We start from the raw sequence: 57,671 nt of genomic DNA, 5'->3' as shown, positions 1-57,671 counted from the left end.
ATTGATTCTACTTCTGTGATTTCCCATTCAAAAATCTCCAAACCTTCAATGGAATGAAGGAACAAAGTTGCTGTTTCACTGATCTCTTCCACAGATAGAAGCATATCCCTAATAGTTGGGATCTCCTTAGCTTTGTTCATGGCATATGCTTTTAGTGTTGCCTCAAGGGCAGCAAAGCTCATTTTATCCATTCTCAAAACCCGTGCAAGCTGATGTTTTTTCAATTTATCGATGTATTCCTTTTTCCCTGCGATGATTCCTGCCTGGGGACCACCCAACAATTTATCACCGCTAAAGGAGACGATATCGACACCTGCATGTAAGGCTTTTTGTACTAACGGTTCCTCGCCAATACCACCTTCTGTGAAGTCGTATAGGACTCCGCTCCCAAGGTCTTCATAGAGGATAATATCCTCCCTACTTCCCTTTAAACCTGCGAGTTGTTCGGTTGAAACGGATTGGGTAAATCCTATTGTTTTAAAATTGCTTGTATGTACTTTAAGCAACATAGCCGTCTCATCTGATATTGCCTCTTGATAATCCATTAAGTGTGTCTTATTGGTGGTACCGACCTCTATAAGCTTCGCACCACTCTCTTCCATGATGGAGCTAATACGAAAAGAACCGCCGATTTCCACTAACTGACCTCTTGAGACAATGACTTCTTTCCCTTTTCCAAAAGCATTCAGGATAAAATACACTGCAGCTGCGTTGTTGTTCACTACCATCGCCGCTTCAGCACCCGTCACTTCTTTAATGAGGGCTTCAATTATATCGTGCCTGGAGCCTCGTTTGCCCGATTCTATATCAAATTCCAAATTGGAGTAATTGGAGGCAACTTCCACAACCCTGTCAATTGCTTCCCGGCTTAACCTTGCGCGCCCTAGATTTGTATGAAGAACCGTTCCTGTTGCATTAATAACAGGCATGAGATTGAAGTTGCTTTTACTCTGCAAGATCACTTCAGCTTCATACCATATCTTTGAATTGATATTGGCACCTTTCATTTCACCCGATATTATTTCACTTCTTATCTTGTCGATCGTTGTCCTCACTATGGAGGTCATGAGGCTTTTATCAACATCAAATCTTTTGCATAGTTGTATAAAAGAATGTTGCTTCTGCAGTTCATGGATAGGAGGTATGTTTCGGAATAATTCTTTCATGATTTTCACCTACTCTTGTACAATCGTGTTTTTATTATACCTTATTAAAAAAGCAAAAGAGAAGGGTCACCCCTCCTCTCCTACTTGCCTTCCAAATGAGCAATGATGTCTTCCGCTTTGGGGAATACACCTGTTTCTTTTTTAGAAAAGATTGTTTCTTCATTTACGGTCACTTCAAACTTTCCACCGGAACTTGGAATCAGCTCCATAGAAGAGATATCCGTACGGAAATGGGAAAATAATGATTCCGCGAAACTCGCGGCTTTGGGCGCGTAGTTTCACTGCATGCAAAATTCGATGGATACCTTGAAATTGCTCATGTTTTTTCCTCCTATGCAAGTTGTTCACTACGATGACCAAGATTTTCCTCCCAGTCATTACTTCTATCATAGTACAACTTATATCTTTTCGCAAAATTCAAATCTTTATCACTGGAAAACAAATCTCGGGAAGAATATACTGAAAAGACAGGAGGTGGCTGAAATGAGTGAACATGAAAAGATCCGTTTAACATCACTATCGACTAAAGCTGGCTGAGGATGCAAACTTGGTCCAAGTGACCTCGCGCAAGTTTTGCGTGATTTACCTGTAAATAAACCAGACCCAAACCTCCTTGTAGGTTATAGCACATCTGATGATGCAGGGGTTTATAAAATAACCGATGAGATTGCCTTGATTCAGACGCTTGACTATTTTACACCGGTTGTAGACGACCCTTATATGTTTGGTCAAATAGCTGCCGCCAATGCTCTGAGCGACGTCTATGCAATGGGAGGCACACCAAAAACAGCCTTGAACATCGTGGGTTACCCTATCAAGAAATTAGGACCTCAAATACTTCAATCCATACTCTCGGGAGCATTGGATAAAGTGAAAGAAGCAGACGCAGTAATTGTCGGAGGACACTCCATTGATGATCAGGAGCCGAAATACGGATTATCTGTTACGGGTTTTGCCCATCCAGATAGAATATGGAAGAATTCAGGTGCGTGTCCCGGGGATGTCCTTGTCTTAACAAAACCAATTGGAGTGGGAATCCTAACCACAGCCATTAAGCGGGAAAAAGCTTCTGCACACCAGATCTCCCTTGTGACAGAAACGATGGCTTCCTTAAACAGGCATGCTGCAGAGAGCCTCCAACATTTCAATCCCAATGCTGTGACTGATGTTACCGGTTTTGGGTTGCTTGGCCACGCAAGTGAAATTGCCCGTGGAAGTGATGTGGGCTTACATATAGATATGCAGGCTGTTCCAGTACTACCAGGAACATATGAACTTGCCGAAGAAGGAGTCATACCAGGTGGTACGAAATCCAATCATCAATGGTTGGAGGATGATGTACTATACCATGATTCTGTTACGCTATATGAACAAATGGTTTTATGTGATGCCATCACCTCAGGTGGATTGCTGATAAGCATGCGTAAATCTGAGGCAAATGAATACATTTCCAAGCTCCAAGAGAAAAATAGACAAGCTGCTATCATCGGGTCTGTGACAGAAAAGAAACAAAAATGGATTTATGTTAATAAGAACGGAGGCAGTTGATGTATAATCGCTGCTCCGTTTTATATTTACGCCCAATAGCGCTTCGTATCCATCCTCTGCGTAATACCTAAGGAATCGAGCAATTCCATATACGGTATTAAATATTTCCGTGACACTTCAAGTTCGTCCTTTACCTGACCAAGCTCCAATTCTTGTGGATATTTCTTCTTTAACGCCCTAACGGAAACCGTGACATTCATCACACTGATTAGATGCTTATCATTCAATTCATAAGCCTTATTTTGGTAAATCAAATAGTAGCGCAGTTCATGAAGTTCCTTTTCAGGAAGGCCTGCCTCTTGCCCATATTCCACAAAAGGCTTGGGTGTAAGACCATCACTCTCTAGTCTTGAAACAACCTGCTCCATCCTTTTTCTCCAAGCGCTAGGAAAATGCGGCTTAAACTCCGGGGTATACAATAAGCTTTCCCTCCGCTGTATTATCCCTTCTTCTAGTAGGATTTCCATTACATATTCCACAAGTTCACTAGGAAAAGAATTCATCTGGCTTGATAAGAGCTCTGCTTTTGACACACCGATTTTCAAAGGGTGTGTCTGATGGTAAGATTTTATGTAGTCAGTTAACTTCTTTTTTAGATCAACTACATGATCAGAACTAGTAAAGAGCTTTTCCTTTATTCGAATTATTTTTCTATCGTCCATTAATGATTCCATTTCTTTATCGGTTAACCCTGTTTCTGCTTGAATGCCTTTCCCTTCGAGCAAGTAATGTTTGGCCAAAGTTTGTTTGACCCTTTGTTCCGGGCTTCCTTCTTTTACTTTTTCAAGTCTATGTAACGTTTCTTTCCCGAACTTATATTTGGAACCTTTTGCTTGGATAATCCACCCTCCACCAACCGTTTCCACTGGAGTAGGCCTTCTGATAATGAACTTGTCGCCTCTCTTAGCGGTAATCGCCTCTTCCAGGCGGATTTGGCATAGCACTTCTTCTGATGATTCCCCAATATATTCGTTACGGTCAAAAAATACAATCCTCCCTAACACTTCCGCTGTACCTATATGAACTTTTATCAAGCTTCTTTGCTTGATTGGATGTTGAGGTTTTTTTACAAATTGCAAGGATACGTCTATCGTATCGGTTGTCTCATAAGTATGTGTATGTACCAGAACATCCCCGCGTTTAATTTCTGCTGTACGGATATTAGGTAGATTAACTGCAACTCGCTGTCCAGCTGTTGCCTTTTTGACTTTAGCATTATGGACCTGTAGCTGCCTTGCTTTCACTAACAATCCTGAGGGTAGTACTTCCAGCTCTTCATCGTTTTGAATAGCGCCTTCCATTATCGTTCCCCTTACAACCGTCCCTTGACCTTTCAGGCTGAAAACTTGGTCAATCGGTAGGCGGAAATTGCCTACTTCTTGCTTGACCTGGAGATTTTTCAACTCATTAACGATGACTTGTTTCAATTCTTCCATTCCATCTTTTTTTATACTGTTAAGGAAAACAACTGGTGCATCCTGAAAGATGGAACCTTCAAGCTCGTCCAAGATTTCTTCCTCCACAAGCTCCAAAAGTTCTTCTTCTACCTTATCTTTTTTAGTGATGGCGATGATTCCCTTTTGAACCTTCAGAAACTTTAATATCTCTAGATGCTCTTTCGTCTGAGGCATGACTCCTTCATCTGCAGCAACCACTAAAATGACAAGATCAATCCCAGTTACGCCGGCTATCATTTGGCGAATAAAACGCTCATGTCCAGGTACATCTATAATGGATAAAATAGAGCCATCCTCCATACGTAAAGGTGCATAGCCAAGTTCAATAGATATCTGGCGCTCCTTTTCTTCCTTCAGCCTATCGGTATCCACTCCGGTCAAAGCTTTTGTCAGCGTGGTCTTTCCGTGATCAATGTGTCCAGCCATGCCAATCGTGTAGTATTTAGTCAAACCCCTCACCTATTTCGTCATTTATTTGGACATTTTTCTTCCCGCAAACATTAACCACACTAATTTTAGTATTGGTCTTGATGCACTGCCCAAGGTTACCAGAACCCGAACCCGTTACACCTGTTTCTTCTGCTATCGGACAAGCTTTAAAGATATTCCCAAAGTTTACAACTCCGCCATTAACATTCTTAATCACCACATTGTTAATAAAACAAGCCATCTCCGCCACTCCCTTTTTGATAGCGTATGATAGCCTGTTTGTGCTTGTATAGGTGGACGTCCTGAAGCTTATTTTTTTTTATAATATTGTTTTAGGTATTGCTGCCAGTCTTCTTCTGTCCAAGCTTTATTCCTGTGTTCTTGCAAGAAACCTTTTTTCCACTGTCTTTTGACATTTGCGACCTCATTTGCCTGTATGCTGCTCTGATTCAACGCTTTAGCCCGGATATCATCCCAATCAGGTTTACGATCGGCCGGGGGTTGGGATAAGAACGGATCAAAGATTAGCTTGAGCGTGATTAAAAAGACGAGGAAGCAAAGTATAAACTTAACAATGGTATGTACCGGTAAAAATAAAATAATCAGCATTCCAACCATAAGTAACGCCCAAAGCTTGCCACTAAGTTTTTTTACTATTTTTCTTCGAAACTGACTGCTGTTCTCTACCTGCGTTTGATATCTTTCCTCCATTTCACAGTCCACACAATACGATTCGATTTTCTGGGATGTCCTGTGATAGCGCTCCACTAACACCTTTTTATGTTTTGTACAATATAAATCCAAAGTGGTCCTCCAATAATACTGGCTTTACCTATAATTATACCAAGCAATTCACAAAACCTGAAATTTCCTGCAAAAATACAAAACAAAAGAAGCGTGACCATTGTCGGCACGCTTCTCCCTTCTTGCCACTACTTTATGTAGGATTGCAAGATATTCAGCATTTAAGAAACATTAGAAATTAAGTTTTACTGGGTTTATAAGAGCAGGTAAAGATTCTGTTGCATCTGAAACATTTACTTCCACTACTTTAAAATCGCTTGAAAATGCTTCTAGTTTATATTCTGCAAATTCGTTTCCGTCTTTTAAGATTAGTTCTTTCATTGATCAAACTTCCTTTCTAATTTTTTATCACACAATGGAAAGTATATGCACACTGTAAAAAAAATGTGACAGTGATTTAGTAAATTAGTTAGTTGCCTATGTTAGAAACTAAACTCCTATAAAAAAGACCCCAGGTTCTTAAAAAACCTGGAGTCTACTAATAAATTATTCTACTTCAGTTTCATCTTCTTCTGTTGATTCTTCTTCTACAACAATGCGAACTGCAGATTGAAGTGCTGCATGTTCTTTCGCTTTTTCGTTAGCATTTTTACTACCGTTTGCATTTTGTTTATTCTCAACAGAAGGACTTACTTTTTCTGTTGTTACTTCTGAAGTTTCCTCTTCTACTACTTCTGTTGCTTCTTCAGATGTTTCCTCTTCTACTACTTCTGTCGCTTCTTCCGTAGTTTCCTCGGTCACTTCTTCTGTCGCTTCTTCCGTAGTTTCTTCGGTCACATCTTCTGTTGCGTCTTCCGTAGTTTCCTCTTCCACTACTTCTTTAGTTTTACCGTGTACAGCAGCGTTAGGAGCAGCATTAAGTTTCGCTTGTTCATTGGCTTTTTCACTTGCCATAGTGCGGCCCTTATTTGCTTTATGCTCCTTTTCCACTTCAACTGTTTCTTCTGCTACAGGTTCTTCCTGAACTTCATCCATAACCGGCTGTGCTTCTTTAGGCTCTTCCACTTTTTCTTTTGTGGAATAATGTACCGCAGAGTTAGCAGAAGCATTAGCTTTCGCCTGATCACTAGCATTTTCGCTTGCTTTTGACTTAGCTTTATTGTCAGCAGAAGGATTCACTTTCTCCGTTTTTACAGATTTCGCTTGGACTTCAACCTTTTGTGCTGCATTTGGCTTGTTTTCTTTTCCAGCAGCTTCACCCAATCCAACACCAAATCCTAAAGAAAGTACACCTGCTAAAACTAAAGATTTCACGACTGTTTGACCACTTAAAAAGTTGATTTTCATCATTTTTTCGCTCCCTTTTCTATTTTTTTATAGTCTTATATATTGTTAGAAAAAAGAGCACTTTCTGGTGGTGGTGCTGGTGGTGCGTTAACCCATTGGTTTCGATAAATATGTTGCCTCATCACATAAGGTTGCAGGAAATTCACTCGTATTTCTTCTAAGGAATTTGACAAAAGGTCAAATATAGATTTGGATGATACTTTCTGATCAGAAGATTGTCCCTTCGCGATACTTCCTGAAGGTTTGGCCTGGGATATGAAAAATTCCGGAGCCTCTGTTTCTGGAAAATCCTCTGGATAATCTTCCTCTAACGGTGAACTGCCATTATCAACTTCGGTAGCAGAATTAATTTCATTAGACTCTAGCGACTCTTCTGAATTATCATCTGATCTATTTGCCAAATTGTCCTTTAGTTGCTCTTTACGAACCTTTTTACCAGGCTCAAGACTTACGGTCTTCTCAACAACATCAGACGGTTTCTTAGTTTCTGACATTTTATGTATAGGCTTGTTTGAGTTTGCTTCTTTTCTTTTCTCCGTTTTCTCTAAGCGAGCTTCTTTTGCTTTCTCACTTGCCTGGGCAGGTAGCTTTTTGGATGATTTTGGCCATGGGTCAGGCTGTCTTTCTTTTTGCGGTACAACTATATCAGGCCGCTGTGACTTTTTGGACTTTTGAGCTCCGACATCGCTGGTTGACACCTTATCATTAGAAGCGGTTTCAGGCTTATCAATAACTGAATTCACATCTAACTTTGAATCGCTTTTTGAAACCACCATACTTTTTTCAGCGGGTTTCCCATTGCCTTCAGCTTGATTTACCCTTTTTTCAGCAACTCCTATATCAGGAAAAAGAAGAAAACATAGAAAGAAAAGTGAAAGAATCATACTGTTACGCACATTCATCGCTTCACCTCCTTTCATGTTGTAACCGATACCTACTACAATATTCCTCAATATCCATTATTTTTTGTCGGTTTTAATAAAAAATAGTAAGAAAAAGAAGAATTATTTTAAAATTATTATAATCTCTAAAATCTTGTGGGTTGTACAAACGATAAATCAACATATGTTAGATAAAACATCTCAATACTCAATTGGTAATCTAAGGGGGTAAATCAATGGAGACATTCGGGAGAGGTTGTTTGTATATCATTATGGGAATAGGAGTATTACTGCTTTTGGCTATCGTCACACAGAGTCACATCAACATCCCAATATTTATTGCGATTCCATTAGTCATTTTGGCTTTTTACATCGCAAAAAAGAAATCAGATAAGAAAAACGAGTAACCAAGCATGAATTCTCTTTTCATGCTTGGTTTTTTTTGCATTAAAGGTTATTAAACTTCCTGAATAATCATGAATTCTTCATTCCATATGACTTCTACATCTTCAGGAACTTTGACATATATGATGGCATTACTAGAAGAATGCCCGTATCCTTGCATGGTTGAACGTTGTCCACTGAATTGCGCGAAAGGAAACTCTGGTGTAGTAAAGGCTATTCTCTTTTCGTAATATGCTGGTTGTTCCACCTCTAGTATGCCGTCATAAAACGTTATGGAGGGAGAAGGAAGCTCCTCTGAAAAGTCAAATTGTTCAACAGATAGAATACCCTTGTATAGAATAACTTCAATTTTACCTTCTAAGTCTGGTATTTTTTCAAACATGATAGAAAATCCATTAGAATAGTAGTCTTGACTTCTAATTTCGAGCTCCTGCCCAGAGAGGGCATATGTTTCTTTATTAGATACGTAACGTTCCTCGATATCTTCTTTATTCATTAATCTTTCATATAGGTGTAAGCCATTTTTGTCATCTCCTTCGCCTTTCCATTCTAAATGTTCGGCTTCAGGCATCAGGATATATATCACCATAAAGAAAAGTAAAATAATGGTATATCCACCTAAAACCCAATTATTGCTCTTAACGGAGGAAGTAAAGTTTACTTTTTTAATCCCTTTTGAAAATAGTAGTAAGACAGAAATGACGATCCCGAGAAAAATTACCAGATTGATGATTCCTGCAAAGCTGCTCATTGTCTAACCCCCATTCTGTTAAATATGGTGATAGAGCTTCCAAACAGTGCAAGGACCGTGATCAGCACTTTAAAGACAAATGCAAGAAAGGAAGTCTCCAAATAGTAAAATTCTACCATGGTAGCAAGAGCACTCACCTCACTGATGAAGCCACCAAAAAACAGATACCCGACGAATAGGACAGGGACCAGGATTTTAAAAAGGTTTGATACCCTAACCAGCGTCCCCACGAAATATCCTATACCACCACATAATAAGATATATAAAAATGCGGTCAAGGTTCCAGTAACAAGGAAGCTGCCAATGTTCATGGAAACTGGCGAATGATAAAAGGAGTCGAATTTCGGTAATAATAGTACAATAACTTGTAGCAGATACTTGGACATAAGTGCTGTTATGGTTCCAATGACGCTTACCAAGAGCACATAGAATACATTAGACAGATCACTGCTCAATCTATTTGTCACAAAGGAAAAATCCTCATTCCTATATGTTTTTGATGTGATGATGATGGATACGATAAACACCCATAACATCGTAAAAACGAAAATCAGATTCGCAGAATAATAGTGAATATTCAAACTGACCAGCTCAGATCCTCCACCTGAACTTCCCACTCCATTCAAAGAAAACAGTACCGCTATCACTTGTAAAATGATCAATGATAGATATACTCCAGAATAGGCATTTAATTTATATAAAAATTGTTTTTTCACGAGTTGGTCAAATGACACCTTACTCAAAGACTGCATCAATTCCACCTCTTCCTTTACTAGTCAAGTAGATACATACGTCATTTGAGGAGACGGGAGAAACCTCAAACCCTAGCTTTCTAGCATCTTGCTTTATTTTTTCAGTATATTTGTTTTCTATGACCACATAAGTTATTTCTGTTCCAATCGCTTTCCTGTAAAGTACCTCTTTATCCTCCAGCCAATCTGTAAGAACACTCGTCTTCCCTTGCACCCCGATCGCGTATTCCTTAACATCAGAAACAGGAACATGCAACAGCTTTTTACCGTTTTTCAGCAGAAGAATATCCTCCAAAAGGTCCTCTATCTCTTCCAGATGATGACTCGATACTATGATGGTTCTCGGGTTCGCAATATAATCTTTAAGAAGTGCCCGGTAGAAATCCTTCCGAACAGAGGTGTCCATTCCAGTTGTAGGTTCATCAAACATAGTCAGTGGGCAACGGGATGCCAAACCGACAATCATATTAAAGGTACTTTTCATTCCCTTGGATAATTCGCTATGACGATATTCAGTACGAAAGGAAAAATATTCGAATAGTCTTCTTGCAAGCTCTGCATCCCATTTGGGATAAAATGTTGCCGATGCATCCAACACTTCTCCTAGGTTCAATGAAACCGGAAATGCCATTTGATCATCCACAAGAATACTGTTAACTGAAGCGAGCAAGCTATTATATGGCTTCTCACCAAAGACCCTCATATCTCCTGAAGTCTGCTTTTGAAAACCGGCCATTATTTTTAAAAGGGTCGTTTTTCCTGCACCGTTTCTGCCGATTAATCCCGTTATCTTATTTTCACTAATTTGGAAACTCAGATCACTTAGTGCCCTTGAACGACCATATTCCTTAACCAAGCCCTCACAATCCACAACTTTCATATATTACTCCCCCTTGCTTTGTTTACTTTCCGTTCTCACCATGTCTAGTAACTCATCCAGCCCTACCTTTAGTTGCTCAGCCTCTAATACCAATTCAGAAACCAGTCTTTTTAATGTATGTTCTCGCCTTTTAGTCAGGATGATAGCTTGTGCTGCTTCTGTAACAAACATGCCGAGCCCCCTCTTCTTATATAAGACTTCATCTTCCACCAATAGCGTAAGACCCTTTGCTGCAGTTGCAGGATTTATATTAAAGATTTCAGCTAATTGATATTGCGAATACACTTTTTGATCCTGTAGAAAATTTCCGTTTAGGATTTCCGTCTCCACCCATTCGGCTATTTGCACATAAATCGGTTTTGTACCATCCGTATTAAGAATCAATGTTACACCTCCATTCAACCATAGTGCATTAGTGTTGTAATGTAGTATATTATAATTACCAAATTAATGCAACGGCTATTTAGATTTTTCATCACAAAAAAAAAAAAAAACGACACCAGCTATTGGCATCGTTTTTTTAATAATTAGGATTTATGTAAAACGGGGATGAAGATTTCAAAATGTGGATCTTCCAAGTCTCTTTCAATTGGATATCTCTCGTGCTTGATTGGAAGATCATCGTAATATTCTATGCCTTTTTCCTTTAGAGGTCGATAGTCACACTCTTTAAACCATTGATAAATTTCCGTATAGGTGGCACCGATATCTTTTCCTTTTGGGTGCGTAACCTTTAAATAGGTCATCTCTGGAACGATGATTTCGACCATTTCAGGCTGTAACTCTTGTTGATCATCCACTTCAAAAACAGAGTAATGAACAAACCCATCAGACCTTAAATGATAAGATAACCCTAATTGTGTTTTAGGATTCTTTACATAAAGAAGTTCATTGACTCTATCACTCATATGTAAGATCACTTCTTTTAGTTTTGGCACTTCCGCATAAGAACCTTCCCACTTTACCCCCATCGCACGATAGGAAGGAATATTCACTATTTCGCCTAGTAGTGTTTTCAAAACAATTCCCCCTCATTTAATCAACTATAGGAATATATAATTCTACAATTTCTTCCTCTACATTATCCTCATAATAGAAAATTTCAATTGGTAAAGCCTTCTCGAAACTTTCATGTTGGTATCCATTATCCTTCATCCAAGAGAAAATTCTTTCATAACCCTTTTCAATCGTTTTATTTGAACAACTTACCTTTGCATAGGTTGTCATGGGAATATCAATACCCATCATCCCGCTAGGAATGGAATCGAATTCCTTCACTTCCACACATGCAAAATAAGTAGCAACAAGGTTGTTGGAAAGATAAGGACTAAAAATCACCTCGGGATCTACCACATTCCTCACTTCGTTTCTTCTAATCTCAAATTCTTTTTGTACATTGATTGCAACATCAGGAAAGGACTGTGGAAAATTTCCTGTCGCACACTGGCCAACCAACTGTAATTTTCTTTGAATCACTTCACACTTAAATGTTGCAATGGAATTTTGAATCATATAAACATCCGCTCCTTTTGGATAAATTCACCATTGTATAATTTCGATATAAAACACAGATTCCCTCTAAAAAATTCAGCATTTGTCTTAACAACAATAATCATACGGATGCAAGGGGTGTATTGCAGTAAAAAACCATTTTGGTTTAAGCGATTTGTCCGCCCAATGCCACGCTGCTAATGCTGCTGCACAAGAATCGATGGAGTGGCTTTCTTTTTCCACACCTGTTGGTAGGCCAATTACATTTTGGTGGTTGAACCAATTCTTAAGATACTCTCGTGAAGAAAGAATTTGCTTATATGTAAGAACGTATTCCATTTCTTTTTCAGATGCCCTCGCCCCCATTGCTGCACCAGGATGTACTTCAACTATATTTATAGGAAATGTCGTCTGTAGTTTTTCTATTTCTCTCGTAAGCTTGATTCCTCTTAACGTTAGATAAACCATTCTAGTGAATGTTGGCGGCATGATAGAACCTGGCTTCATCCCTAAAGAAAGAATAAATTTTCGTAACTCTTTATCACTTGTCCTGTCTCCACCACCATCTTCATAAGATAATGGGGCATCTATTCCGATAACAACCTCATCTATTCTACTTAATTCAATTACTTCGTTCATAATTTTTTCGTCGCTTATGTTTGAAATCATTTTTTGGAAAGTTAAATGATTCTTACTCTTTTGAAATACCGTAAGCACTGTATCTTTATGATTACTTGGACCAGCCAAGTCCAGCCCGATCACTATCAATTCACTACCTCCATATTAAAATTAATTAGTTTGAAACAAGTGATAGAGCATTCGTTCCCTATCATCAAAAAACTGTTTCATGATTGTATAGTGTGATGTCTCTTTCAGGGAGGTCTCAAACATCCCCTCTTCTGTCAATTCAAGAATTTTTGCATCTGGGTAAGCCATGACAATCGGGGAGTGAGTGGAGATAATGAATTGTGATCCATCTTGCACCAGCTCGTTAATTCTGGCAAGCATGGACATCTGTCTCAGAGGAGACAAAGCGGCTTCCGGCTCATCGAGTATATATAAACCCTTTCCTTGAAAACGCTCGACAAATGCAGCAAAAAAAGATTCTCCATGCGATTGTTGATGCAGAGATTTTCCTCCAAAAGAATCAATGATTCTTCTTCCTCCGCCTCCTTCCCGATCCATTTCCTCAATATTGGTTGCAACATTATAGAAGGTCTCCGCCCTAAAGAAAAAGCTATCCATCGGTCTCTCTGCACCCTTTATAACACGTAAATAGTTGTCTAGTTCCGAGTGGGAGTCGTAGCTTGTAAAGTTAAAATTCATCGTGCCTCCCTCAGGATTAAAGCCCAAAGCAATAGCAATCCCCTCAAGTAAGGTGGATTTACCCATCCCATTTTCCCCGATGATATAAGTGACATTAGGATGTAGGGAAAGTGTGTCCAAGTTTTTTATTACCGGCAGGTTGAAAGGGAAGCATTCGAATGTGGGAATAGTTTCTCTCTTTAATGTGATTTCTCTTATGTATTGTGTTTCTTTCTCTAACTTCAACTCTCGCCCTCCTTCTTTTTAATCTATTAAAATAGCCTCTAATTCAAAATAATTTTCTTGCAACCATTTCATTTCTTCTAAAAACCTTATAGGTGGGCCAACGTGCTTATCCATTTCCGCATCTATCCACCATGTGCTTTCCATATACCAAAGCAGCCGAAGTCCTTCTATCAGAAAAGAATCATTACATGTTATTTCTTCTTTGTAACCTCCCATGTAACTGGATACCAATTCAACATTAAAGTAATTATTACTTAAAGCACTGGAAATCACGGCTCTTGCGACATCTAGCTTAGGATAATCATATCTCAGGCGGTCAAAATCCAGGATGGCTGAGACCCTACCTTCGTGAAACAAGATATTATCCAAAAATAAATCTCTATGCGCCCATCCGGTATCCGCCAACCCGAGTTTATTTAAATCCATTTGTTCCGTCAATAGGCGTTGTTTTTTAATAAGAGGCAATAAATCTTTTTTTCCTTTGGAATTGGCCATTTCCTCAACCTTCAACCAATGGGCCGTTCGCTGTTCCAAACTAGGGGGAATGAACTCTGCACTCATCTTTTTTCCTGCTGCATCTTCATTTAGCATGGCATGCATTCTACCAGTGCTTTTGCCAAAATGATACATCTCTTCTCTATTTAGGTTTCCATAAGGTTTTGTCTCTCCTGGACAAAATTCCATAACCATAAATAGTTCTCCTCCATCAGATTGCCATAGGGGAGTCTCCATATCAAAATAAATATTTGGGCAAGGAAAATCTAAATCATTCAACCTTTTTTGCTGTTTTAATGCATATAAAAGATCATCGGGATCATATTTTTTTAACCTCTCTTTATTAAATTGCTTGATTAGATAGGTGCCTTTCTGTGTGGTTACTTTCCATTTCAAATTAAGGTATCCGCGATTAATTGGGGTGATATCAATTATTCGATCCAAAAAATTTGGAGACAATGTTTGCAATATATCACCTATAATAGGATCTTGCGACTTGAACATTTCTCGTTTCACCTGTCTCCGTTAGCATTATTTTCTAATTTGTATAAATAATCGTACCACAAGCGAACAAATGTTTCCACTATTTTAAAGCATCATTTCCTATTGCAATCTTCCATTGCAAAAAGTAAAATGATACTATCCTTTGTATGGGGCTGATTGCAATGCTGGTGCTTGTCTCGGTCTTCAAAACCGCTTGTGGGGCGCTAGTATAAAAATACGTCCTACAACAGGTCATATCAAGGCTAATATTTTCAAAATCAAGATTACTCCTACTCGTATTTTCTTAAGAATTGAACGAATACGTGATAGGACGCTTGTTATAATACGTCTAATCCTACCTCTATCTTTTGATCTCAAAAAATCAAATATGGAGGTTTTTTTATGCAAAGAAAGTTAAGGAGAAACGGAAAAACTAAACATAGTGAACGCCGAACAGCTATCAGCAGAGATATTGCGAATTTAACACTAAAGGAAGTATTTCTGAAGTTTCGTATGCACAAGCGAGCGGAAGGTTTAGCGCCAAGAACTTTAGATGATTACGAGCATCATTTTGGATATTTAATAGATTATCTAGGTAAAGACTTAACTAGAAAGGAAATTAAAACTGATATCTTTCTTGAGTATGTTAACTATATGCAGGATGAAAGGAAATTCTCTGCTCACACCGTTAATTTAAGAATCAGAACTCTAAAAACAATGATGAAATGGGCTTATGAAGAAGGGTTTATATTAGAGGCCATTCACACCAAGTTAAAGGTCATCAAAGCTCCGATTGATAATGTAGAACCACTGGAACCATTTGAAATCAAACAGTTACTAGGCGCGATTGATGATAGTTGGTTTTCGGGGTTCAGGAATAAAGTGATCATTATGGTCCTGTTAGATACCTTATCGAGAGTAGGAGAGTTATTGAAAGTTAAGCGGAAGGATTTAGATTTGAAGAAAGGTGTTATTTCACTTGAAGCATCTAACACTAAATCCAAGAAATTCAGAGTGTTACCATTAAGTTTGAAGACACAAAAGTTACTGAATGAATACCTACAGGAAGTTGAGGACTTCGATAGTGAATATTTATTTCTTACCTATGACGGAAAGCCATATCAAGTTAACTCTTTTCGCACAGAATTGCTTGGTTACGGCCGTAAAGCAGGAATAGAAGATAATGTCCATCCTCACAAATTAAGACATACTCTAAACGGTGGAGATGCTTTCTCCTTGCAAAAGCTTTTGGGCCACTCTACTCTAAATACCACTAGAATATATGTACAAATGGCTAATCAGGATGTTCAGAAACAACATGAGAACTTTTCCCCTCTGAAGAATATATTTTAACGATCAAAAAGCCCCTGCCAGGATGAAAGCGCAGGGGTTAATTATGGAAGTTTTTAATTTTCTCTGATTATTGGTAAATGCTTAAACAACCCTCAATCTTTTTTCAGAAATATTGTTATCAATCTCATTATTCAATTGTCTTCTTGAGTGTTTGCTTCGGGCATAATAATCTGTATTCTTTCAAATTTACCTATAACCTCTGTTGAGAGTTGATTTCGTGATTGGTTATATGTAATGAGCGATCCAGCAGGGTTAGTTGCTAATTGAATGTATTCGTTAGCCAAAGTGTAAAACTCCAAAACTTCATTGTATGCATTTTTATAAGTTTCAGGTGGGTTGTTTAATTCCTTTAAATTAGCCTTGATAGCTTCAGAAGCTGACTCTAATTCTTGAATCTTCCCTGTATCAGAGTAATATTTTGATAAGCTAGCAAGATTTTTATTAAAATCATCAATTAAAATATTTGAACTTCCACCATAACCGCTCATTTCAAAGTATTCTCTAACTTTGTTTTCTTCTATGCCTAACTTAGTTTTCACATCATCTAATGTAACATAAGAATTAATAGAATTATTCCATATAAAAGCATAGGTATTTACCACTTCTTCAGCTTTCGATGAATTTTCAAGTATTTGATTCACAATTAAATCTAAATCTTCCCCATACTTTGATTCTTTTTCTTCATTACTTTCGACTTTTTCATTACTATTAACACCTTGATTTCCACATCCTCCTAATACTAATAATAATAGCAGGACAAACATTAGCACCTTCTTCAATAAATCGCCCCCCCTTTTTGATCAATAAATTCAGAAAATTATCAAGCCATATATTTCCTTTAGGTATTTTTAATATTAACATATATAACCAATTGTTACACTAAAAACCAAAAATTTGTTTCTAATCAGATTTTCATATTAAAGTTACAGATAAAAAATGACCAGCTATATTTAATAGTTGGTCGATTTGTATATTTATTAACTATCGTATTTTATTTTAGAGAGTTTACTTTGTGGATTAGTGATATCCCCTTTCTTATACTCTGAATATTCGGGATGCGAGACTCTATCCCACCAAATCAGAATTTTATATTCTTCAGGTAAATTATCATCGATTGTCTTAACTAAGTTTGTGCATACAGTTAGAGTATCGATAACTTCATCTACATTTATTGTTAGTAATGGTAGTAATTCAGGTGAATTTGATGTGCTCCTAAAAGCTGAAGGATGGATAAACCTATTCCGCATTTCGTTTTTAACTTTGTAGCTTTTTATTAATTTTTCAAGAGCATTATTTTTTCCATTTATGAATTCTGGAAGAACTAACCTTTTAATAATTTCATCATCTTCTACTTTTTGCAATTTTAAAATGGATTGAGCCTTCTCTGTTTGTGCTTGGTAATTCTGTTGCTTTAAATTATAAAAGAGAAAATAAAGGTATGATTCAACAAAAGTAACTGACGATACCCATAATGTCCGGGATAATGTATCAATTTCATACTTCAGCCTTCTGTTTTCGATTTTATTTCGTCTTTCAATTAATGGTATTCTTTCATCTCCATTAACAGCTATATTGTATTCTTCCATTTTATCTAATAAAATATTCCAAATATTCACTAGATCAGCATAAGTGAAAAACTCTGGAACTGTAATGGTCATTCCATTAATAAAATCAACATCAATCCAATGGTGAGATTGAATGTTTGGGTGTGATGCCCTAAACACTTTCTTCACATCAAAAAATTCTTCAGCTTCACTAACGTTTATAAGACAAGTTCCTTCCTTTTTAGTAATAGATACTATTTCTCTGAAGTAATTAATAATTTTATCGATTGTTCCATAATCAGTATGATTATGAAAATTACTTTTTTCTAAGCTTTCTTCAACCAGATTTTTAAACTTTATTAATATTTCTGTATTATTAAAGTCTTTTGGATTTTCCTTAATACTATGTACATAGCTATAATTTTCTTCTTGTCCCCTTGTTAGGTTCCTCCCAAAACAATACTGAATAAAGACCGCTGTCAAGGCATATTTGTAGCATTTTTTGGGTGTACCACTTAATTTTTTCATTGTTTTTCCACTTAATAAAAATTCTAATTCAATAAGTTTTTCCTTAATAATTTCAGGTCAACTCCGTTTCAATATTCTTTTCTTAATTTCCTGGCCTATTTCGCATTGAACTATTTGGATATATTGTAAGTACACTTAATTTCTTTAATCCTTATAATTCCCAGTCTAATAGTACTTTCGGAAGAATGCGCATTTTATTAATAGGTATATTTTAACATGCTGACTTAATAACAAGTGTAATTACTTCTTTATTATTTTACTTTTTTAAATTATCACTTGTCCTTATCACCAGATTGGAAAAAAAATCACCTTTAAAATTAATATTGCAAGTTATAAACCTTATTTTATACTATGAATTTATTAGAAAGGAGGAAATTTGTTGGGTAGAAATAAATTTACACATGAAAATTATGAATGCGAATTCGTTGGAGAAGGAGAAGAAGATTTGAAGGTAATTGTTAAAAGGCAGTTTGTAAGATGGCTTAATGAAAGGCATTCTTTCCCTGTAATAGGAATAAAAGAAGACATTATTACTGATCACTTTAGAAAAAGCTATCATAATAGTAAGAAAAAAACTTGATCCTAGTATTACGGGACCAAGCAAAATTTATATTAATTGGGGATCAGAAGCATTGTTAGAAAGTAAGCGAGAGAAAGGAGGTCCGTCACTTCCTTTCATTATGGTTTTTAGCTTCTGATCACCACGTTTAAACTATAGTGCTATATATTTTAATTTCTGGATATTCTCCTTCTTTTATAGCTATGTTTGTTTTCTTTATATCCTCTTCATACTTTTGAAGTATCTCTGATAATTCAGCTTTTGAAATATTGAACTTAACCTCACTTAAGTTACCTTTTGAGTTCGAGAAGTATATTACCGGTTGTAAAGAATCTATCTTCAAACTCTTCTCTCTTTTAACGTAGTAAATGAACTTTTGGATAACAGCTTTTTCAGATTCTTCCAATTCTTTACCGTAATGGTCAAGATCGTACAAGTTCAATTTACCTTGTTTCTCCTTTACCTGGATGTTCAATGACTCTAACTCACAGAAAAGTTCTTCTTTCATTTTGCGATCTTTAACAAACCCTCTAATGTTAGAAACTCTCAAGCCGATTTCATTTAGAAACCAATATAAGTTTTTATTCATATCTGTTGCAAAATCTAGGTTTTCCCACTTACCTTTATAGTCTGACTCATGTTTCTTCATCCAGTTTGCAATGCCCTTAGCAATGTTTTTGACCGGAATTCTGTTTCCGTGATTAAAGTTGTGTTCCAAATACTCACAATACAATTTTTTCATTTCTCTATCATCTCCTTATTATTTTTATAAACCTTTTAAATAACCGTTTATTCGTTTGAAATCTTCATATTTTTCGGTTGGTGAAATATAACCTTCACCTAATAATTTTTTCATGCCTTCGCGATGTTCTTGTTTTTCACTTCTGATTTTGTTTAAACTTTTACCAAAAGAATCAATTCCTTCTAAAAAGCTCTCGGAGCCCCGTTTTTTTCTTTTGATGACGTCTTGATCCGATGTAGGTCTTGAAGCTGTTTCTTCCTCAACCTCCAGACCTTCTAACCAGTTTCCTTCTCTTACAGGTCCCATTGTTTGAGATTGACTGTACATGCGCTCTTGCTCTTTTTTAGCTATTGTAGCTTTAGCTTTTGCGGTAATTTCAGATATTGTGTACTTTTTGTAGGTTCCTTGATTACCTAATTCAAAGTTCATTGTCTTACACCACCTTTCAAGTTTCAGTCGCCTTTTGCCAGGAAAGGAGTATGGGGCGATCATTACAATCTTCTCTCTACTGGATAGGCTTTTTGTAAGCATTTCTAGCTAATCTTTTATTTATTTCAAAAACGTAATAATTATCCAACTTACTTTTATCTATATAAATATCATAGAGTTTTAAAGCATCCCTAAACCTTTGCTCTTTTGAATATTGAAAAAATGATTGCCTTGATAAACCAAATTTTTTCCTTAATTCAGAGGTAGTTATATCCTGATCATTCATTACCTTTTGGAAAACAACTTCTTTTGCTACATTTCTTACGAATTTTTCTCTATTGCGCTCACATTTCTTGTATTTAAATAACACTAGTAAACATCCTTTCTCTATTAAAGAAGGATATATAATGCGAAGATGAATGTTATTAATCCTTCAATTTTATCGAATTTACTTTCGTATTTTGAAATAACTTCATGCCCTCTCATTGGCTCATTCAACCCCTCTCATTGGATTGTGAATTGTTAGTATTTATTCGTTTAGCTTATTGATCTTAGCTCTTGTTACTGAATCAACAAACTTATATTTACTCGTTAAGATTCGAGCATCTATCTTAACTGAACCATCTTCGAACTCATTAACGACATCCTTTACACTACTCTCTAGCTCCTGATCGTATTTTATTTGATATGTAACAACAATCTTACCGTCTACTTTTTTAGCCTTAACTAAGCCTAACTCAACCCCGGGAATAATTGATAAAATGCTAGCAACAAGCGCCTTTTCCTTGCTGATAAGGTTTTTCATGTATCTAACCTTCCTTCTTTACCTCGATATATGTGTTAAATGGTTTTGCTATTTTCATTACTCTTTCCGCATATTTCTTATCGAATCTAACTTCATAAATAGATACACCTTCCAAATGGTGAGTTACTAATTCTGATTCAGGTACATTTTTATTTACGGCTAAACATAAGGTTCTGTGGCTTGATAACATATACATAGGATTTATTCTCCTTTAATTTATTTACGGTCTTTGTAACGAAAAAATATGAGGAACCTTAACGATGATTCCTCAACCATAAGAGATGAATGAAAATGAAAAAGAGTAGGAACCTGATTTTAAGGAGGTCAGGTCCCAATATGAATTTTGAACAAGCTGTGGTAGACGAAAGCACTTTATTGCTGTGTGCTTCTATATAACACAATACGGTCAAACAAGATTTTTTTCTCAACATTTATTTACACCCTTTTATACTTTTATAAATAAGAAAAAGAAGGCTCAAATGAACCTTCCTTCCAGATAACTTTACGATTGACTTCTACCTTCTTCTTCATCGATCATTTCTTTAATTATCCTTGCGAACTCTCTCATTTCACTTTCAGTAGCTAATACAACTCCTGCATTAACATTGTAATGGACTTCTCTATTTACACTTCCATTTGATTCATATGTTCTAGTATGACCTACAGAAGCATTACTGTTGTTTACGATAGCTGTCCCTGGATTTACTTCCGTGTTAATATCAGGGTTGTAAGCTTGTACAGCTTTGGCAAGTTGCTCGATGATCGGAGCCATGACAGTAGGCACTCCACCCTCTGAAGTTGCAAGGTCTTGTACAGACTCCATTTCCTTTCTAATCTGTGAGTATGTGTTCATGATCAGTTGGCCTTGATCGGTGATCATTCTAGCGTTACCTTCAGCATCACGGACCACATTACCCCAAACGTCAGTGAATTCTCGCTTGCTCTCTGCCTTCTTGATTTCCTCCTGAAGCTTCTTGTACTCTTCAGAAAGTCCTTCTAGCTCTGTCTTGTTGTCAGCAAGAGTTTTGTTACCGTTTTCTACAGCGTATTGAAGCTCGTTGTATTCGGCGGTGATATCAGCAAGGCGATCTTTCAAGGATTGTTGAGCTTCGTTAATGAGTGATTGATCATTTATACCGCGAGATTTAAAGTCCTTCTCGATAGCGTCCATTTTCTCTTGGAGTTGAGCCCTGTATCCGGCAAGTTCGTTCATTCTAGGTTGCAGGTGCGTACTCTCTAAGCGATATTGGATCAAAGCAGACTCTTCGGCTCTCTGCTCGATTTTACGCTTCAACTCGTCAGCCTGGGCCTTCATAGAATCTTCAGGACTAACTTCTTCAGCTACCCCAAGACCGGAAAGCATCTTGGATGTGTAAGCAGATACATAATTATCTTTCTTTTCTGTTACCTTTCTGTTGTCAATTTGATTACTAATATCAAGCATCGCCTTAACACTTGCGCTTCCTTCCTTGACGCCTTTGTTAAAGTTAGTCAGCCATTCATTAGTTTTGTCGTTGATTTCACTCAAGGCATTTTGTCCAATGTCCTCCATGATCTTCTGCATAGCTTTTGCTTTATCAGCAGAACTCATAAACAGGTTAGCTTTATCGAAAATCTCTTTAGCTTCATTGGCGTTCGTGAATTTGCTCAACTCTTCAGAAACCATTTTATTGTATTCGTACTTTTGGCCGGACATCTCGTAAGCATTTCTGTATTTATCTGAAGTCATTGCCCTTACTCGATAATCAGAATTACGAATCCCGGTCGCATTAGCATGATCTACAATGCTGTTCCCTGTGGTGATATACTTTTCAGCTTCCTCTTTGTTCTTGAAATAAGGAGCTGAAGAACTCGATCCACTCGAACCTGGAATCTTAATTGTTTGGCCTTCGAAAATCCTATCCGAATTGTTGATAGATGGATTCATTCTCATTAATTCAGAAACGCTAGTTTTGAACTTTACAGCAAGCTCCGATAAAGTGTCGCCCCATTTGATCTTGTAATTAGAAGTCGGTCTACCCATACCGGTGTAAACGTCATTTCCGTTATTCGTATTCAAGAAGTCAAATAGATTCTTCTGTTGGCTTTGGTTGATAACCATTTCACCAACTTGCAATCGAGCGTCAACCTCATTAGCTTTCTTACCTTTGGATACGATACCGCCATTATGATAATAAGAACTAGGGTTAATAGCGACTCCATCACGACGCACTTCAAAGTGAAGATGCGATCCGGTGGACATCCCTGTTGATCCCATAGAAGCAATTTGGGAACCTGCCGGAACAAATTGACCTGTAGATACATGATTTGAGCTATTGTGCGCGTAACGGTACTCAAGGCCGTTTGCGCCCTGAACGACTACCGTATTACCATAGTCACCCAACCATCCGGAATACGTCACCATGCCCCCTTGACGAGCTCTGATAGGTGTCCCGATTGGTCCTGCCAGGTCCATGCCTGAATGGAAGCTAGTTTTACCTGTGATCGGATGTTGGCGAGGTCCGAATCCGGAAGTGAACGCTAAACCTCCATAACCACTACCTGAAATATTACCTCCACCCACAGACATTACAGCATCCTTCATTTTGTCACCGTTTAACTTACCACCGGCTCCGAAAAGACCACCGAACATTGCTTTGATACTCAAGCTAGCAATACCTTTAATTGGATTCTTGAAGACCTCTCTAAGATCAGACCAACCAAGATTTACGTCCTTAATCTTACCCAAAATAGTTTCGAGAGCTGAAGTTGTTCCGTCTTTGGAAGTTGCTGTCGTACTTTCGACCTTTCCGTTAGCTTCTTCAGCATCACTAGCCATATCATGAAAACCTGCCCCAAGAATAGAAGCCGAATCCAATTCCTTTTGAAGATTTTCAGTAACCTTCTTTTGTGCTTCTTGTGTGGCATTGGCTTTCTCGCTCGCTGATTTCGAAGAATCATCCGAAGATTTCTTGTTCGCTTTAGCTGTTTCTTCGGCTTTTTTCGCTTCGCTTGCTAAGTAATCTTCTAACCTAGAATGAGTCCAACCCATCTGTTCTTCGTAATCCTTCATATCATTTAATTTATCTATATTCGCTTGAATTTTTGATCTTGTTTGTTCTCTCTCATTCTTATGAGTGTTTATTGTTGTTAAATCCTGTTGAACTCTTTTAAGCTCTTCATTTGTAGCTGTTCCATCAGCAACCTTTTTAGCTATTTCTTCAACCTTCCCCATCATTTCTAGCTCTTTATCAATAACTTCAGGACGTTTTTTATATTCTTCTGTACTTTTCCCAACATGTTCTGCAAGACTCGCATACGATGATTCTAAAATAGCGTTTTGTCCAGGAGTTAAGTTATTCACTCCTTGAAGTATCTCGACAATTGCTCTATGTTTTTTTAAGCCTTCCAAATACTTATTTGTAAAACCTAAAGCATTTTCCATTGAAGAAGCTGTATCATCAATAGCTTCTGAAAGATCATAATAAGCATCTACCGCGGGAAGCATCGCATCTTCCCTTTGTCTTCGTAATGCTTCCTCTGCATTTTCTACGGCTTGCGTAAAATCAATCTTCTTATCTTTCGCATCTTCCATAGCATCCGCTATTGAAACACCTTTCTCTATGGTTAGTCCCATTGCTCGAAGCATAGATTCTTGGCTATCACTCAAAATATCCATAACATCATTTGTTTTCATATATTCTTCTTTGAGTTCTTCTTGAGAAAGTGTTAAGTTTTTGACACTTACGCCAATAATGCTATTTGATCTGTTTTGAGTCTGAACTTTTTTAGCATTTTCTTCAACAGCTTTATTCAATCGTTCTTGAATGCCACTCAATTCCTCTAATTGATCCTTATAGCTACTAATCTGGAAATCATCCACAGTACCCTGTTTGATCGCTTCTAGAAATGACTCAAAGGTATCTTGACCGTCTTTAGTTGCTCTAGTGAACTCTTCCTGTTGTTGCTTAACCTGTTTTAAGTGTCCTACGAGAGCCACAACGCCTGAAATAGCTCCAACAACCCAAAATAGAGGATTAGTTAGAGTAGCTAAAGCCATTGCCTTAAGTCCCATCGTCAATCGTCCTACAGCCATTGAAAGGGTTGTCGCTGTAGTTGTACTCATGCCCATAGATAAAGCAAGTTGTTGCGTTCTTGTAGAAGCTAAACCTATAGAAGCTTTAGCTAAATTAGCATTATTTGATAATTGATTGAAATTATATGATACAGCTAAGAGTATTCCTGCTAAACCACCTAATACCCAAGTATAACTACCAAACATTTCAAACAATCCTGTTACTCCGCTAAGTAAAGCTGTTGCGCTTATTAAAATGGCTCCAAATGCTTCTTTAAGCCCACTATCCTTCATAACACCTGCCATATCAGTAAACGCTGTTTTTACTCCGTTTATTTTTGCTTGAAGTGATTCCATATATCTTGCGTTTTCTTCCATCGCTGAACCCCAGGAACTATTTGCTTTATCAGTAGCTTCCAGCGCCCTATCGTAGTTTTTCATTAATCCTAAAAACCTTGATAACTGATAGCGCCCGGCAACTTGTACAGCAATATTTTGTTGTTGAACATTTGATAAATTGTCCCAACTACCATGTAACTCATTTAGTATGTCTGAAACATCTCTTGCTTCACCTGTAATAGGATTGAAAACATCTACTCCAACCCTCTTAAGAGAGTCAATTGCCCCTGGAATTGTTGTTAAGTGTGAATACACAGTTTTTAATGAATTTCCTACTATAGAGCCACTTTCGCGAGTTGCTTCAGTTATTGCAGTAATATAACCTGCATTTTCTGACATACTTACTCCGAAAGCATTTGCTACTCCTGTAGATTTTTTAAATGCCGTCGTAAGATCATCAACATTTATTCCAAAGTTATTAGTGTCTTCGTTCATCGCATCAACGAACGATCCGATCTCATTTTCAGATTTCTTGTAAACAGTCATCAGTGAAGAGATTGTTGATTCAGCTTGTTTCAAATCAATATCACCAACATTTGCTAACAAGGAAGTTGCTTCTACTAATTTCCGTATTTTTGATTCATCAAAACCTTGTTGAGCAAAACTAATTGCTACTTCATTAACTTCTGTTAGAGTTCGACCGAATTCCTTTGCAGAATTGGACATGTCCCCCATCATAGCGCTGAAATTAGTCTTAGGGTCCATAACTTTCTGTAAATCAATTAATTGAGAGTCTAATTCTACAACGGTACTTATTAGAGCTCTGATTCCCCTTGCAGTACCATAAATACCTGTTGCAGAAATGGACCATGCTAACATTCTTTCTCCTGCAATGCCTACAGAGTCACCAAAAGAGATAGCATATTTGTTTAATCCCTTCATGGAATTCCTAGCGCCAATAATTCTATTGTCCACTCTACTAAATGAATTTGCAGAACGATCGATGACTCTAGCATCAAAACCTCTATTTACAGCCCTTTGGAAGTTTTGAACACTTTTTGTTGCTTCCCTGTTTTTTTGAGTAATATGATCCATTGATTGTGTATAGCGCTTTTGTGAATCTTCAATCGTTCTAATAGAGTTGGATAAATTATTGAAGCTACCTGAAATGGAATTAATTCTGTTTGCTAATTGATTTGCTCTCGTTTCTACCTTTTTAAACGCATTCATTAGCTTATTCAACTCGCGATCATCGACTCCAAAGCTAATGTTAATTCTTCTTCCTTCCATTCTTTTCTCTCCTTTCTAAAATTGCGGTACAGAACATCGCCAAACAGACAATTTTTATTTATTTATTACTTCAATCTCTAGTTCTTCCTCTTGAACATGCCAATCAAAGTAAATAACCTTACCACGCTTTATTGATCTGATCCCTATTTTTTCTAAAGCATACTTAATATCTTCATCCCTGGTATGGATAGAAAGAGCTGGCTTTGAAATACTCATTTTTTCGGCTAAATTTGTTAATGAGATAGCTTCTTGGTAAATGATTTTGTGTCCGATCGAGTTAAAAGAAATTGCATCTATAATTTCCTTTCTGCTACGTCTTTTGTTCATCGCTTTTTCTCCTTTCTTTTTTCCTTCTCTAAACATTAGTACCGTTTTAGACTCACAAAAGCGCAACTACTTACAACCTTTGATATATCAGTGTTTTTGAGTTTATTGATTGTTTAATAAAAACAAAAAAGCACCCTGATAAAAGGCGCTTAATGTTTAGAACTAATATGATATAGAGTGTTTTGTCATTAGCCTCCCAATTTCAAAAATTGCGGCCAATTCCACGTTATCTACTTCTGAAATAATCTATTGATCAAATTTCCTAATATAGTGTCTTCCGTCGCACGTAACATAGTTATATATATTACTGATATCGTAAATATCACTTGTTGAAATTGTTCCTTTCCCTTGTAAAATTCCAACAGAGATAGAATGATTACCTCCCCAAACCCAATATAAACCAAGCGGAAGCCATAACTGTAGTTTATGGTTTAACTTATCTTGCTTCCAATCACCATATGGCCGATCCGGTCCAATATTCAACAAAACATTAGATAGTCGCTCTCTTTTCCACGCCCAGGGTATAACTGTATCTTTATTCAGTGAGGCGTACCTAGTCTCTTTCTTCTTCGTAATAAGATCATAAAATTTTTCTCCTTCCAATGAGAAAATTTGATTACTTTCAAACATTTTTGGTGGTACAAAGGAAGATAAATCTGATTCATCCTTCACTTTTAATAATCTCACCATATAATCCGATCGTATCTTGTTTCCGAGAATATGAATAACTTCATGTATTGGATGCTTTCCTGGATTTCTTTCCTGACTAGTTTCAATGATTGTTTTTGCAAATGATAATATATTTTGGAACTCTTCTTGTTGTTTATCACTAATCTTTTTACTTTTTACCTTTGTTTTAAAGAACATTTAATTTCCTCACCTTCAATAGGAATAGATACTTAATAACTACTAATAACTAAGTACAAATATTACAATTCCATTTGGAGGTAACCATGTTAGTAGAATTTTTAGATAGAGGAAATAAGGAAATATTGTCAAGGGTAGAATTTAGAGATATTACCCCTGTGCTCTTAATGGTAAGGGATAGAGCTGAAATTAACTTATTCTTCGGGAATGATGATGAAATAGGTATTTACGGAAGACTATGTGATTACGAATACACAATAAGGGATACAGGGGATTCCTTTGAAGAATCTGTACAAGTTTTAGTAGACTGTACATCTAATCGTTCACAAACACGATCCTAGCTTTCGAACGGTCAATTGCAACCTTCACATAATTATTTGTTTTCAAATGCCTCATCCAGGTAAAAGGGAGGGGGGCATGTAGGTAATAAATTCTCTGCTACACAAGTCCCCTTCAACCTTCTATTGGTTAAGGCTATTGGAAAGCTAGTTATCCGATAACTTTTTCTTATTACGTCTAACTTGTTCAATAATAGTTTCAAATAGGAACCTAGCTTGGTTAACATTAAACAATAACTCACTGGTCAGATTATAAACATTTGCTTCATCTTCTTTTCGGATAGTTTTAATCTCTAGACTTTCAAGAAATCGTTTAATCATTTCATCTTTAATGTAAACTTCATTGTCTTTAATTTGCATCTTCACTTCTCCTTTTGTTGATTAGTTAGTTTATACAAGACCACAGTCAATACGGCATATTAATCCTGAACTTTCAGCGTTTTAATTTTTAGGAACATTAACTTTCTGAACATTATTAATGAATATGAATAAATCTAAGGTCATAAAGTGACTTGATCCCTTGATACTAAAGGAACCAAGACACTTTTCCATACTGCGAGTCAGATCAATTTTTGATGCAAAAAACTGCGAGTCAGATCAATTTTTACTCTTAACCTTAAAGAATGGGGAAACTTCTGCAACAATATTTTCTTGGATTTTTGCATAGTTACCACGAAAGAAAACATTGGGATTTAACATAAATTTATTAGGCTCCCTACCTACTTTAACTTTTGCGATAATGTATTCTCCATTGATGACAATTTGATATAACTTCCTGGACAAATGGGAAGCCGTAACTCCTAATGATTCAGCCAGGTCCTTTTGTTTCAAGAATTCCAATTTATTTAAGTCCGTTTCATTAGGATTTTTAACCAATGCCATAGTCTTGAAGTTGACAAATTTCTGCAACTTAAAAATCATCGCTAATTCTTCGGGTTTAGAGGTGTTTAATCCGACTTTCATTTCTTTCGTTACAATAGACACAACATTCATACCATTAAACGCTCCTTTGAACATGAATTTTTTATTAATTGAGTATGTTTTTACGTTTTTGTCATAGGTTAAAATCCCTGCCTTCAAAGTGACGTCTTTAAAGTCATAGAAAGTCCTTTCAGGGATTCTAAGTATCTTTTGGATTTCAATTGATTTCAAAGGAGTTTTATCTTTTTGACTATGGATCAACTTTCCTTCGTAATTGATATAACATTGAAGAATCATAAGATAACCAATTTGTGCGTTGGTCAGATTCTCGCTAATATAATCGATCTCGTCCATATTGGTGTTGGTGAATTTGTTTTGTTTCTTGTTGCTGTTTATTCTTGCATATTTCTGTTTCCGCTCAATATCTAACTCGCTCTCAAATCTAAAACGTTCACCCGTCTCTGGATTTATCCCTTTGTTTGGACTTCCCTTTAAAGGAACAATTGATTTTGGTGAAACAGATTTAGTTTTATAGGAAAGCAAACTCTTCTTCATCTCATCGTATTGCTTCACTGTTATATTCCTTTCTTGTGACTGATATATCTATCCGATCCGTCCCTTGTTTGATAAACCCTTGTTAGTTCCGTTCCGTAAGAAATGCATGAGAAAATTAAAAAGAAGGAACCTATTATGGCAAGAAGTAAGCTGACCCATAGTCCAATTGATTCCTTCTCTTGGCAAAGGCAACTGAAATTCCCTTTACACGTGTTTGTAAGTCTGTCGCGATATACATTTTTGTAAAGTTATTGGATTTGCATTGATATACATAGCGATATTTTTAATGCTAAATTCTTTTTTATCTTTTTGGTGCAACCGTCTGTACGTTTTAACCTCATCATCAGTAAAAAGTCTTGTTGTACCATGTCTCTCCTTTGGCATCAACTTATTCCTTAAGGCATGATTGTAATTTTCGCGATAGGTATTCCATTCTAAATTAGAAGCTAGGTTATTTTTTTTCACGCCATCCGAGTGATTAACCTGTTCTTTGCTTTCTGGATTTGGAATAAAATGCAGAGCAACTAAACGGTGAACAAGAAAGTTTTTAGGAATTTTATTTTTCAAAATTGAGACATACAAGTAACCGCTTGTGTTTGTGCCAGGTTTAAGAATTCTATCCTTACGCCCTAATAAACTTTTAACTCTACCCCTGTTTGACACTAGATATCTACCTTCATATCCACTAATTTCTCTCCACTCTTCAGCCTGTTTCATTTTCATCATTCTCCTTTTATTTATTTGTGTTTTTCAAATAGCAAGGTTAAAGCTTGATCTAATAATCTGCTTTTTGGAATATTAGTTTCATTGTTCAACCGATCCAGCTCACGAAATAAGTCTTTTCTTAATGTTGTTGTAAGATGATCCCTCGTCTTAAGTGGTTTCTTCAAACCGTTTCCTCCCTTCTCTTTAACTTGACATATACATTAGTACCGTACAGTTACGTAACTTTCTCATTTTTAGATAAGAAAGCAAAAAAAGAACCCTCATAAGAAGGTCCATTCATTTATGAATATAGAAATAAAAAAGCCCCTTAACTTTCAGGAGCTCTTGAATCTAAAAATTATAATCTTCATCTTTAAATTTTTTAGTTACACTTACATTCTGGTCATTTACAACATCTTCATATTCTTGAATAAAAGTTGCAGTTTCACTATATACAGGTCTTCCGCCTCCGATAGTATATTCTTCAATGTTGTCACCATTTTGGTCAGCTACCTTCTGAATTAATTGATCTTTGAATCCGTATTCTTCATACTTTTTAACAATATCTTTAAGTTGTTGTATTTTTACTTTTGCAGGCATTCCCATATGATATTGAGTACGTGAATCCGGTGGCTCAATTACATAATTATTAGTTGCAATAATCTCCCAACCCTTTTTTAGAAGTTTATCAATCCTGTTTTCATCGGTAAGAACCTCTACTTTCAAATATTCTCTCAAATGTAACTCCCCCTTTTATACGTTTGTACCATTTAATTGTACAAGTTTAAACCAAATAAATAAATAGTTAACTAAGTATTCTGAATGTTTTGTTGGAAATTTTTGAAAACCTCATAATGAAGAAGTTAGTTTTAAGAAGTTCCTTTACTTGTATGATCACTAATTACTTTCCAAACATAATTAGTGTACGTTTTTACTTCCCTTGCGATATCTACTTGTTTGATACCTTTAGCATGCAATCGAAGGATCATTTCTTTTTTGGTCATTTTTTCATACATAGCTAACCCCTCCAATAATATTATTTACGTTAATTATAAAACACTGTATTAAATCGCGTAAGTAATTGAAGAGTTGTGATCATTGTGTTGTGATTGGTTGTGAATGGCCCCTTATTTTTTTGGGAAGTTGCTTTACCAAAGACAAATTTTACGTTCTTCTATCTATGAGTACCCCGGCGGTAAGTAGTCTGATTTTCCCCTGGCGCGAGAGGTGGAGTGATGCCCCCTATCCCTAGCTAAAAAAGGATCATCTTCGTAAAACGCGCCCTCAAGCCAATTTCATATAGTATGCATTATCTGAAATAACTACTTCAGCAAGGATCGATTTATGCAAAATTTCACTAAGCAAAAGACTCACATTAACCTTGCGATCCGTTGATATAACTTGTATGTATAAAATGTTGCATATTCCAGTTATCCGAACAGCATGAAAACGTTGATATATAAGCATTCTTCGATCTATCGGTCTTATAAACCGTGTGGCCGATTACTGTATATTTACTCGCGATCATACAATTTGACGGAAATTAATTAGCACCAGGTACTAGTGTCAAGTATTATTACTTGGTGATCGTTCGTGTTTTATAATTATTAACAGCAAGAGAGAGATCAGCTATCTATTCCACCCTAAACACATCTACTATTCAACCGATTCATAACTCTTTCCATACACCAAAACGTTGTCATACCAATGTTCAACCTCTTTCAATAGACACCTATCGAAAAACTTTAATCAACATATCTACTTATTGGGGTTTATACTTACATATCTCATATCGGCATAATTTCAGGCGCAATCACTCGAATCTCGACTCGATAATTACTCGAAAAAATGATCGAGGAAAGGTGTAAATAAATTTCAAAAACTCTGGATTAATTTTCTTTATTTGGTATATTTAATAATGAAATGGGGAGGTAGATTTATGGAAAGTAGCAATCTATTAAACAAACTAATTTTATTTACTGCTTTAATCTTTATTTTACTGCCAAACAGCACTACGTTAGCTCAAACTACACCAAGGGAAAACTTTATTACTGAAGAAGAATTAAACCGGATATTAACTGAAAACCAAAATGATAATTTAACCAAAGAAGAATTGAACCAGATATTGAGTGAAAACCAAAATAGTAACCTTTCGAAAGAAGATTTAACGGATATGCTTATTAAAAATAAGGATTTGTTATTAGAAAGCCGTGAGGAAAAGATTGGTTTATTAGAAGGAAATATATCTTCTATTTTAGCATTATTTGGTATAATTATAGCAGTCCTTACTGTTCTATTTACTATATTTGGTTTAATTCTAAGAAAAAGTTTCACAGATAAACTCAAAGATGTAAAAGAAATTCAGGCAGAAATTGAAATAAATAAGAAAGAAGTAAATTCAAATGTTACTGATGCGAAAGTAATAAATGAACAACTTAAAACCGCTATAATTCAAATGAACGATTCCAATAAAAATTTAGATAATAAAGCTAAGTTATTGGAGGATGAGACTAAAAACATTAAAAAACTTCAAGCATATTTATATAGACTTGAACTCTATACCAAATTACATGTAAATAATTTAAAGTTAATCAATAATTTTCATAAGCAAAACTTATATATACAATCTATTTGTAAAGAGGTTGAGGAATTATTAGAGAAAGAATTTAAAAATAATTCTATACCTGATACAGTAACAGATCGCACACAGTATTTAGAAAAAGAAGATGAGCAAACTTATCAAAAATACTTTAAGAGAAAGTATGAATATTATCACTCAAACTTAAATAACTATGAAAAAGAAATGATTAAAACGTACGATACTTTATTTGAATCATCCAACCATATTTTCTTGGACACTCAATTTGATACTAGTCAATTACAAAGTATTTATTCAGAATGGAAAGGACATTTTGATGAGGTAAAGTATATTCATAGAGAATTAAAAGCTGTTCATAACATAAACTGATATTTTAGGAAACCACCATATATCCGGTGGTTTTTTAGTTTATTCTCGAAACGTTCTGAAGCTTCATTACATCCTCAAATAAATCTAAAGAATGCATTTTCCTGTGACAGTTTGGACAAAGAGCGACTGTATTTTCAATGGAGTCTTGTCCCCCTTGGGATAACCAAACGATATGATGTGTCTCTAAATAAGGATCACCATGCTTTGTTTCAAATGGTGCCGGTTCTTCACACAATTGACAAATACCATTTGCCCTTCTTTTCGCAAACTCGGATACTGTCGCATTACGTTCATAAACCTTTGTTACAACATTTCTAGAACCAGGTTTAATGGGTGCAAAAGAAGCTTTTTCGAACAATTCACGTTCTGAAAGTCTTTTAGCTCGTTTCTCTTGCATCTCTTCTTTAGCTTTTAATGTTTCATGCGAAATAATGACTTCATCTTGGCCGTCTTTTAGCTTTAAAGGAAATACCCATACTGATCTAGGATTGTCATTTCTATCCGGTTGCGTTTCTTGATATGGTGAGCCTGCTAAATATACCTCTCCTTGATAGATATAATTATTTGCTTGAAATACTTCAAATAAATGAACTCCTATATCCAAGCTATTAGAGAGATGCAAAGTTTTATTTTGAGCGAAATCGAGGCTTTGATGTCCTTCTTGCCCCATTCCGGTATAGTGAAATACATCTTCGATCCATCGGTCATCATAAAGACCATTTGTATGATCAGAAATCAATATAAGTGTATTTGTTGCATGCGAGCGCCTCATCCCTCCGGAAGTAGAAACAGTAAAAATATCAATTAATTCCCGATGCGTAATTACATCAGATGGTACCAATCCATGATCAAAAACCACTTAATTTCCCCCTAGTTTCTTTTTCTTTTTCTGGCAGGATGGTTAGAATTACTAAGTCCTCGTTTTTTTAACAAGTTGTCCATTTTCTCGACTTTTCCTAGCATCCCTTCAATTCCATCTAATTGCTCACTTAAAACACCCATATCATATTCACCACTAATGAGACTTCTCACGTCTTGATCTTTAACTTGCATTTGATATTTTTCTATCTCTTGTTCATGTTGTTTCTCCATTAGTTCTTTTTCGTGGTTTAACTTTAAATTCTGTTCTCTTAACTTCGCATCGTATTCCAGAACTAATTTTTCTTTTTCACTATCCATTTTCACCTTTTGCGTTTCTAGCTCTCTTTTCCATTTTGTTCTTTCATTAATCCTGGTCAGTAGAAAAGTTACAAATGCCAGTATAAAGCCACCAATCAGTTCAGGTAAATAGTTTATGAAAGCTTCTTGCATGAAATAGTTTCCCTCCTTTTTATTTCAATTTTTGACAAAATATTCTTTAATTTAATAATACCTTATTTCTGGAAAGTTGAGTGAAAAAACAATAAAAAACTTGCAAAATATTCTAATCGCATCTAATATAATACATGAGATTCAGAGGATAGTACGTGATATTCTGAAGGAAAAATACGAGTGGAAGTCTTGATATCATGGGGCTGATTGCAATGCTGGTGCTTGTCTCGGTCTTCAAAACCGCTTGTGGGGCGCGTGCCGTCCCAGGTGGGTTCGATTCCCACGCAGTCCCGCCATACAAACCTTCATCAATCCCCATCTAAACTGCACTATATACCTCTAAGACATTACTAATCTATTCATACTATCTGAACTCAGGAGGCTGTTTCCTTGTCAATGCTGAAAAGTAAATGGATTAAGTTCGGTTTTGCTTTTTTAGTTATTTTTCTTTTTCTTCATTTTATTGTACCCCTCCTTATTCTAGCAAACTTGGAAAAACCACCTGCAAGCTCCAGTCATTTTATCAACACATTTGAAGAATCAAAAGAACGCTTTTTAACTTATGAAGAGTCATTGAACCAAAATTGGAATACAGTAAAAAGAGATTCATTATCAGTAGATGGTGATGCAACCATTGATCTTTGGTGGGCAGATGCGAACCAACAAAAGACAAATTTAATTATCATTACCTCTGGTGTGCATGGTGTTGAGGGATATGTTGGATCGGCCATGTTGGATATTTTCCTTGAAAACTTTATCGCTCCATTAGATAAAGAAAATACAGGAATAGTTCTGGTACACGGCGTGAATCCAATAGGAATGATGGAAATGCGAAGGTACAATGAAAACAACGTCGATCTAAACCGGAATTTCATCTATAATTGGGACACCTTTGATAAGGAAATGAACACGGACTATGAGGATTTGAAAGCTTTTCTCCAACCAGAAAACAAAATAAGCACAATAACCTGGCGGGACTTAAAGTTCTACGGGGAAATTGCAAAGACGGTACTGACTGATGGTACTACTAAAATAGAGAAGGCATTGTTAAGTGGTCAATATACCCAGCCAAAAGGTGTATATTATGGTGGAAAGGATGATGAGCCTTCCACTGAATTTATAAAGGGTTTATTTGAGGAGATCTTGTTAACGGAATATGCAAACATACTTCATGTTGATTTGCACACAGGCTATGGTCCAAGGTATCAAATGAGTATATTCAGTTCTGGTAAAGAAACAATGAGCCAAGAAGAAGCACAGGAGGCATTTGGTTATCCGCTTGTCTTCACTCCTGACTCTGATGAATACTATGTAACCAATGGAGATGTTCCGGAATACTTCGCAATGCTCAAAGAAGAAATAGCCCCTTCAAAAAGTTTGTATTCCACTACTTTTGAGTTTGGGACAATGGGAGATGGGTTGTGGGCTTCCATTGATTCGGTAAAGAGGACGATAATGGAGAATCAGATGATACATCACGGTAGTAATGACGAACACTCAAAGGAAATTTTAGATTCCCGTTATCGAGAAATGTTTTACCCTTCAGAGCAAAAATGGCGTGACAAAGCAAAAGCAGACTTCATACAGGCAATGGAAGGAGTCTTGAAATTTAATAATATGATTGAATAGCCCCTAAAAACACCTTTTCATTTTAAACCAATAATGCAAAGGTGTTTATTTTAATTATTATTTTCAATTCTTCTTGTTTTTTCTTCTCATACCTCTTAGGGGGTCATTCTCATATTAATACGCTATGAATAATACAATATTGAAAGGAGTTTAAAATGATGGAGGAATGTTATGATAAACTTTGTTTTTTTTCGTGGAATTGTCACCATGATCAGTGATTTCCCCATAAGTCCAAATGGAGAAAATGAGGGTTGCTATAAGTTATATTCCGTGGATGATGGGGGAGGTACAATGGTGAATTTTGTTGTCGCCCCTACCACTTATTTCATCGATCATAGTCAAGTTTCTGTTGGAGATACCATAACAGGCTATTATAATGCAAATGCACCGGTACCTTTCATTTACCCTCCTCAATACAACGCGCTGATTATCGTAAAAGAGAACAGCATTCAGAATGTTAAAGTCGACTACTTTAACAACCAGCTTGTTAGCAGTGACGGACAGTTGAAGCTGAACCTCTCCCCTTTCACACAACTCCTTTTAGCCAACGGTCAGCCTTTTACTGGAAATCCTGCTGACCGTAATCTGATCGTGATTTACGGTCCTTCCACAAAAAGTATTCCGGCACAGACCATGCCATATAAAGTCATTGTTTGGTGTTAAGCAAGGTTCAAAAAAAGAAGCAGGCCTGCTGCTTCTTTTTTCACTTTACTGGTTGTTTTCCTGAGCTTCATACCAGTGCTTTAGATCATGTGGCCATTTTTCTTTGCTGATGAGTTTTGGCTGAAATCCTCCAAGCTCTATTAACATGGCTTCGTACTTTAATACGACGATGAAGAAATCCTCTCTAGGGGTCGATAAAATACGATCGTATTGGATATCATTCTTTTGAAGAAATGCTTTTATTTCTTCTTTGTTTTCTTCCGTTAACCCTACTGGTTGATTAGTGACCTCTACTCCTGACTTAATAGATTGGGCCGCTGATGGAAATGGATTAACCTTTTGGACCACTCTTTCAAGCAAACGGATAATTTCAGCAAACCCGATCAAAACCATTCCGCCTACAGAAGAAGTAAACAAAGCTGATAAGGCCATTCCTATACTACCTGTTTCTGATGCAAAAATAATTGCGAGCAATACACCTATGCCAATTACGATAAATCCTAGAATTTGAAGAATCTTCCCTACGGTGTTTTCCATAACCTGAACCCCTTTTTTATCTTTATATGTATTAATTCAATTCATTAGCATATTTTTCCTCTTTTTTAAATTAATAAGGACTTACCCCCTATTAGAGGTAAGCCCTATGAAAGAATCATCTAATCTGACCGTTTCCAGTCATTTGGAATTTAACCGTTGTTAATGCTGGTAGTCCCATAGGACCACGAGCATGAAGCTTTTGAGTGGAGATTCCGATCTCTGCACCGAATCCTAAAGCGCCACCATCTGTGAAACGTGTGGATGCATTCTGATAAACCGCTGCTGCATCTACAAGTTTCATGAACTTGCTGGCAGTTTCTTTGTTTTCCGTAATGATGGCCTCTGAATGTTTCGTTCCAAACTCATCAATATGGTCGATAGCCTCATCCATGTCAGCAACCACTTTCACTGCAATATCCAAGCTTAAATATTCATTCGTCCAATCTTCATGGCCTGCTTTTTCAGCTCCTGGAATCGTTTCAAAAACTGTGTCATCTCCATGCACCGTAATACCGTTGTCCTTGAACATGTTGATTAAAGCTTCTTTATTGGCGTGGAACCAAGCCTCATGCACAATCAAGGTCTCTGCTGCATTACAAACCGCCGGACGGTCCGTTTTGGCATTAACGACAATAGATAATGCTTTCTCGACATCTGCATCCTTGTCAATATAAAGGTGACAGTTCCCAACACCTGTCTCAAGGACTGGTACTGTAGCATTTTCTACAACTGCATTGATTAAAGACGCTCCTCCACGAGGAATTAATACATCAATATGATCCTTCATCGTAAATAGCTCTTGCGTTGCTTTTCGATCTGTACTCGCGATAAATTGTACCGCTTCTTCTGGAATAGAAGTAGTCTTCAATGCTTTGTGGATCACATCCACTATCGCTTGGTTGGAGTTGATGGCAGAAGAACCGCCTTTTAAAACAATAGCGTTACCGGATTTCAGAGCTAGTCCAGTCGCATCTACTGTCACATTAGGGCGTGCTTCGTAGATCATACCGATCACTCCAAGTGGTACACGAACTTTTTCTACTTGAAGGCCATTTTCCAACGTCCAATCTGAAAGGATGTCCCCAACAGGATCCTCAAGTTCTGCTACTTCTCTTAAACCATTCGCAAAATCTGCAATGCGGTCCTCAGATAGTGCCAAGCGGTCCATATATGCTTCTGTATAGCCTTTTTCGCGCCCTTTGTCCAAATCTTTGTTATTGGCCTCAAGGATATGGGATACATTGCTTTCAAGGGTGTTAGCGATATGCTTAAGAATACTGTTCTTTTCTTCTGTTGATAAAAGGCCTACAACCTTTGCCGCTTTCTTCGCTACTTTTGCTTGTGTTTCTACATTTGTCTCTACTAATAAAGACATCAAATTCCTCCCTAGTTTTTATTTTACGTCCACTTCGCTGTTGATTTTCGCTTGGCTTTACGCTTCCATAGGGTACATGCGGAGCCTCCTCAGCTTTGCCTGCAACATCTCCGCTAACCACTACCTCGCGCAGGAATCTTCGCACGTTGCTTCAATATTTAAATCCCAACAGGTATGGAAGCCTCTAAGTGACATACTAAGTCATCATTTTTCACGACTTCCTCTTCAAATTTACCTTGGGTTTGATCATACTCTCTTAATTGTTCTGAGGAGTAATTTACCACTCCAAGTCCGATTCTGTTTCCTTCAAAGTCCAGAATTCTCACGACGGATCCTTCCTTGAAATATCCTTTCACCTTACTGATGCTAGAGGGTAACAATCTCTTTTTGCCCAGCATGGAAACATCCGCACCTTCTGCTAGTACTACTTCTCCCTCTGGACCTGAATTGAACGCGATCCATTGCTTTTTGTGGTTCAAGTTTACTGCAGAATCCTTCGATTCAAAATACGTTCCAGTAGCTTCTTTTTCCACTGCTTGAAGTAAAATGTTCGGTACTCCTGCTTTACCCAAGAACGCAGGGATACCAGATGCCATGGCGATCTTCACTGCATCGATTTTCGACTTCATTCCACCAGTGCCGACAGAGCTTCCTGGGTCTCCGGCTGCTGCTTCAATTTCAGGGGTGATTTCTTCCACCTTGCGTAATAGAGTCGCGTCCGGATCCTTACGGGGATCAGCATCATACAATCCGTCGATATCAGATAAAATTAACAACATATCTGCATCCACAAGTCCTGCAACCTTAGCGGAAAGTGTATCATTATCCCCAAATTTTAATCGGTTTACCGTGACGGTGTCATTTTCATTGACGATCGGTACAATACCACGCTCTAAAAGAACATTCGCGGTGTTGCGCGCGTTATTGTAGCGATTTTCATCCGAAAAATCTTCTCTTGTGATGAGGATTTGAGAGGCAACGTAACCATTAGATAAGAACAGTTCGCTGTATGCCTCCATCAACAAGCCTTGCCCAATGGACGCTGCTGCTTGTTTTTCCGGTAAACTTGTTGGTCTATTTAAACAGCCTAGCTTTCTATATCCTGCTGCTACGGCACCTGAGGATACCAATAAAACTTCATAGCCTTGGTCTTTCAATTGGGCCACTTCATCAACAAGCCTTTCTAGTTTTCTTCTGCTGATTTCACCATGTGAACTTGTCAATGAACTGCTTCCAATTTTTATTACTACCCGTTTTGTCTTATTATCGGGGGTCATTCAATCACTCCTGTTTTATACATAGTTGTAAAACTTACTGTAATACTAATTCTTTTTCTTTTTCTTCACTGATTTCTTTGGATCGTTCTGCCGCACCTTTAATCGCAGCTGAAATGGCTTTTCCACCGCCGTTGTCACTTAATGCTTCTAATCCTGCTGCTGTTGTCCCGTTAGGGGAAGTCACTTTCTTTCGTAACGATGCAGGTTCTTCATTATTCGTCTGCATCATCTTCGCAGCACCGAGAATGGTTTGTGCAACAACATCACGAGTTACTTCTTCGTCTAACCCTGCTTCTTTCGCTGTTTTTTCCATATGCTCCATTAAATAATAGAAATATGCTGGGCCACTTCCGGCAACTCCTGTAAAAACGTCCATTTGTTCTTCTTCAATCGTGTATACTTTTCCGATTGTTTGCAAGATGACTTTTGTGTCTACTATATGATCCATCGCAACATGCTTCCCAGCTGAAATGGCTGTTGCAGATTCACCAATCATGCTTGACGTATTCGGCATTACGCGAATAACTGGCTGTCCAGGATTTAACCCCTCTTCCATATAGCTAGTAGATACTCCAGCTAATACGGAAAGCAATAATTGGGAAGAGTTTAATTGATCTTTTAATGAAGCTAGTGCAATTTCTATATCTTTCGGCTTCATGGCAAGTACAATAATGTCTAGTTCGTTCATATTAAGGTCTTGCTTCATAACACCACGAACACCGTATTTATCCTCAAGTTCCATTAATCTGTCGATGTTTGATCTATTACTTACTACCACGTTTTTTGCAGGGATGATCTCACTTGCTACAATACCTGAAATCATCGCTTCTGCCATCGACCCTGCTCCGATAAATCCAATCACTTTTTCGTTCAACATCTAATCGCCCCTGTCTGTCCGTTCGTTTTTAACAACGTTTATAATCGTAACATGTAGAGAATGTATATCAAGGGTGTTGGGGCAATTAGTCCGTATGGAAGCCAGATAGTGAGTGTAAACGCTACCAATAATATGGACCTTCATTTAATTCCAGCAGAAGCGGAATAATCGCTGATTATGAAGAAATACGGCCAAATTTGATGGAGGATAATTATGGAAAAGTATTGGAATCCATTCACTCTAACGGGTTTTCCCACAAAAAACAGTGTACCCAGTAATGGATACACTGCAGTAAATAATAGTTAACTCGCTTTTTTCCACTGCTTCATCACTTTTCGAATTTCCTCTGCCATTGTCTTGCAGGTTGCTACTTCAGATGGGGAGAGTTTCATTTCTCCATATCTTACTTTAGCATACAACTCCATGAAGCTTTCTTTGAATGTGGTCTCGCGTTTTAACCACTCTTCCAATGTTTCATTCGGAAGACGGCCACGGTTTTTCTTCCATGCCAGCTTCTCTAACTCAAACATAAGCTTCCTTACTTCATCTTCAGGAGGCTTTTGTTTTCTTCTGCCGGTAAAAAATCCACCACCACTATTTTTAGTCATAGTAGAAGTAAATTGCTGTTCAACTGCTAACTCATTCTTTTGATTGCTCACTTTTTTCCGCTTTAATAGGAAGTAAAGGATTGATAAGAAAAGAATGACACCAACTGCCACCACTACAGGATTATCAAATAGGTTTTCTGGTGGTGCTAACATCTCGGCCGTTTCTGCCTCCTCTTCCTCCCCAAATTCCATTGTTCCTGCATCTTGAGGTCCCCCGCCGGTTTTGATGGACCAATCATGCAAACCTAATAGATAAAACACAGGTCTTGATAATACATTAAAAACAAAACTAACACCTATGCCGAATAAGGAAAGTCCAGCTGTAATCAGGTACTTACCGATGGTGGCAAAAAAGGCTGATATTGCGACAATGCCGATAAAAACGATTGCTGTGGCACTAATCACCTTTTTTTGCATGTAACGGTTCCCATTCAATTGGAAGATGGCATGTCCACTATACAGTATAATGACCAGTGCCAGTTGCGCTCCAAACAATAGCAATAATATTAGCCCATGGGGATAGTCCACCAATGTTCCTGCCCCGTAAACAAAAGGCATCCAAATGAATGAAATAATCAATAAAGCAAAGGTTGAAATGAATCTTTCTTCCACAAAATACATGAATGCCCTGAAACTAAGGAAAATTCCGATAATAAGCGAAAGACCGATGCTATAGGAAGAAAGATAAGCAAAAAGAGCTAATATAGGTGCCACCAACATGATTGCCGCATAATTATTTGGAAGTTTGTTGTTTAAAAAACCATATATAGCAATCGAAAAACCATAGGGCAACAAAACTCCTATTATTGAAGGTAGATTTCCGGAATCTAAATACAATAGCAAGATAAAAAAATAGAGTATGTTGAGCTCGAGCAATAAGTGAATGCTGTTCCTCCAAAGGTTACCCATTTACAGCCTCCTTTCTTGCTTCCGTACGCAATGATAGTAAAGTACAACTATCATCTTTTACATCAAGAAGGTTTACATTGATTCCACTAGGCATCTTCCACCCGCTTAATCGCTCTTTTTCCCCGCATAGAATCACATATGGAGAATGGGCAGCATGTTGCAAGGTTATTTTTTCAAAGGCTGGCATACTTATGGATACACTGTTTCCTTGCAATCTCGCCAACATCGTCAACGCAGTTTGAAGATGACGCTTCCCCTCACCATAAGGCAGTTCCAAATAACTAGGAGTCCCTACCTTCTTAATGTTAACAAGCAAGGAATATGGAATATGAAACTTAGTAGCATGATGGATTAAATGGGTTATCCCTTTAATTCTCTCTTCTAAATTGCCAGATCTAATATCAAAAACAATTAACCACGAATATTGAGCTGTCTTTTCATACATTTTCGTTTGAAGGCTTGTGACCTTAGCGGAAGCTTTCCAATGAATCTTGTTAAAGGAATCACCTGCTGTATAATCACGTGTACCTATTATTGTACTGACATCCTCAAAAAGGGAAGACCGAGTTGGATAGGTGCCTTGATTCTTGGGCATGATTCTCTCGAGACCAGTTACAGGTACTTGCTCGGAGTAAACAAGCACTTCAAATTTGGTCAAATCATTCTTCTGCAAATATACTTTTCCAAAATCTATGAAGTGTGAAATCTGTAGCTCAATGTGATGTAATTTAGCTACTCCTCTTTCTCTAGCAGTAAAAGGAATATCAATGACCACTTCACTGTTACCCATTAAGGAAAATGGCAGGCTTATCTTGCTGATGCGTGTACTTCTGTCCCCATTCAAGAACTCGATATTATTATCTGTAACAAGTTGGATGTGCCCAGAAAAGATAGGTAACCAGGATGGTTGTTCGAGCTTCAGCTTAATGACCCCTGTTTCACCTGGAAAAAGCTTTATTTGACCATTTGCAATTGTTAGCTTTAGTCTCTTTCCGACATTGGATAAATAATAATAAGAAACAACAAAATAGACAAAATACAAACTTCCCATAAAGAATAAAATGGGATGTCCTGTCAAGAAGCCGATTGCAATAATGACAAATGAACACGCTCGAAAATAAATATGATGGGTAAGGTTATCTACTTGTTGATTCCACCTAGCCATCCCTATATAGTCGCCTCCACAGGCACAACGACCCTTGCCAGCACTTCTGTAACAATTTGTTTATTGGTTTTCTTAAGCGAGCCTTCCATTGTAAGAACCAATCGGTGACTCAATACATATGGTGCCATTTTCTTTACATCTTCCGGTATAACGTATTCTCGTCCTTTAACAAATGCTGCCCCCTGTGCGGCACGCATCAGTGCTAATGTACCACGAGGGCTTACCCCTAGCTCTATTTCTTCATGATTTCTCGTCATATGAACAATTTCCAGTATGTAATCTTCTACCACTGATGATACTTTCACCTGCTTGACCTGATCTTGCAGTTCCATAACTTCTTCTTTCGTAAAGAAAGAGGTCATATGCTTAATTGGTTCATCCAAGCGGTACTTATTCATAATCTTTTTTTCTTCTTCCATTGTAGGATACCCTAGATCTATTTGGATAAAAAATCGATCCATCTGAGCTTCCGGCAACGGAAACGTCCCTTGCTGTGATTCAATCGGATTCTGTGTTGCTACCACCATGAATGGTCCGGGTATAGATAATGTCTCCCCATCTATGGTTACTTGGCGTTCCTCCATTACCTCGAGTAAGCTTGATTGCGTTCTGGGAGTGGCACGATTTATTTCGTCCGCGAGTAAGATATTGGTCATGATGGGACCAGGTCTTAGTTCAAAATTCTGTTCCTTTGGATTAAAAAACTGAATTCCGGTGACATCACTTGGTAGCACATCAGGAGTAAATTGGATACGTTTAAAGCGGGCATCCATTGTCTTTGCAAAACTTTTTGCCAACATAGTTTTTCCTGTACCAGGTACACTCTCGAGTAAAACATGTCCTTTGTTAAGTAAAGAGATAAATAATAGCTCTACTACTTCGTCTTTTCCAATAATAACGTTGGACAGCTCTTTCTTTAAAAGATCTACTTGTTTCAATTTTAGGCACCCCTTTTTATTTTCTTTCTATTTAGAATTATTTTACCATTATTTCATTAACAAAAATAGACAAATTTCCGGTAAATGTTTCGTAACACGAAAAACCCATAGCAGTATTTCTGCTATGGATGAATGAATCTTTTATTTTGGCTCTGTTAAAGCATATTGTTGATTTTTGCAGAAACCTAGCTGTTGATTGTAGCAATAGGCGAAGACTCCTGAGGGAGATAGCGTTTAGGGGAGACCCCGCAGGCGCCAGCCGAGGAGGCTCCCCAAATGCCCCTAGGAAAGCGAAGCCTAGTGCGGAAATCAACAGCGGTGTTTTAACAGAGCCTTTATTTTTAACCTTATATGTTAGTCTTTGTACATAGTTAGATCTTTAGTCCGATAGCTCTCCGGGGTCACTATTGAAATCAACTGGTTCTGACTCATTTTATTTTTAATTCTGTCTGCAATCCGTTCCCCGTATCGTTTCGTTAGATCTCCAGGGTGAATATTAGAGGTAAAAACGATGCTCTTTCCTTGTCGCTGATTCAAGATGGAATAGATCGTCTGATCCACCCACTCGCTCACCCTCTCCACTCCTAGATCATCCAGGATAAGTACATCCACTTCCGCAATAGCCTTCATGAACTTGCTTTCGGAATACCCAGAATCACTGTCCCAAGAGGCAACAATCGTATCCATTAGCTTTGGTACATCAAAAAACATCGCAGTAATATTATTTTCCTTGAAGTATTTATACAACCCTACTGCCAAGTGTGTTTTCCCTCTTCCTGTCCGGCCAAAATAATACAGGTTTTCTCTTCCGGTAAACTGGTCGAAAAAGTCAATTGTACTTGCCAATGCTTCTCCTTGGCTGGAATATTCCACCTTGAAGTTTTCCAAAGTGGCATCCGCAAGTTCTCTCGGAATAATGCAGAATTGCTCAAAGTATTTATGCTTTCTGCGTTTCTCCGCTTGCATGGTTTCAGCCGCCAGTCGGCAATCACATTCATTTTCATATTCTTGCCATTGTCCTTTATTTTCTCCGCCGATAATTTGCATGCGGACGCGCTTTACTTCCCTATTACATTTAGGGCAGACTCTTTGGGAGAGTACCTCGGTTTTTCCCATGCTGCCAATAACGGCACCAATCTTTTTCATCGTCGCACCTCCGTCAAAACTTTGTCATTTTTTATATGAAAATCTCTCTGATTTTTCATTTACTAGTGCAATTATAATAGTTTCGGTTATAATAATACAAGAATGTTAACGAGTTCGGAGGGAAAAGAACATGTTAACCGGATGGTTTCTATGGTTAATTTTATTTTGGGTTGTCACAATGGTCGTATTGTTGGCCATCGGTGGATTTTTTATGTTTCGCAAGTTTCTTAAACGGCTTCCAAAAGAAGATGGAAAATCGGAATTGGATTGGCAGGATTTCTATTTGAAAGAAACCCGTCATATGTGGCCGGAAGATCTTAAACTCCTGTTAGAGGAGCTCGTCTCACCTGTACCGGAATTGTTTCGTGATATCGCTAGACAGAAGATTGCAGGAAAGATTGGTGAAATAGCATATAAGGAAAAAGCAAACGAAATAACGAGAGAACATGTTATTCGCGGTTATATCCTCGCCACACCGAAACGAGACCATAAGTTTCTTATAAAAAAACTGGAACATCTCAATATTGATCGCGCACCATATCAACATTTATTCTAAGGATAAAAACCTCGGTTTGTTATACCGAGGTTTTTATCGTTGGTGGGATGGCTCCACTCTCTATCTTTTTGTATTTGATGTACATGGCAACTCTCCATGGAACAATCATGCCGAAAGCAAGCAACCAAAACATTCCGGTCAATTCTCCGATATCAATTTGAGTGCTCAGAACAAGCTTCAAAACCACCCTAATAGCCAATAATCCAAGTAAAATAAAAACGAATGCCTTCGAACGTTTTAAGTATATGTCATTATCTTTCATCTCAAATTTGGAAGTTTTAATTAAAAATATGGAAAAGATCGCTCCGACTGTCAAAGCTTCCAAAACTTGTAGCGAGGAAACACGGAATTCAGGAAATAGGAACATTAGTGCACCTGTGCTCATGAAAATGGGAGGCAATACAATTTTTTTGACTGAAGAAGGTTTTTTCGCAGCCTTCATTCTAATAAACAATACCAGAAGTGCCATACATACTGCGAAAATCGTAGATAGTACTGTATTCACTTTAATCATCCTCTGTTTTCACATCTTTTAACCTCTTACTATTATACCGAAAAAGAGAAATTTTAAAAGTCATATCTTGGCTTTTACCATTTCCCCTTTCATAAAAATAAACTACCCCCTCCATAAATATGGAGAAGATAGTTCATTGTGTGTTATCCCATGACTCTTTTCACTGCTTCCAAAACCCTGCTTTCATCAAAGGGCTTTACGATGAAATCTTTTGCACCTGCTTCAATCGCTTCCACAATCAAGCGTTGCTGCCCCATGGCTGAGCACATGATAATTTTCGCCTTTGGAAAATCCTTCACTATTTCACGAACAGCTTCAATACCGTTCATTTCTGGCATGGTAATATCCATCGTGACAAGATCTGGCTGATGATCCCGATAGAGTGAAACTGCATCTCTTCCATTCTCTGCTTCACCGATAACAGTGTGGTTAGATTTAGTTAATATGTTTCCAATTGTTAGCCTCATAAACTTTGCATCATCCACTACTAAAACGTTAGCCACCGCAGAGTCCTCCTTATGTCCTATAAAAAAGTTTTAAATTTCCTTTATTCCCATTTTTAACTTTACTCTTTTCGAACATAAGAATCAACTAAAATATCACACAATTTAAAATCCTTTAAATCCTCCGGTAATTGCCGTCAGCCACACTATTATTTTGGTCAACCAATCAAAGAATAACAGAATACCCATGAAAATCATGGTATATCCGCCCACTTTCATGATTAAGACATGATTGCGTTTAATCCACGACAACTTTCCGATAAAGAAAGAGAGGATGAAGAACGGAATTGCAAATCCCAATACATATGCTGTCATGTATAATACACCGGACCCTGGATTTGCTGCTGCCAAAGCCATGACTGACACAAGAATCGGACCAGTACAAGGTGTCCATCCTGCAGCAAAAGCCATCCCTATCAAAACTGTACCAATGTACCCGGTAGGCCTATTCTTAAAGGAGAGCTTTTTATCTGTCATCAAGAATTTAGGCTGAAATACCCCTAGTATGACAAGTCCAAAAAAGATGATCAGAATAGCTCCTATCTGGCGTATTAAATCATTGTACTGGACAAAGAATTGCCCCAAGAATGATGCACTAAATCCTAACCAGATAAAGATGATGGAAAAGCCCAATAGGAAAAACACTGTATGTAAAATACTTCTGCTACGAAACATACCCTTTTCGTCTTTCAATTCTCCTACCGACACACCTGTTATATAAGATAGAAAAGCAGGGTAGATTGGTAGCGTACATGGGGAGATGAACGATAAAAATCCCGCTCCAAACGCTAAAAAAAGCGTAACATCTGCAGACATAGTATCACTACTCCTATTCAATTATAATTAATATAGTAACAGAAAACGTTCGAAAACATACCCCCGCTTTATAATAATCTATGACGAAACCGTGACAGTATTGCCTAGTTATTTTTCACTAGTTTGACAATTATTAAAGTCCCATTAACTTGCAATTTTTCTTTGTATTGCCTCCTAAATTCTAGTATAATGATGTTACGAATTGGAAGAAGGAAGGATACTCAACTTTGGCTACTAAACAAGAATTATTAAATCTTATTGAAAAAAAGCGAATGGAACTCATTGACATTGTGGCAAAAAACGGAATGTCTTCTTCTAAAACGCTAAAGCTCAGCCAGGAATTGGACACGCTTCTAAACAAGTATAACCATATCATCGTCCCCAAATAATACATAGGAATAAAGTGAGCTTATAGCTTGGTTTACCGCCCCCCTTCTCATGGTGAGAGGGGGTTGTTTTTGATTTTATCATGTAAAAAATGCACGGCCCGAAAATTGGCCGTGCTGACACTTATCCAGGGTGAATGACCGCATCCTCCACTTTATCAGGGTGGCCGTTTTGGAGAAGAAACATCTTATAGTATAAACCTTCCTGATTCAATAATTCCTGATGCGTTCCCCTCTCTACAATCTCTCCTTGGTGAAGGACCAGAATTTGATCGGCATCTTGTATGGTAGAAAGTCGATGGGCAATCGCTATCGTCGTTCGCCCTTTCCTCATTTTCTCAAGTGCCGTCTGGATTGCTTCTTCTGTTTCCGTATCTATGTTTGCAGTGGCCTCATCTAATACTAGGATCTTAGGTTTGGTTGCAATGGTCCTCGCAAAAGCAACCAGCTGCCTTTGACCACTTGAGAATGTTGCTCCTCTTTCAACAACCAGTTGTTCATATTGTTCTGGGAGATTGTCAATAAATGAATCTGCCTGCACGAATTCTGCCGCTATTTTAATCTCATCATCTGAAATGGTGGGATCATGAAGCCGGATGTTATGGCTGATTGTACCATAAAAAAGAAATGGATCCTGAAGGACAAGCCCCATCTTTTTACGAAGCTCCTGATCATCAAAGTACTTTAGGGGAAATCCATCAATAAGGACTTCTCCTTTTTCAATTTGGTAGAATCGCATTAAAAGGTTGATAATGGAACTCTTACCGCTACCGGTGTGACCAACTAGCGCTACTGTTTCTCCAGGCTTCGCTGTGAAAGATATATCTTTTAATACATCACGCTTGCCATCATAGGAGAATGTCACATTCTTAAATTCTATCTCACCAGATGTGATAGTTGGAGAACTTTTCGATTTTTCTGCTGTTGGGGCAAGCTCTTTTTCATCCAGAAGATGAAATACCCTTGATGCGGAAACGATGGCCTGTTGATACATGGAAAGCCTCATCATCATTTGATTCACTGGCTCAAAGAATCTACCCAAGTAGTTAACGAACGCATAGAGTACTCCAATTTCTATGACATTCCCTATGGAGGAAATACCAAAATAACTCAACACTAATATTAACGATAAAACATAAACAAAATCGATGGCCGGACGCAACAGAAGCCCGTCAAGCTTGATATTCTTCACACCAGCTTGATAGTGTGCCTCATTGATATCCGCGAACTCCTTACGAAGCCTTTTTTCTTGTCGGAATACTTGAATGATAGCCATCCCTTGCAACGATTCATTCAGCTTAGCGTTAAGCTGACTGAGCCTTTCTCTCATATCCGCATAAAACCTGGAACTGAAATGGCGGTAAGTAGCCATGATCGCGAAAATGATGGGGATGATCAGCAAACAGAAAATGGCCAATTGTACATTCAACAAAAACATAGCAATAAATATTCCGATTAGAAACACGCCATTTTGAACGAATGTTGAAATGACACTCACAAACATATCTTTGATCGCTTCAGTATCATTGGTAACCCTGGAAACAATACTTCCTCCAGGAGTTTTATCAAAAAATTTCAATCCAAGAGTCTGTACCTTTGCGAAAATGTCTATCCTGAGTTCTTGTATTATTTTTAAAGATATTTCTTGGAATTTCAAAAGTTGAAAATAAGTTATGATCACTTTTGCTATTAAAATTCCGATATATAGTGATGCAAGTGTTACGATCGGGCCCGTTTCCATCACTTGTGGAGTTAAATAATCATCAATGAACACCTTGATGATCAAGGGACCTACTATTTCTCCTATGGTCGCGAGGACGAGTAAACTAAATGCAAAAATAAATTGCTTGGTATGTGGTTTAGCATATCCCAAGAGTCTTTTAAGGACCTGCCTTTGTTCTTTTGCCGTTATTGTCTGATTGTTCATCTTTTAACCCCCATGCTCCACAAGGGACTCTAATGCTTGTCGATGATACATTTCCCTGTACCATCCTTCTGCTTCCATTAACTCTCCATGCGAACCTTTCTGCGCTATCCCGCCATTTTCTATTACGATGATTGTTTGAGCATGCTGAATCGCACTTAAACGATGGGAGGTAATAATTGTTGTCTTTCCTTGGCGATTTTCCTTTAGTGCATGAAGGATGCTCTCTTCCGTTTTCGCATCCACTGCAGATAGGGAATCATCGAGGATTAAAATCTCTGGATCCATCAGCAATGCTCTTGCTATGGACAACCTCTGTTTTTGTCCTCCTGATAAGGATACACCGCGCTCTCCAACCATCGTTTGGTAACCATCCGTGAATTGGATGATATCCTCATGAATGTTCGCTAATTTGGCCGCTTGGATTATCTCCTCAAATGATGCTTCCGGTACCGCAAAAGCGATGTTATCTGCAATCGTTGCTGAGAATAGGAAGTGATCTTGCGGTACATAACCAATTGCTTTTCTTAACGCTTCCAAGGAATATTTAGTTATAGGATTCGAGCCGATAAAGATATTTCCTTGGATGCCATCATACTCCCTGATCAGCATTTTTAAGAGTGTGGTCTTACCGCTACCAGTCTTTCCGACAATCCCTAATGTTTCACCTTGTTTCAGATGGAAACGAATATCTTTAAGCAGAGCTTCCTCTTCTGTGGGATAGGTAAATGTTTGTACATTATATTGAATGTCTCCTGTAGGGACATTTTCATTGGCCTCCTTTATATTCCTGATATCCACTTCTTCTCTCATAAGGGCAGAGACACGATCATAAGAGGCCCTCCCACGTTCCACGATATTGAAAAGCCAGCCAAACGCTAGCATTGGCCAGATCAAGAGACCAAGATAGGTAGTGAATGCAATCAATTCCCCAATGGTCATTTCCCCCATCATGACATATCTCGAACCAAAAGCGATGGCAAGAAAGAAGGAAATACCGATGATCAAGCCGATAGTCGGGTCAAACAGAGAATCTATTTTAGCTACCGTTACATTCTTCTTCACTACATCTTCTGCTTGTTTTTCAAATTCTTCGATTTCTTCTTTTTCTTGCCCGAACGTCTTGACAACTTTAATACCGTTCACACTTTCCTGCACTTTATCATTTAACGATGAAAAGGCAGCCTGAGCTTTATGAAACGTTTTATGCAACAAAGATCCGTAATAATTTGTTGCCAGTGCCATGAAAGGAAGTGGGATGAGGCAGATCAATGTCAACTTCCAGCTTATTGTTGCTGCCATGGCGATTAAAACGAATCCCCCAGTCATTAAAGAGTCAACAAGTGTTAACACTCCTGCACCAGCTGTCTGTTGGATCGCTTGAAGGTCATTGGTGGAATGAGCCATCAAGTCACCAACGCGTCGACGCTGATAGAAACTTGCGGACATTTTCGTGAAGTGTTCATACAAATTATTACGGAGTAATCTGGCAAGCCTCACTGCCGGACCAAAAATCATGATTCTCCAAAGATAGCGTAATATATAAACGATAATGGCAGTACCAAGGAGTACCAACATCAAAGTTAGAATGGTCTCTCTTGTTAGCGTCCCATCCACAATGTGATCCACCGTCATTCCCACTATCCTGGGTGGAATAAGTTCAAGAAATGCAACTATCGCAAGTAAAAGCACTCCTGGTATATATGACTTGCGCTCCTGTTTAAAAAACCACCAAAGGTCCTTAAAAATACTCATGGTTTTTCCCCCGATTTTTCTCTCTCATTCTTTTGGTTCTTTTATTGTTGCTAGTACTCTGTTTGCTGGTAATTTACTTTATAACCAGGCATGTAATATATTCTTTACTGTCGCGAAAAACCCGAAAGTAAGAAATTTTATGGTTGGTTGATAAGTGCAACAAACAATTAAGTTTACGATAAATAGCCTTTTCAAATGTATGTACTGTACGCTTCAACTATAACAGTTTAGCAAATATTCAAATTTTTAGGAAGATACTTTTTTATGAGGTTTTATTTCTGTTGTGATGTTAGGAGGTATTGGTATTAGTTAAGCAGCTTCGTTTTAGGCTTCTTACGTGGCTTTGAAGACCGGATCGCTTCCTTTTCGGGCTTATATGACGTCTTTGACTACAGGTTTTCTTCAGTGACTTCCATGTTGGGATTCTTACACTATCTTTGACACGCGTTTTCACTTTCCCCTCCTCATTCCGCGCTTCATTCAACCCCTATGGTACGCGTTTTCACTTCCCTCACTTCATTCCGCGCTTCATACAACCCCTATGACACGCGTTTTCACTTTCCCCTCCTCATTCCGCGCACCATTCATTCCTTTTCACCACATAGTCCCCCCTTAACCCGTTTCGCCCTCACATACCTCCCTCATTATCATTTCTTCTCCCCAAACGCCAAACAAAAAGAAAAAGCACCCACATCACTGGAGTGCTTTCTCATTTATTTCATTTGCTTATTCATCGCAGACATCATTTGATTAATTTTCTTTTGGGATGGTTTCATTCCCATTTGCATCATCATCACGCGAAGCATTTGCTCATTAATTGGTGGATTTTTCTTTAAGTAAGTCATCATGTACTTACGAGCGATGAAAAATCCTAGTGCAACCCCAGCAATCAGTGCTAGAACTACAATAAGAATCCAAATCCATGTTGCCATCAAAAATTTCCTCCTCAAAACTAGGTCTACCAATGTAGTGTACTAAACTAGAACCTATTATACAACATTTTCCGATACATTTCTCCATCAATTAAACAAATTTTCTTTGTTTGATTGGTTGCAACCAACCATAACGATTTGAGCTGGTATCGATCGCAAGGAAGTATGGTGCCTGTTTCCTGATGATTTCAAAGAAAATAGCTTCTGCTTCAAAAGAACCTGTGGAGGAGAGCTTTAAATACTTTTCAAAGATGGAAAGCTTTGCAGTTGAGTCAACTTTTTCTATTTGATGCTGATAGGCCACTCGTTTGTAGCCTTCGCTGTTTTTGAGTGCATGTTCCAAAGACTGTTGAAGTGGGAAGGTGGGGATTGGGATAGTGACATAATCCACTTGTTGTTTGATTATAGAATGAAGTGGTTCCTCTTGTTCGTACTGTTGAAAGAGCTGAAAAAGCTTTAATTCATTACCGGAATAATGCTTGGCTACTTCTTCCTCTATTAAATAGATCATGTAATGACGCATACGAAACCCTCCTATCACTTCTTTCTTTCTATTATAGTGAATCATAAGGAAGAGTTTTGTCTTATAGTGTAGTTGGCAAGGGGCTATTTTTAGCGGATGTTGTCGAAAGTAAAAAAAAGAGAGCAATGCCGTGATAACACATTGCCCTCTTTCTATTTTTATTATTTATCAAGTAGTGCCTTCACTCTAGCAACTACATTTTCAGTAGTAAATCCGTATTCTTTCATAATGCGCTCACCAGGTGCTGAAGCTCCAAATCCGTTGATAGCCAGGATATCACCTTCATCTCCTGTATAGCGCTCCCACCCAAGTGGAGTTGCCATTTCAATACCTAAACGTTTTTTCACCTCTTTAGGCAATACAGCGTTTTTGTATTCTTGAGATTGCTGCTCAAAGCGATCCCATGACGGCATGCTGACAACAGAAACATGGATGCCATCTTGCTGTAATGCTTTTTGCGCCTCAATAGCAAGACCAACCTCAGATCCAGTTGCAAGGATAAGGGCATCTGCTACGTCTTTTCCAGCTTTGGAGATGACATAAGCACCTTTACGTACACCTTCTAGAGCTGTTTCATCCGTTCCTTTGATCGTTGGGAGATTTTGACGGGTCAATACAAGAGCCGTCGGTGTTTTCTCGGATTCCAGTGCAACTTTCCATGCAGCTGCCGTCTCGTTTCCATCCGCAGGACGAATGACACTTAGGTTAGGCATCGCACGTAGGGATGGAAGCTGTTCGATTGGCTCATGGGTAGGTCCATCTTCTCCAACAGCGATGGAGTCGTGTGTGAACACATATGTTACAGGCAGTTGTTGAAGAGCTGCCAATCGAATAGCTGGACGAAGATAATCAGAGAATACAAAGAATGTACCTCCATACACTTTCAGACCACCGTGTAGCGCCATACCGTTCATGGCTGCACCCATTCCAAATTCACGTACACCAAACCAGATATTGCGGCCACTGTAATCTTCAGCAGTGAAATCTGCTTCGTTTTTAATATTTGTCTTATTAGATCCAGCCAAGTCAGCAGATCCACCAAAGAAGTAAGGTACTTGTTTTGCAATTGCATTTAGAACTTCTCCAGAAGATGCACGGGAAGCCAAGCTTTTTCCTTCTTCATACACCGGAATTTCAGAATCCCAACCATCAGGAAGCTCACCTTTCATCGCTGCTTCTAGTTGTTTCCCAAGCTCAGGATACTTAGCTTTATACGCTTCAAACAATTCATTCCATTCACTTTCCGCTTTAGCACCTTTTTCAGCCACTGTTTCACGGAAATGTGTATATACTTCTTCTGGAACATGGAAGTCGTTCTCAAAAGTCCATTTGTATGCTTCTTTCGTAAGTTTCAACTCATCTGATCCAAGTGGAGCACCATGAACATCAGATTTCCCAGAACGATTTGGTGAACCATAACCAATAGTTGTTTTCACTTCGATCATTGTTGGGCGAGACAGATCACTCTGTGCTTCTTCCACTGCCGCTGTGATTTCCTCTAAGTTATTTCCATCTTCCACACGGATATACTGCCATCCATATCCTTTAAAACGCACTTCAATGCTTTCAGAGAAGGAACGATCTAAATCACCGTCAAGAGAAATATCATTGGAATCGTAAAGGACAATGAATCTGCCCAATTTAAGGTGGGATGCCAAGGAAGCTGCTTCTCCGGAAACACCCTCCATTAGGTCACCATCTCCACAAATGCTGTATGTAAAGTGATTTACCAATTCCATGCCTTCTTTGTTGTATGTAGCTGCAAGGTGGCGCTCTGCCATTGCCATACCAACACCCATTGCAATACCTTGCCCAAGTGGACCAGTTGTTGCGTCTACCCCAGGGGTATGTCCAACTTCAGGATGACCGGGAGTTTTGCTTCCCCACTGACGGAATTCTTTCAAATCCTCCATGGATACATCATATCCGCCTAGATGTAAAAGGCTATAAAGCAACATGGAACCATGACCAGCAGATAGTACGAATCGGTCTCTATTGAACCAATTTGGATTTTTAGGATTGTGATTCATGAACCTTGTCCATAAAGAGTATCCCATTGGCGCAGCGCCCATAGGCATACCTGGATGTCCAGAGTTTGCTTTTTCAATTGCATCGATAGATAGTGTACGAATTGTGTTAATGGAAAGTTGATCTATTTGTTGTGTCATCTTTTCCACCCTTTCTCTCTTATACTTATTTTTATTGGAAAAATTCTATTTTATCATAAATAGTATGTTCCAATGTTCTGAAAAAAAGCGTTTAATGCTTTAAATTCTTTTTTGTTTCTTTTAATTTGTCCGGTGTGACATCATTTCCTTCTGGATCCACAATCGTTACCCCTTGTAGAGTATTTTCCATTGAAGCCCGGAACGTCTTGATATACTCCTGGCGAAGCTGTTGTTGTTCAGCTGTTTCTTCCTTCGTGAGACCCTCGTTTTTGGCCTTTTTGGATAGTGCGTTAATTCTTGCGATTTTTTCTTTTGATAGCATAGAAAACTCCTTCTTTCTTCCTTGTGAAGATATGCTTTTATCTTACTAGAGCGTTTCTTTTTTTACAAGCAAACCGGTGTCGTTCCCTTCCATATACTCGCGGTATCGCCTGTTTACAGTTGCTTTGGATACTTCATACCCGAGCCCTCTTAATGTGGCAGCGATTTCATGAAAAGTCAGCTTGTTTTTTCGCAGCCTCACAATCTCTTCTATGGGTACATCAATTTTATCCCGTCCAGGGCTCATGTGTAGGTTTGTGAGGTTTTTGGTAGGATCATATCCACTTTTAACTGCCCGTTGCATGCCTCGTTTTATTTTTAGATTATGTAACTTTCTTTGGTATTCCTCTACAATGGCCACAATATCCATCACCATCGAATCAGAATCTGACAACCTCAATTCTCCATCGTCCGTTATCGAAAATATCTTTATTTTATGTTTTCGCAACCAATGTAAAAACGCGATTTTGGCATTCCCTCTACCGAGCCTCGTTTCATCTTGAATTAGCAACACCTCAACAGGCTCAGTTGAAATTAATTCGATTATTTGGAAAACCCCTTCACGATCCAAGTCATAGCCGCTCGCTTGTTCTTCGACTACTTGGATAACATTAATTCCTCGATTTGCCGCTAACGATACTAGTTCTTCCCTTTGGCGAGTAAGCGATGTTTCTTGTGTATCTTTTTTGGTACTCACACGACAATAAATGATTCCCTTCATGTATGATTTCCTCCACTATTCTTTTAAACTATTATTATCTAGCGAACATATATTCTTGTCAATAATTCGAACTTATGTTTGTATTTTTACTGAAAAGATGCTATACTAATACCAATATAAATGATAGAGGTGCGGAATATGAAACTATCAAAAAGACAACAGGACATATTGGATTACATAAAAAAGGAAGTCCAAGCAAAAGGGTATCCACCATCCGTCCGTGAGATTGGCGAAGCTGTTGGACTTGCTTCCAGCTCCACTGTTCACGGTCACCTTGCAAGACTTGAAAGTAAAGGACTCATTCGCAGAGACCCTACGAAACCAAGAGCCATTGAGATTATGGAAGATGAACTCGTACCGAAGATCTCAGCAGTCAATGTACCGATCATCGGTAAAGTAACTGCTGGACAACCGATTACAGCCATTGAAAATGTAGAGGACTACTTCCCACTTCCTGACCGCTATGTTGCACCGGACGAGCAGGTTTTCATGCTTGAAGTTATGGGAGACAGTATGATAGAAGCAGGGATCCTTGATGGGGACTACGTTATTGTTCGCCAACAACAGTCCGCTAACAACGGCGACATCGTAGTGGCAATGACAGAAGAGGATGAAGCTACTGTCAAACGTTTCTTTAAAGAAAAGGATTATATCCGATTACAGCCTGAAAACTCCACATTAGAACCAATCATTGTTCGCAATGTGAGTATTCTTGGTAAAGTGATTGGTGTGTATCGTAATATTCATTAAAAAAAGCCGACTCTCGGCTTTTTTATTTTCCACATTATTAGTTTTTTTAGAACTGTATGGTTAATCAAGTGTTTCACTAGGTCGTTCTTTTAGTTTATGTTTTCCATTTTTTACTTCGGTAAATAAATTCCCATTTTTCTCTTCATTTATTCGACTTGGTTTACTAGAAGGATCTATCATTATTTTTAAGAGCTGGATTTCTTGATAAAGGAGATTCCATTCCTTCTTTGTTATCGGCTTTGCTTGATCTGTTAATTCAAACCCTAATTGTCCGTTCGGTTCAAGTGTTGCCCACTTCACATCACTTATACTAGAGATACTATTTTGTCTCAGTTTCATCTCCAATTGATCAATGGTAAATCTTAATTTTTTCAATGTTTTTTCATTTAATTTTCCATTTTCTATTAATACTTTCGCCTTCCCCGTAATTAATTTCTCAAAAATGTCGGATTTAAGTTGTAAAAGTTCCATCATAACAAGCGTTACTACAAGTGTGATTCCCACTCCGAATGTAACCCAGATACTTTTCCCAGCTAAAGGTTGAATTAACAGGGAACCAATACCGATCATAATTACCACTTGAGCTAATGTCATTTGAGAAATGGATTTTCTTCCAGCTATTCTTAATAAAAAAGTACCAATGATCGTAATCAAAATCGCTTT

Annotated in this window: 64 protein-coding genes, 1 tRNA gene and 1 pseudogene (2 of these 66 only partly in view); 12 read left to right on the top strand and 54 right to left on the bottom strand. The window is 37.7% G+C overall.

Going from position 1 to position 57,671, the window contains the following annotated elements; all coding sequences use genetic code 11:
• Together selA and EKQ44_RS03935 are read right to left on the bottom strand one after the other, a co-directional pair.
• On the bottom strand, positions 1-1,166 hold the 5' portion of the coding sequence (gene selA, locus EKQ44_RS03940) for an L-seryl-tRNA(Sec) selenium transferase (protein WP_237662251.1). It extends 232 nt beyond the left edge of the window; the window shows 1,166 of its 1,398 coding nt (coding positions 1-1,166); it begins with the start codon at positions 1,164-1,166; the stop codon falls past the left edge of the window.
• A gap of 80 nt (positions 1,167-1,246) precedes the next feature.
• Positions 1,247-1,432, bottom strand: a pseudogene (locus EKQ44_RS03935) (Rdx family protein); the annotation flags it as partial.
• Positions 1,433-1,649: 217 nt separating this feature from the next.
• On the opposite strand from EKQ44_RS03935, the gene selD reads away from it, so the two are divergent.
• Positions 1,650-2,714 carry a selenide, water dikinase SelD gene (gene selD / locus EKQ44_RS03930; RefSeq protein ID WP_269151524.1) on the top strand — a complete coding sequence of 355 codons (1,065 nt, stop codon included), beginning with the start codon at positions 1,650-1,652 and terminating at the stop codon, positions 2,712-2,714.
• A 26-nt stretch (positions 2,715-2,740) separates the two neighbouring features.
• Here selD and selB read toward each other — a convergent pair whose 3' ends face one another.
• The 6 genes from selB to EKQ44_RS03900 all read right to left on the bottom strand — a co-directional run bounded on the left by selB (position 2,741) and on the right by EKQ44_RS03900 (position 7,593).
• The gene (gene selB, locus EKQ44_RS03925) at positions 2,741-4,621 is read right to left on the bottom strand and encodes a selenocysteine-specific translation elongation factor (protein WP_237662249.1); all 1,881 of its coding nucleotides are present in this window, start codon (positions 4,619-4,621) and stop codon (positions 2,741-2,743) included.
• Positions 4,614-4,841, bottom strand: coding sequence for a spore germination protein (locus tag EKQ44_RS03920; protein WP_237662248.1), 228 nt, complete (start codon positions 4,839-4,841; stop codon positions 4,614-4,616). The genes selB and EKQ44_RS03920 overlap by 8 nt, the downstream gene beginning before the upstream one ends.
• Positions 4,842-4,909: 68 nt before the next feature.
• Complete coding sequence (locus EKQ44_RS03915; RefSeq protein WP_237662247.1) at positions 4,910-5,404, bottom strand: hypothetical protein; 495 nt, start codon at positions 5,402-5,404, stop codon at positions 4,910-4,912.
• A gap of 171 nt (positions 5,405-5,575) precedes the next feature.
• The gene (locus EKQ44_RS03910; RefSeq protein ID WP_237662246.1) at positions 5,576-5,725 is read right to left on the bottom strand and encodes a hypothetical protein; all 150 of its coding nucleotides are present in this window, start codon (positions 5,723-5,725) and stop codon (positions 5,576-5,578) included.
• 165 nt (positions 5,726-5,890) lie between these two features.
• Entirely contained in the window at positions 5,891-6,694 is an 804-nt protein-coding gene (locus tag EKQ44_RS03905) for a hypothetical protein (protein ID WP_237662245.1), read from the bottom strand.
• 32 nt (positions 6,695-6,726) lie between these two features.
• Positions 6,727-7,593 (bottom strand): hypothetical protein, encoded by an 867-nt coding sequence (locus EKQ44_RS03900; protein WP_237662244.1) that lies wholly within the window; start codon positions 7,591-7,593, stop codon positions 6,727-6,729.
• A 215-nt stretch (positions 7,594-7,808) separates the two neighbouring features.
• Here EKQ44_RS03900 and EKQ44_RS03895 point away from each other — a divergent pair, with 215 nt between their 5' ends.
• Positions 7,809-7,979, top strand: a complete 171-nt coding sequence (locus EKQ44_RS03895) for a hypothetical protein (RefSeq protein WP_237662243.1) — start codon at positions 7,809-7,811, stop codon at positions 7,977-7,979.
• 50 nt (positions 7,980-8,029) lie between these two features.
• On the opposite strand, the gene EKQ44_RS03890 is transcribed toward EKQ44_RS03895, so the two are convergent.
• The 9 genes from EKQ44_RS03890 to EKQ44_RS03850 form a co-directional block, all read right to left on the bottom strand.
• Positions 8,030-8,728, bottom strand: a complete 699-nt coding sequence (locus EKQ44_RS03890) for a hypothetical protein (protein ID WP_237662242.1) — start codon at positions 8,726-8,728, stop codon at positions 8,030-8,032.
• Positions 8,725-9,480 carry a hypothetical protein gene (locus tag EKQ44_RS03885; protein ID WP_237662241.1) on the bottom strand — a complete coding sequence of 252 codons (756 nt, stop codon included), beginning with the start codon at positions 9,478-9,480 and terminating at the stop codon, positions 8,725-8,727. The genes EKQ44_RS03890 and EKQ44_RS03885 overlap by 4 nt, the downstream gene beginning before the upstream one ends.
• Entirely contained in the window at positions 9,464-10,360 is an 897-nt protein-coding gene (locus EKQ44_RS03880) for an ATP-binding cassette domain-containing protein (RefSeq protein WP_237662240.1), read from the bottom strand. The genes EKQ44_RS03885 and EKQ44_RS03880 overlap by 17 nt, the downstream gene beginning before the upstream one ends.
• 3 nt (positions 10,361-10,363) lie before the next feature.
• Positions 10,364-10,744, bottom strand: a complete 381-nt coding sequence (locus EKQ44_RS03875) for a GntR family transcriptional regulator (protein WP_237662239.1) — start codon at positions 10,742-10,744, stop codon at positions 10,364-10,366.
• Positions 10,745-10,887: 143 nt separating this feature from the next.
• Positions 10,888-11,379 carry a GyrI-like domain-containing protein gene (locus EKQ44_RS03870; protein WP_237662238.1) on the bottom strand — a complete coding sequence of 164 codons (492 nt, stop codon included), beginning with the start codon at positions 11,377-11,379 and terminating at the stop codon, positions 10,888-10,890.
• Positions 11,380-11,395: 16 nt separating this feature from the next.
• Positions 11,396-11,872, bottom strand: a complete 477-nt coding sequence (locus tag EKQ44_RS03865; RefSeq protein WP_237662237.1) for a GyrI-like domain-containing protein — start codon at positions 11,870-11,872, stop codon at positions 11,396-11,398.
• A gap of 87 nt (positions 11,873-11,959) precedes the next feature.
• On the bottom strand, positions 11,960-12,613 hold the full coding sequence (locus EKQ44_RS03860) for a DUF429 domain-containing protein (RefSeq protein WP_237662557.1): 654 nt from the start codon (positions 12,611-12,613) through the stop codon (positions 11,960-11,962).
• Between the two features lie 27 nt (positions 12,614-12,640).
• On the bottom strand, positions 12,641-13,402 hold the full coding sequence (locus EKQ44_RS03855) for an AAA family ATPase (RefSeq protein WP_237662236.1): 762 nt from the start codon (positions 13,400-13,402) through the stop codon (positions 12,641-12,643).
• Positions 13,403-13,420: 18 nt separating this feature from the next.
• A complete protein-coding gene (locus tag EKQ44_RS03850) occupies positions 13,421-14,401 on the bottom strand; it encodes a phosphotransferase enzyme family protein (protein WP_237662235.1) in 981 nt (326 codons plus the stop codon).
• A 381-nt stretch (positions 14,402-14,782) separates the two neighbouring features.
• On the opposite strand from EKQ44_RS03850, the gene EKQ44_RS03845 reads away from it, so the two are divergent.
• Positions 14,783-15,733 (top strand): tyrosine-type recombinase/integrase, encoded by a 951-nt coding sequence (locus EKQ44_RS03845; RefSeq protein WP_237662234.1) that lies wholly within the window; start codon positions 14,783-14,785, stop codon positions 15,731-15,733.
• Positions 15,734-15,864: 131 nt separating this feature from the next.
• Here EKQ44_RS03845 and EKQ44_RS03840 read toward each other — a convergent pair whose 3' ends face one another.
• Complete coding sequence (locus EKQ44_RS03840) at positions 15,865-16,512, bottom strand: hypothetical protein (RefSeq protein ID WP_237662233.1); 648 nt, start codon at positions 16,510-16,512, stop codon at positions 15,865-15,867.
• 198 nt (positions 16,513-16,710) lie between these two features.
• Positions 16,711-17,805 (bottom strand): hypothetical protein, encoded by a 1,095-nt coding sequence (locus EKQ44_RS03835; protein WP_237662232.1) that lies wholly within the window; start codon positions 17,803-17,805, stop codon positions 16,711-16,713.
• 379 nt (positions 17,806-18,184) lie between these two features.
• Here EKQ44_RS03835 and EKQ44_RS03830 point away from each other — a divergent pair, with 379 nt between their 5' ends.
• The gene (locus tag EKQ44_RS03830; RefSeq protein WP_237662231.1) at positions 18,185-18,385 is read left to right on the top strand and encodes a hypothetical protein; all 201 of its coding nucleotides are present in this window, start codon (positions 18,185-18,187) and stop codon (positions 18,383-18,385) included.
• 127 nt (positions 18,386-18,512) lie between these two features.
• On the opposite strand, the gene EKQ44_RS03825 is transcribed toward EKQ44_RS03830, so the two are convergent.
• The 8 genes from EKQ44_RS03825 to EKQ44_RS03790 form a co-directional block, all read right to left on the bottom strand.
• Positions 18,513-19,106, bottom strand: coding sequence for a hypothetical protein (locus EKQ44_RS03825; protein WP_237662230.1), 594 nt, complete (start codon positions 19,104-19,106; stop codon positions 18,513-18,515).
• 24 nt (positions 19,107-19,130) lie between these two features.
• Positions 19,131-19,535 carry a hypothetical protein gene (locus EKQ44_RS03820; protein ID WP_237662229.1) on the bottom strand — a complete coding sequence of 135 codons (405 nt, stop codon included), beginning with the start codon at positions 19,533-19,535 and terminating at the stop codon, positions 19,131-19,133.
• A gap of 76 nt (positions 19,536-19,611) precedes the next feature.
• Positions 19,612-19,905, bottom strand: coding sequence for a hypothetical protein (locus tag EKQ44_RS03815; protein ID WP_237662228.1), 294 nt, complete (start codon positions 19,903-19,905; stop codon positions 19,612-19,614).
• A gap of 159 nt (positions 19,906-20,064) precedes the next feature.
• Positions 20,065-20,340, bottom strand: coding sequence for a hypothetical protein (locus tag EKQ44_RS03810; RefSeq protein WP_237662227.1), 276 nt, complete (start codon positions 20,338-20,340; stop codon positions 20,065-20,067).
• 4 nt (positions 20,341-20,344) lie between these two features.
• The gene (locus tag EKQ44_RS03805) at positions 20,345-20,536 is read right to left on the bottom strand and encodes a hypothetical protein (RefSeq protein ID WP_237662226.1); all 192 of its coding nucleotides are present in this window, start codon (positions 20,534-20,536) and stop codon (positions 20,345-20,347) included.
• Positions 20,537-20,842: 306 nt separating this feature from the next.
• Complete coding sequence (locus tag EKQ44_RS03800; RefSeq protein ID WP_237662225.1) at positions 20,843-26,023, bottom strand: phage tail tape measure protein; 5,181 nt, start codon at positions 26,021-26,023, stop codon at positions 20,843-20,845.
• Between the two features lie 54 nt (positions 26,024-26,077).
• Positions 26,078-26,350 (bottom strand): hypothetical protein, encoded by a 273-nt coding sequence (locus EKQ44_RS03795; protein ID WP_237662224.1) that lies wholly within the window; start codon positions 26,348-26,350, stop codon positions 26,078-26,080.
• A 246-nt stretch (positions 26,351-26,596) separates the two neighbouring features.
• Positions 26,597-27,217, bottom strand: coding sequence for a DUF6710 family protein (locus EKQ44_RS03790; protein WP_237662223.1), 621 nt, complete (start codon positions 27,215-27,217; stop codon positions 26,597-26,599).
• A gap of 86 nt (positions 27,218-27,303) precedes the next feature.
• Between EKQ44_RS03790 and EKQ44_RS03785 the strand changes: the two genes are divergently transcribed.
• Positions 27,304-27,558, top strand: a complete 255-nt coding sequence (locus tag EKQ44_RS03785; protein WP_237662221.1) for a hypothetical protein — start codon at positions 27,304-27,306, stop codon at positions 27,556-27,558.
• A 144-nt stretch (positions 27,559-27,702) separates the two neighbouring features.
• Here the strand turns inward: EKQ44_RS03785 and EKQ44_RS03780 are convergent, their stop codons facing one another.
• The 6 genes from EKQ44_RS03780 to EKQ44_RS03755 form a co-directional block, all read right to left on the bottom strand.
• Complete coding sequence (locus tag EKQ44_RS03780; RefSeq protein ID WP_237662220.1) at positions 27,703-27,915, bottom strand: hypothetical protein; 213 nt, start codon at positions 27,913-27,915, stop codon at positions 27,703-27,705.
• 237 nt (positions 27,916-28,152) lie between these two features.
• Positions 28,153-29,049, bottom strand: coding sequence for a hypothetical protein (locus EKQ44_RS03775; protein WP_237662219.1), 897 nt, complete (start codon positions 29,047-29,049; stop codon positions 28,153-28,155).
• Positions 29,050-29,235: 186 nt separating this feature from the next.
• Positions 29,236-29,748, bottom strand: a complete 513-nt coding sequence (locus EKQ44_RS03770) for an NUMOD4 domain-containing protein (protein WP_237662217.1) — start codon at positions 29,746-29,748, stop codon at positions 29,236-29,238.
• Positions 29,749-29,768: 20 nt separating this feature from the next.
• Positions 29,769-29,921, bottom strand: coding sequence for a ribbon-helix-helix domain-containing protein (locus EKQ44_RS03765; protein WP_237662215.1), 153 nt, complete (start codon positions 29,919-29,921; stop codon positions 29,769-29,771).
• Positions 29,922-30,087: 166 nt separating this feature from the next.
• On the bottom strand, positions 30,088-30,474 hold the full coding sequence (locus EKQ44_RS03760; protein WP_237662214.1) for a hypothetical protein: 387 nt from the start codon (positions 30,472-30,474) through the stop codon (positions 30,088-30,090).
• Positions 30,475-30,605: 131 nt separating this feature from the next.
• Positions 30,606-30,752: a hypothetical protein gene (locus tag EKQ44_RS03755; RefSeq protein WP_237662213.1), complete on the bottom strand. Its 147-nt coding sequence runs from the start codon at positions 30,750-30,752 to the stop codon at positions 30,606-30,608.
• 923 nt (positions 30,753-31,675) lie between these two features.
• On the opposite strand from EKQ44_RS03755, the gene EKQ44_RS03750 reads away from it, so the two are divergent.
• A complete protein-coding gene (locus EKQ44_RS03750; protein ID WP_237662211.1) occupies positions 31,676-32,704 on the top strand; it encodes a hypothetical protein in 1,029 nt (342 codons plus the stop codon).
• Between the two features lie 34 nt (positions 32,705-32,738).
• Here the strand turns inward: EKQ44_RS03750 and EKQ44_RS03745 are convergent, their stop codons facing one another.
• Together EKQ44_RS03745 and EKQ44_RS03740 are read right to left on the bottom strand one after the other, a co-directional pair.
• Positions 32,739-33,563, bottom strand: a complete 825-nt coding sequence (locus tag EKQ44_RS03745) for an HNH endonuclease (protein WP_237662209.1) — start codon at positions 33,561-33,563, stop codon at positions 32,739-32,741.
• A gap of 11 nt (positions 33,564-33,574) precedes the next feature.
• Entirely contained in the window at positions 33,575-34,015 is a 441-nt protein-coding gene (locus tag EKQ44_RS03740; RefSeq protein WP_237662208.1) for a hypothetical protein, read from the bottom strand.
• Between the two features lie 199 nt (positions 34,016-34,214).
• On the opposite strand from EKQ44_RS03740, the gene EKQ44_RS03735 reads away from it, so the two are divergent.
• The 3 genes from EKQ44_RS03735 to EKQ44_RS03725 all read left to right on the top strand — a co-directional run bounded on the left by EKQ44_RS03735 (position 34,215) and on the right by EKQ44_RS03725 (position 36,307).
• Positions 34,215-34,311 (top strand) — tRNA-Sec (locus tag EKQ44_RS03735).
• A gap of 100 nt (positions 34,312-34,411) precedes the next feature.
• Complete coding sequence (locus tag EKQ44_RS03730) at positions 34,412-35,644, top strand: M14 family metallopeptidase (RefSeq protein WP_237662556.1); 1,233 nt, start codon at positions 34,412-34,414, stop codon at positions 35,642-35,644.
• A gap of 171 nt (positions 35,645-35,815) precedes the next feature.
• The gene (locus tag EKQ44_RS03725) at positions 35,816-36,307 is read left to right on the top strand and encodes a hypothetical protein (RefSeq protein ID WP_237662206.1); all 492 of its coding nucleotides are present in this window, start codon (positions 35,816-35,818) and stop codon (positions 36,305-36,307) included.
• A gap of 45 nt (positions 36,308-36,352) precedes the next feature.
• Here EKQ44_RS03725 and EKQ44_RS03720 read toward each other — a convergent pair whose 3' ends face one another.
• The 8 genes from EKQ44_RS03720 to EKQ44_RS03685 form a co-directional block, all read right to left on the bottom strand.
• The gene (locus EKQ44_RS03720) at positions 36,353-36,844 is read right to left on the bottom strand and encodes a hypothetical protein (RefSeq protein WP_237662205.1); all 492 of its coding nucleotides are present in this window, start codon (positions 36,842-36,844) and stop codon (positions 36,353-36,355) included.
• A gap of 115 nt (positions 36,845-36,959) precedes the next feature.
• Complete coding sequence (locus tag EKQ44_RS03715; protein ID WP_237662203.1) at positions 36,960-38,219, bottom strand: glutamate-5-semialdehyde dehydrogenase; 1,260 nt, start codon at positions 38,217-38,219, stop codon at positions 36,960-36,962.
• A 158-nt stretch (positions 38,220-38,377) separates the two neighbouring features.
• On the bottom strand, positions 38,378-39,496 hold the full coding sequence (gene proB, locus EKQ44_RS03710) for a glutamate 5-kinase (protein ID WP_237662202.1): 1,119 nt from the start codon (positions 39,494-39,496) through the stop codon (positions 38,378-38,380).
• Between the two features lie 34 nt (positions 39,497-39,530).
• The gene (proC, locus tag EKQ44_RS03705; RefSeq protein WP_237662200.1) at positions 39,531-40,373 is read right to left on the bottom strand and encodes a pyrroline-5-carboxylate reductase; all 843 of its coding nucleotides are present in this window, start codon (positions 40,371-40,373) and stop codon (positions 39,531-39,533) included.
• A 302-nt stretch (positions 40,374-40,675) separates the two neighbouring features.
• Positions 40,676-41,890: an MFS transporter gene (locus EKQ44_RS03700; RefSeq protein WP_237662198.1), complete on the bottom strand. Its 1,215-nt coding sequence runs from the start codon at positions 41,888-41,890 to the stop codon at positions 40,676-40,678.
• Positions 41,883-43,055 carry a DUF58 domain-containing protein gene (locus EKQ44_RS03695; protein ID WP_237662197.1) on the bottom strand — a complete coding sequence of 391 codons (1,173 nt, stop codon included), beginning with the start codon at positions 43,053-43,055 and terminating at the stop codon, positions 41,883-41,885. Before EKQ44_RS03695 ends, EKQ44_RS03700 begins: the two co-directional genes overlap by 8 nt.
• 2 nt (positions 43,056-43,057) lie before the next feature.
• On the bottom strand, positions 43,058-43,993 hold the full coding sequence (locus tag EKQ44_RS03690) for an AAA family ATPase (RefSeq protein WP_237662195.1): 936 nt from the start codon (positions 43,991-43,993) through the stop codon (positions 43,058-43,060).
• Between the two features lie 354 nt (positions 43,994-44,347).
• Positions 44,348-45,139, bottom strand: a complete 792-nt coding sequence (locus tag EKQ44_RS03685; protein WP_237662193.1) for an ATP-binding protein — start codon at positions 45,137-45,139, stop codon at positions 44,348-44,350.
• Positions 45,140-45,269: 130 nt separating this feature from the next.
• Between EKQ44_RS03685 and EKQ44_RS03680 the strand changes: the two genes are divergently transcribed.
• Entirely contained in the window at positions 45,270-45,695 is a 426-nt protein-coding gene (locus EKQ44_RS03680; RefSeq protein ID WP_237662192.1) for a DUF2621 family protein, read from the top strand.
• Positions 45,696-45,714: 19 nt separating this feature from the next.
• Here EKQ44_RS03680 and EKQ44_RS03675 read toward each other — a convergent pair whose 3' ends face one another.
• The 3 genes from EKQ44_RS03675 to EKQ44_RS03665 all read right to left on the bottom strand — a co-directional run bounded on the left by EKQ44_RS03675 (position 45,715) and on the right by EKQ44_RS03665 (position 47,528).
• Positions 45,715-46,209: a CcdC family protein gene (locus EKQ44_RS03675; RefSeq protein WP_237662191.1), complete on the bottom strand. Its 495-nt coding sequence runs from the start codon at positions 46,207-46,209 to the stop codon at positions 45,715-45,717.
• 143 nt (positions 46,210-46,352) lie between these two features.
• Positions 46,353-46,712, bottom strand: a complete 360-nt coding sequence (locus EKQ44_RS03670; RefSeq protein ID WP_064101016.1) for a response regulator — start codon at positions 46,710-46,712, stop codon at positions 46,353-46,355.
• A 105-nt stretch (positions 46,713-46,817) separates the two neighbouring features.
• The gene (locus tag EKQ44_RS03665) at positions 46,818-47,528 is read right to left on the bottom strand and encodes a cytochrome c biogenesis CcdA family protein (protein ID WP_237662189.1); all 711 of its coding nucleotides are present in this window, start codon (positions 47,526-47,528) and stop codon (positions 46,818-46,820) included.
• A gap of 227 nt (positions 47,529-47,755) precedes the next feature.
• Between EKQ44_RS03665 and EKQ44_RS03660 the strand changes: the two genes are divergently transcribed.
• Complete coding sequence (locus EKQ44_RS03660) at positions 47,756-47,917, top strand: aspartyl-phosphate phosphatase Spo0E family protein (protein WP_269151522.1); 162 nt, start codon at positions 47,756-47,758, stop codon at positions 47,915-47,917.
• A 121-nt stretch (positions 47,918-48,038) separates the two neighbouring features.
• Here EKQ44_RS03660 and EKQ44_RS03655 read toward each other — a convergent pair whose 3' ends face one another.
• The 7 genes from EKQ44_RS03655 to EKQ44_RS03625 form a co-directional block, all read right to left on the bottom strand.
• Positions 48,039-49,841, bottom strand: a complete 1,803-nt coding sequence (locus EKQ44_RS03655) for an ABC transporter ATP-binding protein (protein ID WP_237662188.1) — start codon at positions 49,839-49,841, stop codon at positions 48,039-48,041.
• Positions 49,842-49,844: 3 nt separating this feature from the next.
• Positions 49,845-51,593 (bottom strand): ABC transporter transmembrane domain-containing protein, encoded by a 1,749-nt coding sequence (locus EKQ44_RS03650; RefSeq protein ID WP_237662186.1) that lies wholly within the window; start codon positions 51,591-51,593, stop codon positions 49,845-49,847.
• Positions 51,594-52,306: 713 nt separating this feature from the next.
• On the bottom strand, positions 52,307-52,525 hold the full coding sequence (locus EKQ44_RS03645) for a YneF family protein (protein ID WP_060666506.1): 219 nt from the start codon (positions 52,523-52,525) through the stop codon (positions 52,307-52,309).
• Between the two features lie 91 nt (positions 52,526-52,616).
• Positions 52,617-53,048: a sporulation inhibitor of replication protein SirA gene (sirA, locus tag EKQ44_RS03640; protein ID WP_237662185.1), complete on the bottom strand. Its 432-nt coding sequence runs from the start codon at positions 53,046-53,048 to the stop codon at positions 52,617-52,619.
• 161 nt (positions 53,049-53,209) lie between these two features.
• A complete protein-coding gene (gene tkt, locus EKQ44_RS03635; protein ID WP_237662183.1) occupies positions 53,210-55,216 on the bottom strand; it encodes a transketolase in 2,007 nt (668 codons plus the stop codon).
• 91 nt (positions 55,217-55,307) lie between these two features.
• A complete protein-coding gene (locus EKQ44_RS03630; protein WP_237662182.1) occupies positions 55,308-55,538 on the bottom strand; it encodes a DUF896 domain-containing protein in 231 nt (76 codons plus the stop codon).
• 45 nt (positions 55,539-55,583) lie between these two features.
• Positions 55,584-56,258: a YneB family resolvase-like protein gene (locus EKQ44_RS03625; RefSeq protein WP_237662181.1), complete on the bottom strand. Its 675-nt coding sequence runs from the start codon at positions 56,256-56,258 to the stop codon at positions 55,584-55,586.
• Positions 56,259-56,396: 138 nt separating this feature from the next.
• On the opposite strand from EKQ44_RS03625, the gene lexA reads away from it, so the two are divergent.
• Positions 56,397-57,008, top strand: a complete 612-nt coding sequence (gene lexA, locus EKQ44_RS03620; RefSeq protein ID WP_010193459.1) for a transcriptional repressor LexA — start codon at positions 56,397-56,399, stop codon at positions 57,006-57,008.
• Between the two features lie 60 nt (positions 57,009-57,068).
• On the opposite strand, the gene EKQ44_RS03615 is transcribed toward lexA, so the two are convergent.
• On the bottom strand, positions 57,069-57,671 hold the 3' portion of the coding sequence (locus EKQ44_RS03615; protein ID WP_237662179.1) for a DUF421 domain-containing protein. The gene runs 21 nt beyond the window's last position; the window shows 603 of its 624 coding nt (coding positions 22-624); its start codon lies off the right edge, out of view — the gene reads right to left on this strand; the stop codon is at positions 57,069-57,071.

Source organism: Sutcliffiella horikoshii, from assembly GCF_021991925.1.
Taxonomy (GTDB): Bacteria; Bacillota; Bacilli; order Bacillales; family Bacillaceae_I; genus Sutcliffiella_A; species Sutcliffiella_A horikoshii_F.
This window is presented reverse-complemented; position numbering and strand designations above follow the sequence as displayed.

Bases quoted from the DNA above. Each gene is read 5' to 3' on its own strand.
- proC (WP_237662200.1), bottom strand. From the start codon at position 40,373: ATGTTGAACGAAAAAGTGATTGGATTTATCGGAGCAGGGTCGATGGCA.
- EKQ44_RS03885 (WP_237662241.1), bottom strand. From the start codon at position 9,480: ATGCAGTCTTTGAGTAAGGTGTCATTTGACCAACTCGTGAAAAAACAA.
- EKQ44_RS03820 (WP_237662229.1), bottom strand. From the start codon at position 19,535: ATGAACTTTGAATTAGGTAATCAAGGAACCTACAAAAAGTACACAATA.
- EKQ44_RS03730 (WP_237662556.1), top strand. From the start codon at position 34,412: ATGCTGAAAAGTAAATGGATTAAGTTCGGTTTTGCTTTTTTAGTTATT.
- EKQ44_RS03755 (WP_237662213.1), bottom strand. From the start codon at position 30,752: ATGTATGAAAAAATGACCAAAAAAGAAATGATCCTTCGATTGCATGCT.
- sirA (WP_237662185.1), bottom strand. From the start codon at position 53,048: ATGCGTCATTACATGATCTATTTAATAGAGGAAGAAGTAGCCAAGCAT.
- EKQ44_RS03780 (WP_237662220.1), bottom strand. From the start codon at position 27,915: ATGCAAATTAAAGACAATGAAGTTTACATTAAAGATGAAATGATTAAA.
- EKQ44_RS03770 (WP_237662217.1), bottom strand. From the start codon at position 29,748: ATGAAACAGGCTGAAGAGTGGAGAGAAATTAGTGGATATGAAGGTAGA.
- EKQ44_RS03800 (WP_237662225.1), bottom strand. From the start codon at position 26,023: ATGGAAGGAAGAAGAATTAACATTAGCTTTGGAGTCGATGATCGCGAG.
- EKQ44_RS03810 (WP_237662227.1), bottom strand. From the start codon at position 20,340: ATGAAAAACCTTATCAGCAAGGAAAAGGCGCTTGTTGCTAGCATTTTA.
- EKQ44_RS03625 (WP_237662181.1), bottom strand. From the start codon at position 56,258: ATGAAGGGAATCATTTATTGTCGTGTGAGTACCAAAAAAGATACACAA.
- EKQ44_RS03655 (WP_237662188.1), bottom strand. From the start codon at position 49,841: ATGAACAATCAGACAATAACGGCAAAAGAACAAAGGCAGGTCCTTAAA.
- EKQ44_RS03740 (WP_237662208.1), bottom strand. From the start codon at position 34,015: ATGCAAGAAGCTTTCATAAACTATTTACCTGAACTGATTGGTGGCTTT.
- EKQ44_RS03715 (WP_237662203.1), bottom strand. From the start codon at position 38,219: ATGTCTTTATTAGTAGAGACAAATGTAGAAACACAAGCAAAAGTAGCG.
- EKQ44_RS03700 (WP_237662198.1), bottom strand. From the start codon at position 41,890: ATGGGTAACCTTTGGAGGAACAGCATTCACTTATTGCTCGAGCTCAAC.
- EKQ44_RS03920 (WP_237662248.1), bottom strand. From the start codon at position 4,841: ATGGCTTGTTTTATTAACAATGTGGTGATTAAGAATGTTAATGGCGGA.
- EKQ44_RS03895 (WP_237662243.1), top strand. From the start codon at position 7,809: ATGGAGACATTCGGGAGAGGTTGTTTGTATATCATTATGGGAATAGGA.
- EKQ44_RS03665 (WP_237662189.1), bottom strand. From the start codon at position 47,528: ATGTCTGCAGATGTTACGCTTTTTTTAGCGTTTGGAGCGGGATTTTTA.
- EKQ44_RS03675 (WP_237662191.1), bottom strand. From the start codon at position 46,209: ATGATTAAAGTGAATACAGTACTATCTACGATTTTCGCAGTATGTATG.
- lexA (WP_010193459.1), top strand. From the start codon at position 56,397: ATGAAACTATCAAAAAGACAACAGGACATATTGGATTACATAAAAAAG.
- EKQ44_RS03845 (WP_237662234.1), top strand. From the start codon at position 14,783: ATGCAAAGAAAGTTAAGGAGAAACGGAAAAACTAAACATAGTGAACGC.
- EKQ44_RS03750 (WP_237662211.1), top strand. From the start codon at position 31,676: ATGGAAAGTAGCAATCTATTAAACAAACTAATTTTATTTACTGCTTTA.
- EKQ44_RS03695 (WP_237662197.1), bottom strand. From the start codon at position 43,055: ATGGCTAGGTGGAATCAACAAGTAGATAACCTTACCCATCATATTTAT.
- EKQ44_RS03725 (WP_237662206.1), top strand. From the start codon at position 35,816: ATGATAAACTTTGTTTTTTTTCGTGGAATTGTCACCATGATCAGTGAT.
- EKQ44_RS03900 (WP_237662244.1), bottom strand. From the start codon at position 7,593: ATGAATGTGCGTAACAGTATGATTCTTTCACTTTTCTTTCTATGTTTT.
- proB (WP_237662202.1), bottom strand. From the start codon at position 39,496: ATGACCCCCGATAATAAGACAAAACGGGTAGTAATAAAAATTGGAAGC.
- EKQ44_RS03805 (WP_237662226.1), bottom strand. From the start codon at position 20,536: ATGTATATGTTATCAAGCCACAGAACCTTATGTTTAGCCGTAAATAAA.
- EKQ44_RS03720 (WP_237662205.1), bottom strand. From the start codon at position 36,844: ATGGAAAACACCGTAGGGAAGATTCTTCAAATTCTAGGATTTATCGTA.
- EKQ44_RS03685 (WP_237662193.1), bottom strand. From the start codon at position 45,139: ATGAAAAAGATTGGTGCCGTTATTGGCAGCATGGGAAAAACCGAGGTA.
- EKQ44_RS03880 (WP_237662240.1), bottom strand. From the start codon at position 10,360: ATGAAAGTTGTGGATTGTGAGGGCTTGGTTAAGGAATATGGTCGTTCA.
- EKQ44_RS03650 (WP_237662186.1), bottom strand. From the start codon at position 51,593: ATGAGTATTTTTAAGGACCTTTGGTGGTTTTTTAAACAGGAGCGCAAG.
- EKQ44_RS03910 (WP_237662246.1), bottom strand. From the start codon at position 5,725: ATGAAAGAACTAATCTTAAAAGACGGAAACGAATTTGCAGAATATAAA.
- EKQ44_RS03835 (WP_237662232.1), bottom strand. From the start codon at position 17,805: ATGAAAAAATTAAGTGGTACACCCAAAAAATGCTACAAATATGCCTTG.
- EKQ44_RS03790 (WP_237662223.1), bottom strand. From the start codon at position 27,217: ATGTTCTTTAAAACAAAGGTAAAAAGTAAAAAGATTAGTGATAAACAA.
- EKQ44_RS03905 (WP_237662245.1), bottom strand. From the start codon at position 6,694: ATGATGAAAATCAACTTTTTAAGTGGTCAAACAGTCGTGAAATCTTTA.
- tkt (WP_237662183.1), bottom strand. From the start codon at position 55,216: ATGACACAACAAATAGATCAACTTTCCATTAACACAATTCGTACACTA.
- EKQ44_RS03680 (WP_237662192.1), top strand. From the start codon at position 45,270: ATGTTAACCGGATGGTTTCTATGGTTAATTTTATTTTGGGTTGTCACA.
- EKQ44_RS03630 (WP_237662182.1), bottom strand. From the start codon at position 55,538: ATGCTATCAAAAGAAAAAATCGCAAGAATTAACGCACTATCCAAAAAG.
- EKQ44_RS03850 (WP_237662235.1), bottom strand. From the start codon at position 14,401: ATGTTCAAGTCGCAAGATCCTATTATAGGTGATATATTGCAAACATTG.
- EKQ44_RS03890 (WP_237662242.1), bottom strand. From the start codon at position 8,728: ATGAGCAGCTTTGCAGGAATCATCAATCTGGTAATTTTTCTCGGGATC.
- EKQ44_RS03645 (WP_060666506.1), bottom strand. From the start codon at position 52,525: ATGGCAACATGGATTTGGATTCTTATTGTAGTTCTAGCACTGATTGCT.
- EKQ44_RS03825 (WP_237662230.1), bottom strand. From the start codon at position 19,106: ATGAAAAAATTGTATTGTGAGTATTTGGAACACAACTTTAATCACGGA.
- EKQ44_RS03785 (WP_237662221.1), top strand. From the start codon at position 27,304: ATGTTAGTAGAATTTTTAGATAGAGGAAATAAGGAAATATTGTCAAGG.
- EKQ44_RS03795 (WP_237662224.1), bottom strand. From the start codon at position 26,350: ATGAACAAAAGACGTAGCAGAAAGGAAATTATAGATGCAATTTCTTTT.
- EKQ44_RS03865 (WP_237662237.1), bottom strand. From the start codon at position 11,872: ATGATTCAAAATTCCATTGCAACATTTAAGTGTGAAGTGATTCAAAGA.